We start from the raw sequence: 47,963 nt of genomic DNA on the forward strand, positions 1-47,963 counted from the left end.
GGTGAACTTGCTCTTGCGCATCGCTGGTCTCCTTGGTGGCTAGTGTGCCCGGAGACCTCTAACTATGGATGGACCAATTTTACGGGGAGTCGACAGTGCCGCGGGCGGCGTGCTACTGGATCATGTGTCGATCGGCGCCACCTTTGTCGGTGCCAGCATGTTGCTGCTGGCCGCGTCACTGGTTGCAGGGCGTGGCGATCGTTTACAGCCGTGAGGGATGGTGATCGCACGTTGCGGCGCGCATTGCGCGGATGTCGGCCCGTGCCACGCAACGACGCCAGAGGCAGTGCTTGGCTCCCTCTCGCGGCGCACACCCAAGGTGTCTGCGTAGGTATTGCCGCATGGCCGGTGCTGCTGCCATCGAGCAGCGCCGGTCTGATGCCGAGAGACAACGGAAGACGTTGGCGAGCGCACCGTTGTTAGCAAGCGCAAGCGTGTGTGGTTGTTGTGCCGTCGTGGCGGACTTCTGGCGTTATCTCCAACAGTCCGATGTGAGATGACGAGCACCTCACACCATCGCGGAACTTGTCAGGCTCAATCTGCCGACAGCGATCCAAGGGTGAAGCCGGACACGGCATTGACCTTGCCGCGCCAGAGCACGCCACGGTTGCTGGGCAGGGGTTGGCCGCCGGGCGAGAAGCAACGCGAGTCGATCAGGTGAATGAACTGCGGCGGGCGGCTGCTTTGCGCATCTTCCTCGGTGTCGTAGATGCTGGCGTGGCTGGCAAACGCACGACGGATATCCTCTTTTTCCTCGGCATCGCCGGGGTAGGCGGCAGAGAATTCCTGCGCAAACGCCTCGAAGTACTGCTTGCCGCTGACCAGCTGGCCGGACACGATGATGCCCTCGACAAACAGCGTGATGCCGAACTGCACGTTCGAGCTGTTGACGGTTGCGACCAGCTTCTGCAGATACCAATCCAGGCTCTGGCCGTCAAACGCCAGCTTGACGTCTTCCAGGCTCGGTTGGTTGTCTTCTTGCTCTGTCATGTGGCTCTCCTTGGTGGAAGGGTTGATGCGTCTGTCGAAATAAGTGCGGCGAAGTAGCTACACATCGCCATGCATGCCCAAGAAAGCAAGTACGTCCTGTCCAGTGATCAGCGTGGTTGAGTCCGCCATCGTCGCCTTGGAGAGCATGCCCAGAGTCTATGACATGTTTCCCTTGTTGGCCTGCCCTGGTTGGAGTCTTGATCCTCAGCGCTAGCTTGTGCTGTTGCACGAGCTCTTTGATCGCGCGGCTGCTAGATTTGGTTGCTGCTCACATTGCCGCCGCAGTGCAGTTGCGCCACGCGACAGTGCACTAATCGCAAGATAGAAATACATTCTTCAACCTCAACGCCGCGCTGCTGAACTCAAGAGGTGGTAAGGGGGCTATGGCATTAGTCAAAAGATCAAAGTTATTTCAGTCATCACCTCAGTCCTGGGAGGCGTAATGCGATCCTAAAGCGCACTAAGTGAAGGCGAGCGGTTGATTAGACAGTACGGCTGTAGGAGTGGTCTGCAAAGTTGGCTCTGAAAATCCTCTTTGCCAATAAAACGAGCTCAACATTAAATGAGTCGCCGTGTCAGTTAAAGTACGAGGTGTCCTAGCAATCGGAGCCGATAATGGAGCTTGCAAAAATTTCCTCTGATGTTGATCTGAGTAGTGGGCCTTGGGCTGAGGATGTGCTTGAACGAAAAATTCCGGGTAAGACTCTTGTTCAGCTGATAAAAAATCTTGATCAGCCCTATGTCATATCAGTACACGGAGCTTGGGGCTCCGGAAAATCAATTTTTTTGAAAAGAGTTGGTGCGGCACTGGAGATAGAGAGAATACCTGTTGTTCGCGTCGATGCGTGGCGGAATGATCTGCACGATGATCCTGTCTTTGCATTAATAGGAGCGATGAACGAGGCTTTGAATTCTGTCGGTATTGAAGAAAGAGATGAGAAAAAACGTAAGGAATGGTTTGGTTACGCAGCTACACTGATAAAACCATTGGCATCTGTTGCTGCGCCCATTGTCAACGTTGCTGCGGGAGGCGTGCCTCTTGGTTCAATTGCTTCTTCTTTCTTTGATATTGGTTCTAAATATTTAGAGGCCGAGAACGCGAAGCGAGAAGCTCACAAATCTTTTGAAGATAGGCTCGCATGGGTTAGAGATAAACTTTTAGAACGTAGTGGGAGGTCACTTATAGATGGGGGGAAAGTAGTGATCATCATCGATGAATTGGATCGATGCAAGCCAAGCTATGCAATAAGTATGCTTGAGCGAGTCAAGCACCTCTTTGAAATTAAAGGCTTCATATTCGTGATCGCTACTGATGGAAAAAATCTTCCTGAGGCAGTTAGATCGGTCTATGGCGGTACAGCGAGCGGTGAAGAGTATTTACGTAGATTTTTTGACTTTGAATTTAGACTTCCGGTGCCTAATGCTAAGCAATTCAATTCAGTATTACGGAATCAGTTTAAAATTAAAGGCGCTGATCTGGCTTCATGGTCATCTGTTCGACATAGGATTAACAATGGTGACTACGATAGCTTTCAATTGAACTGGCTAGGCGTAAATTTGCTCGAAGCAGCCGTGGCGTTCGAGGATATCGCTCAGGTGGCGAATATGTCCCTTAGAGATCAAGCTCAATCTTTCGCCTCAATGTGTGCCAGTATTCGTACTTCTGGTGCTGGAGCGAACTGCTTCCCGCCGATAGTTGCTTTCCTTTCTGCAATGAAGTATTTCGACAGAAATAGATACGATAGTCTGAATACAATGAGTCGTAATGTTAATCTGGGGGAGCCTACAAGTTCGAGCCTTAACTTCGATGGTGTTGATGGCCTGCCGACCGGAATGTATATATCTGAATTCAAAAATCTATATGCCAGCTCGTCTGATTCGGCTAATTACAGCTCAGCAATTGGAAGATTCTTCGATCGTAATTCCACCGGGCGTTATGACGTAGTGGAAAGGCTGCGAATCAGGCTCGAAAAATTTGATTTATCGTCTTTCAGAAAAAATGTTGATGGAATAATTTACATCACAAGCCTATTCGAAAATGATGTTGATTATTGAAATACGGTAGTGAGATTATAAGTGGGTGAGAAAGGCGCGGCGGTTCACCACCCAGCCACCGCACCGTCGGATCGCGGATCGCTTGCCCCGCTGAGCACGCCGTTCACTTCACGCACCAGCGCGCCTGCGTGTCCCATCACCGAGGTGTAGGCAGGCAATAGCTCCACCGCATGCCCGGCATCGCGCAGTGCCTGCACCAGTGCCGGATCAAAGCGGTCTTCCAGCTTCAGCGACGTGCTGTCTTCGCCCCAGGTGCGGCCGAGCAGCCAGCGTGGTGCGGTGATGGCCTGTTGCAGCGGCATGCCGAAACGCGCGTAGCGGGAGAAGATCGCGGCCTGGGTTTGTGGCTGGCCTTCGCCGCCCATGGTGCCGTAGGCCATGACGCGGCCGTCGTCGAAGGTGGCCAGGGCAGGGTTGAGGGTGTGGAAGGGTTTGCGGCCCGGGGCGAGCGCGTTCCAGCCGTCGGCGGCGAGGCGGAAGCTGCAGCCACGGTTCTGCCAGGTGATGCCGGTGCGCGGCAGCACCAGGCCGGAGCCGAATTCGAAATAGGTGGACTGGATGCAGCTGACCGCGCGGCCGTGCGCGTCGATGGCGCCGAACCAGACGGTGTCGCCGGCCTGCGAGGGCTGCGGCCAGGGCAGTGCGCTGCGCATGTCGATGCGGGCGGCGAGCGCGTCGAGCGCGGCGTTGTCGTCCAGCAGCGCCTGTGCGTCCAGCGTCATCCAGGCGGGGTCGCCGAGGTGCGCGTCGCGGATCAGGAAGGCCTGTTTGGTGGCTTCGACCAGGCCGTGCAGGTGCGCATAGCTGTCGGGGTGTTCGGCCTGCAGGCGATCGGACACGGCCAGGATCAGCAGCGAGGCGAGGCCTTGCGTGGGCGGCGCGTGGTTGTAGAGGCGTGCGCCGTGGATGGCGACCGAGAGCGGGACGCTGGGCTCGGCACGATGACTTGCAAGATCGTGCGCGCGCAGCGGGCTGCCGAGCGCCTGCAGGTCGGCGGCGATGTCCTCGGCCAGTGCGCCGCGATAGAAACTGTCCAGGCCCTGGTCGGCGAGTTGCTGCAGGGTGCGTGCGAGTTGCGGTTGTTGCAGCAGTGCGCCTTCATACAGCGGCGTGCCGTTGGGTTCGAAGATGCCGGCGTAGGCGCCGGGTTGGACGCGCAGTTCGGCGCTCTTGCTGGCGGCGATCTGCGCACCGCCCAGCGTGACCGGCACGCCGGCGCCGGCGTGGTGGATGGCGTCCTGCAACAGGCGCTGCAGCGACAGGCCGCCGCCTGCCTGTTGCAGGGCCAGCGCCCAGCCGGAGACGGTGCCGGCGACGGTATTGGCCGCGCCCGGGCCGCGCCACGGAATGCTGCCGTGGCCGCGATAGAAATCCAGGGTTGCGGCCTGCGCGGCACGGCCGCAGGCGTCGATGGCGTGCACGCGGCCGTCGGGGTCGTGGATCAGCCAGAAGCCGTCGCCACCGATGCCGGTCATGTGCGGGTAGACCACGGCCAGGCAGGCGGCGGTGGCGACGGCCGCTTCGATGGCGTTGCCGCCGTCGCGCAGCACATCGCGCCCGGCCTGCGCGGCAAGGTGATGCGGGGCTACGACCATGCCGCGGCGTGCGCGCAAGGTATGCAGCATCAGCGTGTCTCCGCCGGCGGGCTGAAGGCGAGCAGGCCGTCGCGTTCGAGGTGCGCGGCCAGCGCGAACAGGCGGTCTTCGCGGCCGGGTGCGGCAATCAGTTGCACGCCCAGCGGCAGGCGGCCGGGGCGCGGCAACGGTGCGGCCAGCACCGGGCAGGCGGCCAGGCCGAGCGGCTGGGTGAAGATGCCCAGGTTGGCGCGGGCGGATACCGGCAGGCCGTCGATCTGGATGCTGTCCTGGTCGATGCGCGGTGCCACGCAGGGTGTGGCCGGCGCAATCAACACATCCACCGCGTCCCAGAGCCGTTGCATGGCGGCGCCAAACCACTGCGCGAAGCGGTGCGCATCGGCCACCGCGCTGGCGGGCAGTTGCAGGCCGGCGAGCAGGCGGTCGCGGGTGGCCGGGTCGAACTGCTCGGCCTGTGTGCCCAGGCCGGCGCGATGGCGGTGGCCGCCCTCGGCGGCGGTGAGCACGAAGGCGGCGGCGCGGGCGCGCTCTGCGTCGGGGAGTTCGATGAGGGCGGTGCTATTGCAGGCGGTGAGCAATGCGCCCAGGCCGGCGTCCAGCGCCGGATCCAGGTTGCGCTGGAACCAGCCGCCCAGGCGGGCGATGCGCAAGTTGCCGGCAGTGCAGTGGGGCAGTGGCCGGCCCAGCATCACTTCGTAGACGCGGCGCAGGTCGGCAATGGAGGTGGCGAACGGGCCGACCACATCCAGCGCATCGACGAAGCCGAACACGCCCTCCAGCGGCAGCGCGCCGTGCGTGGGACGCAGGCCGTACACGCCGCACAGCGCGGCCGGCACGCGGATGGAGCCGTTGGTGTCCGAGCCCAGCGCGAACGGCACCAGCCCGGCGGCCACTGCGGCGGCCGAGCCGCCCGAGGAGCCGCCGGCCAGATGGAGGTGATCGTGCGGGTTGGCGGTGGTGCCGTAGTGCGCGTTGACGGTGGCAAAGCCGTAGGCGAACTCGTCCATGTTGGCGGTGCCGACCAGCACCGCGCCGGCATCGCTCAGCCGTTGCACCACGGCCGCATCGCGGCCGGCGGGCGCGCACTGCGCGCGCATGAGCGCGCCGGCGGTGGTGACCTGGCCGGCGACGTCGAACAGGTCCTTGACCACGAACGGCACGCCGGCCAGCGCACCGCCGTCGCTGCCACCGGCCAGCGCGGCCTGCACGCGCGCAGCATCGGCGGCGGCGCGCGCGGGCAGCAGGCGGGTGATCGCGCGCAGGCGGTCGTTGGCCTGGTGGATGCGCGTCAGCGTCTGGGTGGCATGGCGCGCGGCCAGCGTGGGCTGGCTGCGGGTGGTGCTGACGATGGAGGCGATCAGACCGCGCGGCGTGGTGGTGTCCGGCGCGGCGGGGCGCGGGGCGTTGAAGCTGGCGAGCAACTGCGCGTGGCCACGCAGCACCTCGGTATTGCGATCGATGCCGGCCTGCCACTGCGCTGGGAGTTGCATGGGGTCACCTTGTTGGGAGCGGGGAGTGGTGCGGAGGCGGGGCATCGCCTTGCCCTGCCTTGCGGGTGAGCTTGCAACTGCGGGTGTGTCGCTGTGCAGGTATACGACTCTGCACGTGCACGCCTGTGTAGATGCTTGATCCAAGCTCGCAGCAGGGCGGTGCAGGCGTTTCGTCTCAGGTGGCGTGGTTTCAAGCCCCTCTCCCTCGGGAGAGGGGTTGGGGTGAGGGTGCCCCGCCAGGTGGGGGTTATCGGGCGCTTGTTTAGTTTGCTTGCCACCTACTCAACTGGCGCAGCGTTTTTCTCGGTTGCCGTACCCTCATCCGCCCTGCGGGCACCTTCTCCCGATGGGAGAAGGGGGAGCGGCAATCCGACTGCCGGTGGTTGCGGCGCAGTGAGGTGGTCGACCAGCAATTGCTCGAACGCCGGTACATCCACCGCGTGCACCACGGTCTGCGCCTGCTCGCCCAGGCCCGGCTGATAACCCGGCGCCCACGACAGGATATCGCCGTAGCCCGCGTCGAAGGCGGTGTTGGTATCGACATAGAGCGTCTCGGTCCGCGTCGCCAGCTGCGGGCGCAGCCACACCGCGGTGGCCAGCTCGTCCCACATCGGGAAGCCCGGTTCGCGGCGGCGCAATGCGTGGCCGATGCTGGTATCGGCCGCGCTCATGCGCGCAAGCAGGTCGGGGCTGAGTTCGGTCGCGGTCGATGGATCCACCGGCACCATGGTGATCTTGCGCCAGGGTGCGCGCATGACGATGCTGGCCGCTTCCGGATCCCAGCGGATATTGAATTCGCGGCGTGGCGAGTTGACGAATTCGCGCGCGAACTGCGCTGCGCTGACGCTGTTGCGTTGCTGCCGCGGGTTGAGGCTGCCGCCCATGTAGACCAGCTCGCGCGCCAGCGTGGCGAAGGCCGGATCCAGCGATTGTGCGAGTGCCAGGTTGGTCAACGGGCCGGTGGCAATGATGCTCACCTCGCCCGGATACTGGCGCACCATCCGCAGCATGAACAACGCGGCGGGCTCGTCGCTCGGGCGCACCGCGCCGGGATTGCCCAGCGGCAGGTCGGGCACCACGTCGTGGGCGTGATAGCGCGGCGCGCTCTGCACGGTGTCGCCATCCACCCAGTGCCTGGTCCAGGCACCTTTCCAGACCAGCTTGCCGTAGAGCGCTTCCCAGCGCTCGGTGGCCAGTTCGCTGTTGAGCAGCGGATGCACCGGGCCGGGCAGCACGGGGATGTGGGGATGGCCGGCCAGTTCCAGCAGGCGGCAGGTATGCGCCAGCACCTCGTCGCGCCAGATGTTGCCGCTGACCGCGCTGATGCCCAGCACCTCGACCTCGGGCGACTGCAACAGCAGCAGCTGCGCAGGCGTGAAGCCATCGATATCGTCTTCGAGAATGACGCGGCGTTTGGATGAAACGGAGTGCGGGTGAGTCATTGCGCTGTGGTCAGGGAGGGAAGGGAATGCATTGCAGCGGAAGCTGCGTTTGTAGGAGCGCGCTGGCGCGCGACGCGGCCTTACCGGGAAAGCCCGTTCGCGCTCGGGCGCGCTCCTACATGCAGCAGCGCGCGCTCGTACTGAGCCAGGTCGGTTTCCAGCTGCCATTGCAGCCGTGCCTTCTCGCTGCCCTGGCGGAATGCTCGACAGGCAGCATCATCGGTGTCGCGCTGCAACGCGGTGGCGCAGGCCTGCGCAGCGTTACCGTCGGCATCCCACAGGCTGGTGCCCGGCAGGAAGCTGTAGGTCAGGCCATTGCGGGCCAGCTGCTTGAGCGTGGGGTAATCGATGCCCTGTTCCTGCATCGCGCGTTGATACTCGTGGGTCATGTCCGCGCGGGAGACGCCGGCATCGTCGGTGGACAGCACCACCGGCACGCCGGCGCGCAGATACATCGCCAGCGGATGTGCGGCGCCTTTGACGCCAAGGATCACATCGTTGCTGGTGAGGTTGATCTCCACCGCGACCTGTTGGTCGCGCATGCGCTGCAGCAGTCCATCGACGTCGTCTTCGTAGGGCAGGTCCACGCCGTGCCCGATGCGGCGTGCACCGACATCCACCGCCTGGCGGATGTGCGAGCGCAGTTGCGCCGGTGGTACCAGGCCCAGCGCCAGCTCGCCGGCATGCAGGGACAGCGGCACGTCGGGATAGCGCGCGGCGAAGAAGCGGAACATCGCCATGTGGCGGGTGTAATCGGCCAGCGCCACCGGGTTGTCTTCGGGCGCGACGATGTTCAACGCCACCGCGCGGCTGCCGCCGGCGGCGATCAGCGCGTGCGCCAGCGCCATCTGCCCGAACACCATCGGCTGCGGCAACACGCGCAGCACATAAGGCACGTAGCGATACGTCACCTGGCAGCCGGGACGTGCAGTGGGCTGGTCGCAGTGCAGCACGCGTCGCACCTGGGCATCGGTGTCGGCAAGCGCGCGTTGTGCCGCCTGCACCAGCGGCGGCAAGGCATCCTGCAGGGCGCGCAGGTTGGCCGCGTCGTCGTCTCCGTTCCAGGGCAGGGACTGCATCTGTGTTGCCGCCTGGTCCATCTGGGGCGGGTTGGCGATGATTTCCACATACGGCACGCGGTCGCGCGCGGCCTGATCCAGCACCGCGGCCACGGTGTCGGCAACGTGCGCCTGCACCACCGCGTCGAACTTGCCGAAGGTGCTGAAGAACTGGTCGTGTCCGGTGGGCTGCGAGGAGCTGGGCAGGAACTTGCGCATCGACAGGGCATCCACCACCCGGCCATACAACGCGGCATTGCGCGTGGCCAGCTCGCGTGCGGGCTCCTGGCCCTTGGCGCACGGCGGCGCGCGCAGGCTCAGGTCGTCCAGCTGCACGCAGGCGCCATCGTCGCTGGCCCATTGCAGGTAGTCCTCGGCATACACCGAGCCGGACAGATGGTTGTGCAGGTCGCCGCCCTTGGGCATCGCCTGCAGCCAGGCACGCAGCTGCGCGGGGTGATCGGTGGCGGCGCGCAACAGCTGCGCCACCTGCTGCTCGCGTTGCTGTGCAGGCGTGGCCTGGCTGCGTGCCGGCGCGGTGGTGGGCAACAGGACGCATAACGCCACAAGCAGGCTGCGATGAACGAAGGACATGCGATGGAGAACTCGGAAAGAAAAAACAATGGCGCAATCATGCCGCCGGTGGACGCGAAGCATGCCTTGCAGCGGGGTGGACGGCCAGCGTCCGCGCCGTTTGTTCGCCGACGCGCAGGGGCGTGTCGGTCGGCGGGCGGCTGGTTGAGGTTGCAAGCCAGCGCCAGGCGGCATGAGGCAACCGCTCATATCACCGCCGCCGGCTTGACCGTGCGCTGTAGCGCGCTGCCTGGGGAGCGGCCGCCTGCCGGTCCAGAGGTGCCGGCCGATCGCCATGGGTGGCAGCGGGCTTTCCGTGTCGCGCCGTGCGCGCCTTTCCACGCGACGCTGCGCATCGGCATGCCCGGCCTGACGCCGGACCCAGCGCAGCGCCAACAGGCGCACTGCAGCGCCCGAGCCGTCTGCCGCACCCGGCGCGCGATGTGCTGAAGAGGTGCTGCGGCGTGCAGGTCGTGTCGATCGATGGCACAACGCGTCGACATGTGCGGCGCTTACCGACCGCCCCGGCAGGACCGTCGGCAGACCCGACGATCCGCAGCCGCGGCAGCGCTGCACCGGCATCCGCCACACACGGACGGTCTCAAAGAGCCAGCACCAGCCGCGGCGTGCGGCTACGCGAACAGCACAGCGTGATCTGCCGGTTCTGCGCGTGCTCGCTGTCGCTGAGCACACTGTCGCGGTGGTCGGGCGTGCCGGCAATCACGCCGGTCAGGCAGGCGCCGCACATGCCTTGCTCGCAGGACAGCGGTACTTCGATGCCGGCATCCAGCAGGGCGCTGGCGATGCTGCAGTCGGCCGGCACCTGCACCACGCGGCCGCTGGCGGCCAGCTCGACTTCGAAGGCGCTGTCGGCAGCGTGCGCCAGGCTGGTTTCGGCAGCGGCGAAGTGTTCGCGGTGCAGTTGCTCCGCGGTCCAGCCGTGTGCCTTGGCGAGCGCCGTGAAGTGGTCCATGAAGGCAGCCGGCCCGCACAGGTACAGCTGGTCGCGCGCACGCGCCTGTGCCAGTTCCCCGGGCACATGCACGCGCGGGCTTTCACCGCCATCGCTCAGATGCACCTGCACCTGGCCATGCGTGAAGCCCTGCTGCAGCCGCTGCCCGAACGCCACATCGGCGTGCCGGCGCGCGTAGTAATGCAGCACGAAGGGCTCGCCGCGCGCTTCCAGCGCTTCGGCCATCGACAGCAGCGGGGTGATGCCGATGCCGGCGGCCAGCAGGACGTGGCGCTCGCCCGGATGCAGGGGAAACAGGTTGCGCGGCGTGGAGATGCGCAGGCGATCGCCGGTGCTCAGCTGCTCGCACAGATGCCGCGAGCCGCCACGCGAGGCGTCGGCCAGCTTCACGCACAGCAGATAGTGGTCGCGCACGTGCGGCGCGCTGGCGATCGAATACTGGCGGATCATGCCGTCGGGCAGATGCAGGTCCACGTGCGCGCCGGCCTCGAAGGCCGGCAATTGCGCGCCGACCGGCTCCAGCCGGATCGCGCGTTGGCGGTGGCCCTGGTCGACCACCTCGGCAACGCGCACCTCGTGCAATTGCATGGCGTGCTCCTCGGCGGTCAGCGCAGGAAGAAGTCGCTATAGCCCTGGCTGCGCAAGCCACGGCGGTAGGCGATGGAGCTGCGGTCGGCCGGGATATGTACCTCCAGCAGCGGGTCCAGCGGCAGGTATTCGGGACGCTGCGCCTCGACCATGGCGCGGTCTTCCTCGAACACGCGCAGGTTGAAGGCGTGCACGTCCTCCACCGGCAGGTGGGTGTCGAAGTTGCGCGCAATCGGCACCAGCAGGCGCGTCTTGTGCTTGGACACCGGGCTGGCCGCGTTCATGATCACCAGCCGCTTGCCCGGCACCGGGAAGTGGATGGTGAGGGTGGCGGTGAACGGCAGGTGCACTTCGAAATGGCGCAGCCACTGGAAGTTGGGGTCCACGTCCGGCAGCGGCATGTCCACCGAATAATTGGCCACCGAGCTCAGATAGTCGGCATTGAAGCCGGTCGGCGTTTCGGTGGTGGTGTAGGCCGGCACCTCGCGCTTGTCCGGCTGGGCAAAGGTGGCGGTGTGCACGAAGGCGAAATGCGCCACGTCGATGAAGCCTTCCAGCTGGCGCGCGGCACTGCCGCCGATGTCGAACGCCGGGCAGACGATCTGCTGGAAACCCTCCTCGTCCCAGCCCGGCATCGGCGGGATCTGCACCTCGGCTTCGCCGACGCCGGCCGGTTTGGCCAGGCACACCCAGATCAGGCCGTAGCGCTCGGCCACCGCATAGGTGTGCAGGCGCATCTTGGCCGGGATGTTCTGGTTGGGACTGGCCGGGATGTGGTTGCAGCGCCCGCCCGCGCCGAAGCGCAGCCCGTGGTAGGCGCAGACCACGCCGCCGCCATCGGCGGTGCCCATGCTCAGCGGCACGCCGCGGTGCGGGCAGACATCGCGCGCGGCCACCAGCTCCCCGCCCAGCCGGTACAGCACCAGCGGCTCGTCCAGCAGGGTGGCCTTGAAGGGCGCCTCGCCCACTTCGCTGCTCAGCGCCACCGCGTGCCAGTGCTGGGCCAGGCGCTGCCAGTCGGCAGCGTCGAAGGTGCAGTGCAGCGGCAGGGCGGGAACGGCGACATCCATGGATCCAGTCTCTGGCGGAGGGCGGGAGCGGTGCCGGATTGACTCTAGGAAGCCGGGGGTGTGTTATCAAACATCGATTTTCAGCCAAGCCATTGCAAAAAATGCAACGCCAACCGGGCCCTGCCGCATGCTGACCTTTTCCCGCTTCACCCGTTACTTCATCGAAGTGGCCCGCTGCGGCAGCATCCGCAAGGCCTCGGAGGTGCTGCACGTGTCGGCCTCGGCGATCGACCGGCAGATCCTCAAGGCCGAGGAAGAGCTGGGCGCGCAGCTGTTCGAGCGTCTGCCCGGCCGGCTGCGCCTGACCGCCGCCGGCGAGCTGTTGCTGGTGGACGTGCGCGGCTGGGAGAAGGCGTACGCCCGCACGCTGGAGCGCTTCGACGAGCTCAAGGGGCTGCGCCGCGGGCATGTGGAGATCGCCATGATCGATGCGCTCAGCGAGGGCGTGGTGCCGGCGGCAGTGGCGGCACTGGTGCAGGAGTACCCCGGCATCACCTTCAACCTGTCCACCGCACCCAACCAGCGGGTGATGGAAATGGTGACCTCGGCCGATGTGGACATCGGCCTGCTGCTGGATCCGGTGAGCAGTGTGGACCTGGAGGTGCGCGCCTTTGCCGACATCCCGCTGGGCATTGCGATGCCGGTCGGCCACCCGCTCAGCACCCGCACCGAGCTGCAGCTGAGCGAGACGCTGGAGCATCGCCTGCTGCTGCCGGCCGCGCCGTTGATCGTCGGCGAGCATGCCAAGGTGCTGTACCAGCGCCAGCACATCGACGTGAAGCGGCTGACCCACTGCAACGACGTGCGCACGCTGCGCGGGCTGGTGCGCGCCGGTGCCGGCGTGGGCCTGATGTCGTGGCTGGATGCGGCGCCGGATGTGGCCGACGGCCGCCTGGCGTTCGTGCCGTTCCGCCGCCATCTCACCAAGCCGATGACGCTGGCATTGTGCGTGGCCCCGCAGCGTCAGCTCTCGCGCTCGGCGCTGCTGACGATCCAGGCGTTGGCGGCGAAGATCGATGCGATGGCGGTGCCGGTGGTGGGGTGAGTGTGCTGCGCACGCGGCCCTCACCCCTGCCCCTCTCCCGCAGGCGGGAGAGGGGAAAGGCAGTGCGTTCGTACAGGCCGATGGCATGCAGGTATCACCGATACCACGCAGGCACCGCCGACAATACGCAGCTGGCGCAGCGTGTCTCCCTTCTCCCGCCTGCGGGAGAAGGTGCCCGCAGGGCGGATGAGGGCCTGCAGGGACTGTNACGCAGCTGGCGCAGCGTGTCTCCCTTCTCCCGCCTGCGGGAGAAGGTGCCCGCAGGGCGGATGAGGGCCTGCAGGGACTGTCATGCGCACGCAGGCACCGCCGACACCACGCAGCTGGCGCAGCGTGTCTCCCTTCTCCCGCCTGCGGGAGAAGGTGCCCGCAGGGCGGATGAGGGCAACATGCACCCAGTACAATCACATCTGCTCTTTCAGGCGACAGTGCAGCATGCAGTTGATCGATATCGGCGCCAACCTCACCCACGACTCCTTCGACCGCGACCGCGATGCAGTGTTGCAGCGCGCCCGCGAGGCAGGCGTTGCACAACTGGTGATCACCGGCGCCAGCCGCGAGCATTCGCCACAGGCCTTGCAGCTGGCCCGGCAGCACCCCGGATTCCTCTACGCCACCGCTGGCGTGCACCCGCACCACGCCGTGGAATTCACCGCCGAATGCGAGGCCGAAATGCGCACGCTGCAGGCGCATCCGCAGGTGGTGGCGGTGGGCGAGTGCGGGCTGGATTATTTTCGCGATTTCGCCCCGCGTCCGGCCCAGCACAAGGCCTTCGAGCGCCAGCTGCAATTGGCCGCCGACAACGGCAAACCGCTGTTCCTGCACCAGCGCGAGGCGCACGACGATTTCCTGTCGATCATGCGCAGCTTCGATGGCCGGCTCGGCCCGGCCGTGGTGCATTGCTTCACCGGCACCCGCGATGAACTGTTCGCGTACCTGGACCGCGACTACTACATCGGCATCACCGGCTGGCTGTGCGACGAGCGCCGCGGTGCGCATCTGCGCGAGCTGGTGCGCAATATTCCGGCCAACCGGCTGATGATCGAAACCGATGCGCCCTACCTGCTGCCGCGCACGCTCAAGCCGATGCCCAAGGACCGCCGCAACGAGCCGAGGTTCCTGTCGCATATCGTGGAAGAACTCGCGCGCGATCGTGGCGAGGACGTGGCACTGACGGCGGCCAACAGCACCGCTGCCGCGCGGGCATTTTTCCGTCTGCCTGCGCCTGCAGCCGCGGCATGAGGTGCGCGGCGTGGGCAATCACGCCGCCAGCAATTCCCAGCCCTGCGCATCGCGCAGGCGCAGCCCCGGTTGTGGCGCATCCACGCTGACCCGCACGCCGCTGGCCCACGGCAACTGTCGTTGCTGCGGAAACCAGCGGCGTGCCTGGTCGACGACGATCAACAGGCCGTCATCGTTGCCCAGCGCGGCAAAGCCCTCGACCGCCGGCGCAAATGGCCGCACGCCGAAGTGATGGGCGACGCTGCTGGTCACCACCGCGACGTCGTTGCTGGGCAACCCGATCTCGCTCAGGCACAGCAGTTCTTCGCCGTGAAACGCACCGTCGCCGGTGACCACGTCCTGCACCGCCTGGCGCGCGATCAACTCCAGTACCGCGCCATCGGGGCCGGCGAAGTACACCGAACGTGATTGCCAGACGCCATCGAGTTGAAACTGCCGGCGGCCGTGCGGATCGGCAAGCAGGTTGCTGCGCGCGCCGATCCACTGCGCAGCGGCGTCGAAGCGCGAGGGCGCCACGTTGAACGCCAGGTGCACGCTGCCCACCGGCTGCTGCGCCTGCACGCATTCCAGCGTGCTCCAGCCAACGCGAACGCTGTGGCCGTGTTGCGGCAGCTGCAGCACGTCGCGATAGAAGCGCACGCTGAGATCGGGGTCCAGGCAGGGCAGCAATAGATGGCGAAGATGCATGGCGGGCGCAGGTGATGGAAGGTGCAGGCATTGAACGCCCTCAATCGCGGTTGAGGTCAAGCGATGTGTTCGAATTCTGTAGAGCATCTGCCAGCGATAGCGAGACGCGTGATGTCTGTGGCAGAGGCTTCAGTCGCGATGATGTCTGCAGGCCAGCCGCATCGTGCGCATGCGCACTTCTACAAGATCAGCGGTCGCTTGTGTAGCTGACAGGGTGTGTTAGTCAGATGTCGGCTCAAAAAAGCCAGCGCTAGAGCCGGTGGTGAGGAACGCGACCCAGCAACGTAAGCCTGCCTGCGGGTAGGAGCGCACTCGTGCGCGAGGGCGTTACCGGGACAGCCACATCGCGCCCAGGTGCGCTCCTACAGCAGCCGCGGTGCGTTCGCTGTTATTGGCGCAACGCAACCTCGCTTAAAGCACTTCCGCCAGTGCCCACAGATGCCGCACCAGCGGCGCGGTATCCAACGCACCTGGTGACACCGCCAGGGCGAGCCGGGCCAGTGGCATCTGGCCTTCGATATCCAACATCTTTCAGCCTGTTGGCAGGTAGGAGCGCACTTGTGCGCGAGGGCGTTACCGGTAGAGCCACATCGCGCACAAGTGCGCTCCTACAACAACCGTGGTGCTGTTGGCTCAAGATCAGCCGGGCTCACAGCACTTCCGCCAGCGCCCACAGATGCTGGACCAGCGGCGCGGTGTCCAGGGCGCCGGGCGCGACTGCCAGGGCCAGCCTGGCCAGCGGCATCTGGCCTTCGATGTCCAGATAGCGCACGCCGGGCAGCTGCAACTGCACGGTGGAGGCCGGCACCACCGACACGCCCAGTTCGGCGGCGACCAGGTTGACGATGGACGACATCTGCGGCGCCTCCTGGGTGATGCGCAGGGTCACGCCGGATTGCCGGCAGGCGGCGAGGATTTCGTCGTACAGGCTGGAACCGAAGCTGCGCGGGAACAGGATGAACGGCTCGCCGGCCAGCGCCGCCAATGGTGCGCTGTCGCGGGCGGCCAGGCGATGCGCGGCGGGCACGGCGATCTTCATCGGTTCGTCGGCAAAGCGCAGCAGCTGCAGGTCGGGCGGCGTGCTCAGGCCGTAGCGCACGAAGGCCGCGTCCAGGCGGCCATCGGCCAGGGCCATCAGCAGACCGGCGGTGTTGGTTTCCTCCAGCAGCAGTTCGACCTGCGGCCACTGCCGGCGAAAGTCGCGGATCAGGTGCGGCACCACCGGGTTGAACGCGGCCGAGGCGGTGAAGCCCAGGCGCAGCCGGCCGGATTCGCCACGCGCCACCCGCCGTGCGGTTTCCGCGGCGCGCTCCACGTCGGCGAGCACGCGGCGCACCTCGACCAGGAACGCCTCGCCGGCCGGCGTCAGCTCGGCGCCGCTGTGGGTGCGCCGGAACAGCGGCGTGCCCAGGTCGCGCTCCAGCGCCTGGATCTGCTGGCTCAACGGCGGCTGGCCAATCCCCACGCGCGCTGCGGCCCGGGTGAAGTTGCCTTCTTCGGCGACGGCCAGGAAGTAGCGCAGGTGGCGGAGTTCCATGCTATCTGTCCTGCATATGGCAACTGCCAGTATCATATATTGGACAGGGGGTCAGGCCGGGCGAATACTCGCCGTCCCCTGTTTCGGTACCGCTCCCGTGTCTTCTCCTGATCGTCGTGCCGGCAGCTTGCCGGGCGCCGCCGACCACCCTGCAAACACCGCCGCCGCCGCCGACGCGCCCGCCAGCGGCCGCATCCGCCTGGCGTTGTTCCTGGCCGGCTTTGCCACCTTCTCGCTGCTGTACAGCGTGCAGCCGGTGCTGCCCGAGTTTGCGCGCGCCTTCGGCGTGGACGCGGCCACCGCCTCGCTGCCGCTGTCGCTGGCCACCGGAGCGCTGGCCCTGGCGATCTTCTGCGCCGGCGCGGTGTCGGAGAACCTGGGCCGGCGCGGGCTGATGTTCGTGTCGATCGCGCTGGCCGCGCTGCTCAACCTGCTCGCTGCGTTCCTGCCGCACTGGGGCGCGCTGGTGCTGGTGCGCACCTTGTCCGGTATCGCGCTGGGCGGGGTGCCGGCGGTGGCGATGGTGTACCTGGGCGAGGAGCTGCCGGCCAACAAGATGGGCGCGGCCACCGGCCTGTATGTGGCCGGTAATGCCTTTGGCGGGATGAGCGGGCGCATCGTGATGAGCGTGCTGACCGATCACTACGACTGGCGCACCGCCCTGGCGATGCTGAGCGTGTTCGACCTGCTGTGCGCGCTGGCATTCTTCTGGTTGCTGCCGCCGTCGCGCAACTTCGTGCGCCGGCACGGCATCAACCTGCGCTTCCATCTGCGCGCCTGGGCCGGGCACCTGCGCGATCGCAACCTGCCGCTGCTGTTCGCGCTGCCCTTCCTGCTGATGGGCGTGTTCGTGTGCCTCTACAACTACGCCGGCTTCCGGCTGGGCGGGCCGGAATTCGGCCTGAGCCAGAGCCAGATCGGCATGATCTTCAGCGCCTATGTGTTCGGTATCGTCAGTTCGTCGGTGGCCGGCGCGGCGTCGGATCGCTTCGGGCGCGGCCCGGTGGTCAGCACCGGCATCGTGCTGTGCGTGCTCGGCGTGGCGCTGACCCTGGCGCATGTGCTGGCGCTGGTGGTGGCCGGCATCGTGCTGCTGACGATCGGCTTTTTCATCGCGCATTCGGCCGCCAGCGCGTGGGTGAGCCGGCTCGGCGGTGCGCATCGCAGCCATGCCGCATCGCTGTACCTGCTGGCGTATTACGCCGGCTCCAGCGTGATCGGCGCGCTCGGCGGCTGGTTCTGGCAGCACGGTGGCTGGGGCGCGCTGGTCGGCATGTGCCTGACCTTGCTGGCGCTCGCCTTCGCGGCGGCCTACGTGCTGCGCCAGCGCGCCGACGACGCGCGGCCGTACGGGCGCTTTGCGCCGCATCCCGCACGCGGCGAGTGATGCGGAGCGACCGGCGCGCGCATCCGCGAACGACCGAGGTCGATGTGGACGCCAGCTGCGCGTTGCTCGCGCCTACCCGGCGTGCGGGTGGTTGGCCGGGCGGAATCGGGAATCGGGAATCGTAAAAGCCGGTGCGCGCGGTTGCGGCGGCAGTATTTGTGGTGCGGGCCGCAACCGGGCGTGAGCTGTGATTCGCTGGGCGTGGAGGGCCGTGCCTGCGAAAGCCGCCGCGTGCGCGTCGATGTGCGCTAGGGAGCGGGCTTGCGGCCTTTGCGCTGCGTTGCAGGAGTGGCTGCATGCGTGGTCTGCGCTGCCCCTTGCGCCAGGGTTTCCAGCAGGCGCGCACGTCGCCGCTCCAGCTCGGCCAGCTGGCGCTCGATCCGCTGCAGGCGTGCCCGATGCACCTGCGCGGTTTCCGGGCACATCTGCGCGCCTTCCACCAGGCGCATGCAATCGGGGAAGCCAAGGATGTCGTCCAGGCTGAAGCCGGTGGCGATCAGCCGCTGGATCTGCCGCACCTGCGCAACGCAGGACGTGGGAAACACCCGGTAGCCATTGGCGCTGCGCGAGGACGTCAGCAGGCCATGCGCGTCGTAGTGGCGCAGCGAGCGCACGCTGGCGCCGGTCTGCAGCGCCAGTGCGCCGATGCTCAGCGAGGGTTCGGACGAGGTAGCCATGCGCCCAGCATACGTCGCACGCAAGGCTTGACCCTCACATTGGTGTGAGGCTCGAGGATGCCGGTTCCCCTTGTCTGGAGTTCACGCCGATGCCTGTTCGCTTGCTTTCCGTCATTGGCATGCTGCCGATGCGCTCCCTGCTGGCTTGCCTGCTGCTGTCCGCTTCCACGCTGGCGGCAGCGGGCCCGGCGACCACCGCCGCGTCCCGCAGCTACACCGTCAGCGCCCCCGACGGCGTGGCCGTGGCGGTGCAGGAGCATGGCGCCGTCGATGGCCCGGCAATCGTGTTCGTGCACGGCCTGCTCGGTAGCCGTATCGACTGGAACGGGCAGCTGGCCGATCCGCGCCTGCAGGGCTATCGATTGATCACCTACGACCTGCGCGGGCACGGCCTGTCCGGCAAACCGGCCACGGCATCCGCGTACCAGGATGGCGCGCTCTGGGCCGACGACCTTGCCGCCGTGTTGAAGGCCGCCAACGCGCGCGATGCGGTGCTGGTGGGCTGGTCGCTGGGCGGTGCGGTGATCACCAACTACCTCACCCGCCACGGCGATGCGGGGCTTGGCGGCGTGGTGTATGTCGCTGGCGTGATCGAACTGCGCGCCGAACAGCTGGGCGCGCATCCGGCGATCTATCGCGACCTGGTCTCCGACGACCTGCGCACGCATCTGCAGGCGGTACAGGACTTCCTGCGGCTGTGCTTCGCCACCCAGCCGCCTGCGCCGGTGTTCGAGGCCTTGCTGGCCAACGCGTCGCTGGCGTCGTGGGACATGCAGCGTGCCGTGCAGGGCATGTCGATCGACGTCGCCGGTCTGCAACGCACGCAGCTGCCGGTGCTGCTGATGTACGGCGCACGCGACGCATTGGTGAGCACCGCGCCGACGCTGGCGCGTGCGCGCCAGCTGCAGCCACGTGCGCAGACCGTGCTGTACCCCGACGCCGGGCACGCCCCGTTCCTGGAGGACAGCACACGCTTCAATCAGGATCTGCTGCACTTTGTCGAACAGGCCGGCAACGCTCATTGACGCTGCGTGGCGTGGCGTCGCCCGGCTGCAGCGCGCCCTCGCGCCTGGCCCGCATCGCCGGATCGCGCAGCAGTGCCGCACCCTTGCCGTGGTGCGAGCGACCACCGTGCGGCCGTCGCCGCGGGATGCATGGTTCAGTGTGCGTCGATCGGCCGGGCATCGGCCGGTCCGTCGGTGGCGGTGCAAGCGCGGGTGACCACCGGCCGCAACGCCTGCGTTAACCTCATTGCCTTGCCGGCACCAGGGTAAAGGTGTCGAGCACGCCTGGCGCCGGCGACCAGCGCGGCCGGCGCGGAGGTGAAGACCAGGCGCGTGCTTGGAATCACGCAGAAGGCCCCCAGACTATGTGCCAGCCATCAGCGTGTACATTCGTAACCGTGAGCACCTCCTTCCCCCTGCCAGCACCGCGCAAGGCCCCGCAGCAAGCGCGCTCGCGCGCCACCGTGGAGGTCATCCGCCAGGCCAGCATCCAGGTGTTGGTGGCCGACGGCCTGCAGGGCTGCACCACCACGCGGGTGGCCGAGCGCGCCGGTGTGTCGGTCGGCAGCGTGTACCAGTACTACCCCAATCGCCAGGCGATGCTGATCGCGCTGCTGCAGTGGCATCTGCAGACCGTGATCGATGCGGTGGAGCTGGCCTGCGCGCAACAGCACGGGCGCACGCTTGCGCAGCAGTGCCAGGCGCTGGTGCGCGCCTTCGTGCAGGCCAAGCTGCAGCATGTGGAGGTGTCGCGCGCGCTGTACGCCATTGCCGAGCTGCATGGCGGCGCCGCGCTGGGCTCGCAGGCGCGCAGGCGCTCGCAGCAGGCATTCGCCGCCGCGCTCGCCACTGCCTCGGACGTCCGCTTCGACGATTGCGGGGCGGTCGCCGAGATCGGCATGGCGGCCATCACCGGGCCGTTGAAGAGCCTGCTCGAGGATGGCGCACCCACAGCGCGGATTGCGCCGCTGCAGGCGCAGCTGGTGGTGTTGCTGCACAGTTACCTCATCGCCACCGGAGTTGCCCGATGACGGCTGCACGCGTTCAACACGGCCATGCGCTGCAGGACTTCATCGAAGGCCATCGGCGCCTGTTCGTGCTCACCGGCGCCGGTTGCAGCACCGATTCGGGCATCCCCGATTACCGCGATCTGCAAGGCGGCTGGAAGCGCCCGCAACCGGTGACGTTTCAGGCCTTCATGGGCGAGCTGTCCACGCGGCAGCGTTACTGGGCGCGCAGCCTGGTCGGCTGGCCGCGCTTCGGCCTGGCGCAACCCAACGCCACCCATCACGCACTGGCCGCACTGGAAGCGCGCGGCCAGCTGGAAGTGCTGCTGACGCAAAACGTCGACCGCCTGCACCAGGCGGCCGGCAGCCAGGCGGTGATCGACCTGCATGGCCGGCTGGATGTGGTGCGCTGCATGGGCTGCGAGCGACGCATGCCACGTACCGACTTCCAGCTGCTGCTGGAACAGGCCAACCCCGGCTGGGCCGACCTGGACGCGGCGCAGGCGCCCGATGGCGATGCCGACCTGGACGATGTGGCCTTCGACCGTTTTGCGGTGCCGCCGTGCCCGGGGTGCGGCGGCGTGCTGAAGCCGGATGTGGTGTTCTTCGGCGAGAACGTGCCGCGCGCGCGCGTGGAGCGTGCATTTGCGCATCTGCAGGCCGCCGATGCAGTGCTGGTGGTGGGTTCGTCGCTGATGGTGTATTCGGGCTTTCGTTTCGTGCAGGCCGCTGCACGCAACGGCCTGCCGATCGCCGCGCTCAACTTCGGGCGCACCCGCGCGGACGAACTGCTCAGCCTGAAGGTCGAACAGTCGTGCGCGCAGGCGTTGGCATTCCTGCACGCGCCGTTCGATCCGCTGCCTGCACGCAGCGTCAATGACGCCAGTGCGCGCTCGGCATGACGCAGTGATCCATCGCAGCGGTTGTGCCCACGCGCGCGGCGCAGTGCAATGGGCATCCCCGTGTCATCTGTGGATGTCCTCTTGAGCCAGCTGTTCTCCCCCATCCGCTTCGGTCCGCTTGCGCTCGCCAACCGGATCGTCATCGCCCCGATGTGCCAATACTCCGCACAGGACGGCCGCGCTACTGACTGGCACCGCATCCATCTGGGCACCTTGTCGCAATCTGGTGCCGGCCTGTTGATCCTGGAAGCGGCCGCAGTGCAGCCGCAGGGACGTATTACCTACGCCGACCTTGGCCTGTACGACGATGCCACCGAGCAGGCCCTGGGCGAGGTGCTGGCCTCGGTGCGGCGCTGGTCGCCGATGCCGATCGGCATCCAACTGGCACACGCCGGGCGCAAGGCTTCCACCGATCTGCCGTGGAACGGCGGCGCAGCGATTGCGCCGGATCAGGCGCACGGTTGGCAGACGGTGTCTGCATCGCCGCTGGCGTTCGGCGACGGCCAGCCGTTGCCGCAGGCATTGGACGATGCCGGTATCGATGCGGTGGTGCAGGCATTCGTCGATGCGGCGCAGCGCGCCGAACGCCTGGGCCTGTCGCTGATCGAGTTGCATGCCGCGCATGGGTACCTGATGCATCAGTTCCTGTCGCCGCTGAGCAACCAGCGCAGCGATGCCTATGGCGGTTCGCTGGAAAACCGCATGCGGCTGACGCTGCGCATCTTCGACGCGGTGCGCGCGGCGGTGTCGGACACGATCGCCATCGGCGTGCGTATCTCGGCCACCGACTGGGTGGAGGGCGGCTGGGATCTTGCGCAGAGCATCGCCTTGTCCCAGGCGCTGGATGCGCGCGGTGCGCATTACATCCATGTCTCCAGCGGCGGGCTGGATCCGCGCCAGCAGATTCCGGTGCAGGCGGGCTACCAGATTCCGTTTGCGCAACAGATCAAGGCGCAGGTCAATACGCCGGTGATCGGCGTGGGCCTGATCACCGAGCCGGCGCAGGCCGAGGCGATCCTGCAGGACGGCCAGGCCGATGCAATCGCGCTGGCGCGCGGCATCCTGTACGACCCGCGCTGGCCGTGGCATGCCGCCGCTGCACTTGGTGCCTCGGTCACGCCCGCGCCGCAGTACCTGCGCTGCGAGCCGCGCGAGGCGCGCGGCGTGTTCGCCAGCTGATTTACGCTGTGGGTGGTAAACACGCAGAGCGGGCCGGTGTCTGGATTGCCGCTCTTGACGCAAGATCGCATAAGGAAAACAGATGCCAATAGGATTTCTGGGCTTGGGCACGATGGGCCTGCCGATGGCGCACAACCTGCTGCGCGGTGGGTTCGAGCTGAGTGTGTGGAATCGCTCGCCCGGGCGCGCGCAGTCGCTGCGCGAGGCCGGCGCCACGGTGGTGGATGCACCACGCGATGCCGCGCACGGCCCGCTGCTGTTTTCGATGCTGGCCGACGACAACGGGGTGCGCGCGACCCTGCTGGAGCAGGGGGTGCTGGACGCGTTGCCGGCCGGCAGCGTACACGTCAACATGGCCACCATCTCGGTCGCACTGGCGCACGAGTTGACCGCCCTGCATGCCGAGCGCGGCGTGGCCTACGTGGCCGCACCGGTGCTTGGCCGCGTCGATGTGGCCGAAGCCGGCAAGCTCAACATCCTGGCCGCCGGCGACGAGGCGGCGCTGGCGCGCGTGCAGCCGATGTTCGACGTGCTCGGTCAACGCACCTGGGAAATCGGCCGCACCCCCGAGCAGGCCAATGCGGTCAAGCTGGCGGCCAACTTCTGCCTGGCCAGCGCGATCGGTGCCATGGCCGAAGCCAGCGCGCTGGCACGCGGCCACGGCGTGGACGCCACCCAGTTCCTGGGCATGCTCACCAACACCTTGTTCGCCGCGCCCGCGTACCAGGGCTACGGCCGCCTGATCATGCAGCGCGCCTATCTGCCGGCCGGCTTCACCGCCACGCTGGGCCGCAAGGACGTGGACCTGGCGATCCAGGCCGGCGCCGACAAGCAGGTGCCGATGCCGCTGGGCGAGCTGCTGCGCGCCGGCCTGGACGAGGCGATCGCCCATGGCGACGGCAACGCCGACTGGGCCGTGCTGGCAGAGGTGTCGGCGCGGCGGGCAGGGCAGGCCTGATCGCAGTCTCCGCAAGGCAGGGCTGGCCCCGCTCCCGGCAGGGCGAGAAGGCATGGCTGGCGCGTTTGCCCTGGAGCGCGTGCTTCGGCGCGGAGCAGGGTGAGGAGCGACGGGTGAGGGGACGAGGCGAAGCCCACGTGCAGCAGATTGCGCACACCGTCAGCACTATCTACTGCCCACTTTCAGGCCGCTTCGCTTCTAGGCAGCAGAGCCGGCGTCTTGCTCACCCCAACATGCAGCAGACCTTCTAAAATGCCGGCTCGTGACAGCCGCCGCTCCAGGGAGGATGCGATGCGACACCTGCATATCACGCTCGGTTCGACCGGGCGCACACCGCGCGCACTGCGCTGCGCCGGTGGTGGACGATGACCGCCGCACCGGTCGTCGACCAGGGCCCGGTGGGCCCGGACCATCCCGAGCATCCGGACCACTACCTGTTTGCGCAGATCCGCGAAGCAGTGGCCGTGCTCGATGCCGAGTTGGACAAACCCACCGACGAGGCCAGCGTGCGCATGGCCGCGCGCCTGTTGCCGCTGGCCAAGCAGCATGGCTTCGACCAGGTGGATTACGTGGTGCTCAGCCGGCATGTCGGCGAAGTGGGCGAGAACGTCTTCCTGGTACGTGGCGAACTGGCCGATCCCGCGCATCTGCGCGCGCACATCACCACCCAGGAAGCGCTGGAGACCTCGGTGGAGGCATCGATGGCGCAGCTGGACGAGATCAACCGGCGGCTGATGCTGCGCCTGCCGCCGCGCTGAGCCGCAGACGAAAGTGACGGGCGCACGCACTGCGCCCGCAGCCGGGCGCGTTGGCGATCACTGCGCCGATGCGCTCCGGCTACATCCTCACCCTGCCCTGCCCCGATCGCACCGGCATCGCCTATCGCGTGACCGGGCTGCTGTTCGACCTGGCCTGCAACATCCTCGACGCACAGCAGTTCGGCGACGACGCAAGAGACCTGGACGAGGCCCCGATCATCAAACAGGACGTGGCGCGCGTGGATCACGCGATGACGCCGCGCGACCTGGTGCGGCTGGGCAGCCACACCGAATCGCTGGTGCTTGCGCGTGCGGTGCGTCGCCATGTCGAACACCGCAGCGTGCTCAATGGCCATCGCACGATGATCCAAGGAAGACCCCGCAAGCCCGGACCTGCCGTTGTGGAATTGCAGGCAACGCACCGAAGCGGCTCTCAGCTAGGTCGGGATCTCATCATGGCACTGGCAAGTCGCGACAACCGCGGCCACGTTGGGTCTGGTCGAGGTCAACGGGTACCAGGCCAGCATCGTGGAGCGCAGCGGCAGCCGGGTACCTTCTCACATCCTGCCGGCGACCAGACCGCGCTGTGGCCAGCATTCCCTGCATTCGTCGTGGGCTGCCGCCCGCATTTGAAATGCGAACGTATTCTCCCCAGGCAGGATACGAAGTGAAAGGCCTGCAGAGACCCGCATCAACACAATAACGAGAACCAGTCAGTGAAAACCGACGAATTTTCGAAAGCCTTCGTTATCGGTGGCGAATGTTCGCCAGATAAAGGTTGGGTCAGTCGAAACTTCTACATGCTTGCATGAATTTAGCGCCTTCATGCGAAGATATATTTGAAATAATCTTTTGGTGCTGCCTGCCGCCGTCTGCGGTGAATTATCTAAAAAATCCTTCCGTTGCGCATTTTAGTGGCGTTACTCGGCACATGGCATCCGTGCGCATTGGAAATTACCTTTATATGCGATCATGTAGGTGCACAATGAAATATTTGAGAAAGACTCGATCCCACCTCAAAGTGGCAGTGATTGGCTTGCTGGTGACGTCCTGTCTTGTCAGTGGGCCGAGCATGTCCGCAGACAGGACTGCCTTGAATCGTGCCGACGGCGGGGCGGCAGATTCCACATCGGCTCTCAGGACGGCCCCGTTTGTCGATCAGGTCGCGAAACATGGATCGACGTATGCTGATATGGTCAGCGTAAATAGTGCTGCAGGCTCCAATGGCCGGCAGAGGGTGCCTGTAAGCATAAGAGATAAAGTAAAGGCAATGACGCTCGAGGAGAAAATCGGGCAAAAAATAATGCTTGACTTTCGCTATTGGGGTCCTGCTGGAAATGAAAAGCGGGATATGACGGTTCCTGATGAATTGATTGGCCGAATAATCAAGAACAATCACATCGGCGGCGTCATTCTTTTTTCAAACAACATCAAGGATCGCTCCCAGATCGAAAGACTCACCGGCTGGTACGCTGGGATGGTGAACAGTGGGGGAGTGCATTTGCTGATTGCAACGGATAATGAGGGAGGTAATGTATTTCGACTTCCCCGTAACGAGTATGCGTCCTTCCCTGGCAATATGGCGCTTGCAGCAGCCATCGAAGGAGGCTCAAGCGAGCAGCTTGCCTTTGAGCAAGGAAAGTTGTTGGCGAAAGATCTACTTGCCTTGAAGATAAATACAAATTTCGCACCGGTGGCCGACGTCAATGCCAACCCCTTCAACCCGGTAATCAACGTTCGCGCATTCAGCGACAACGCAAATATCGTATCTCGCCTGGCCGGGAAAATTGCAGCCGGAATGGAGCAGCAAGGGCTGGTCACTACCTATAAGCATTTTCCGGGCCACGGCAGCACTTCAACCGACTCGCACACCGGCCTTCCCCGCGTGGATCTTTCACGGGATCAGGCCTTCGCCATCGATATTGCGCCTTATCAACAGGCCATCTCCGCAAACGCTGCTCCAGACATGGTGATGACGGCGCATATCCAGTACCCGGCGCTGGATCAAAGTCTGGTCACCAACCGTAGCGGGCAAAAGATTATTGTTCCCGCCACCATGTCGCGTGAGATACAAACGCATATCTTGCGCGACGAACTGGGCTATGCCGGTGTGACCATTTCCGACGCGCTGGACATGGGGGCGATCACCGACAACTTCGACCAAGAAGATTCTGTCGAGAAAGTATTTTCTGCAGGAGTCGACATTGCGCTGATGCCGATAAGCATCTCATCACCCTCCCAGGCCAACCTGCTGCCTCAACTTGTCGGCTTGATTGTCGAAGCGGTCCGGGAAGGGCGAATCAGCGAGGATGACATAGATGCCTCGGTCGAACGGATTTTGGAACTCAAGGCGCGACATAACCTGCTGACGAGGAGTGGCCGAAATTTTATCGAAGCGTCCTCCCTGGCTGCAGGAGACGTCCAGAAGGCGATTGCGGATCAGTCAATAACCGTGGTGATCAATCGCCAGTCTCTGTTGCCGTTGAAAGAAAAATCGTTACGCTATTTCATCCTGACACCTCAATCTCAGCAGGCCACAGGCATCGCAGTCGCGATGGGTCAGCAAGGCTATCGCAGCGTGGTTGCCGCAGATGAGGCAACGCTCACTGACGCGCAGATAAGAGAAAACATCGCCAGATGTGATGTTTTCCTGCTTGGAACCTTGCCGGCAAGCTTTACGGCGGTTGAGCAGGATGTTGTTCCTGCCGCGCGAGCGGCAGAGGTGCAGAACGACAACAGGTATTTCGATTGGCTCAGTTATGCTGCGGGCTTGGGTAAAAAGCGCGTCTACCTCTCGTTGCGCGCGCCATACGACATCGTCAATTATTCCGATTACACGGACGCAGCTGTCGCCACGTATTCCTACTTCGGATATGACAATGGCGTGTGGCTCGGCCCCTCCATGTTGTCGCTAGCGGAAGTGCTCACCGGAAGACTGAAACCGCGCGGCAAATTGCCGGTAAATCTTTGGAAAAGATATGACGTCAAGACAAATACAGGCACGGTGGCCTATCCGCGAGGATTTGGACTGAGTTGGTAATTGCGATAAAGCAGGAGGCGCAAGATCGATCTGGCCCAGGACCCCAAGAAGGGTGTTTTTCGGAGAGTCCGACGCCCGGAGCGCGCCTGCGGTACTGTCGCTACAACCCTTCCGGCACACAGATCCCCGTTGCGTCCCACGCCTGAGAAAAACCGGCTGACCGCGCATCTGCGTGCGCACATCACCACCCAGGAAGCGATGGAGGCCTCGGTGGAGGCCTCGATGGCGCAGCTGGACGAGTTCAACCGGCGGCTGATGCTGCGCCAGCCGCCGCGCTGAGCCGCAGAGGAAAGTTACGGGCGCAAGCACTGCGCCCGCAGCCGGGCACATTGGCTATCATTGCGCCGATGCGCTCCGACTACATCCTCACCCTGTCCTGCCCCGATCGCACCGGTATCGTCTATCGCGTGACCGGGCTGCTGTTCGACCTGGCCTGCAACATCCTCGACGCACAGCAGTTCGGCGACGACGAAAGTGGCCGTTTCTTCCTGCGCGTGCACTTCGACAAGCCGCCGGGCACCGAGATTGCCGGGCTGGAACGCCGCTTTGCGCAGCTGGCCGAGGAATTCCAGATGGACTGGCAGCTGCACGATGCGCGCCGTCGCGCGCGGCTGCTGGTGCTGGTGAGCAAGCAGGGGCATTGCCTCAACGATCTGCTGTTCCGCATGCACAGCCGGCAACTGCCGGTGGATATCGCCGCCGTGGTGTCCAATCACGCCGACTTCGCGCCGCTGGCCGCCTCCTATGGCATCGCCTTCCACCACCTGCCGGTGAGCGCCGATACGCGCGCCGCGCAGGAAGCGCAGTTGCTTGCGCTGGTCGAGGCGCTGCAGATCGATCTGGTGGTGCTGGCGCGCTACATGCAGATTCTTTCGCCCGCGTTGTGCCGCGCATTGGCGGGGCGGGCGATCAATATCCATCACAGCTTCCTGCCCAGCTTCAAGGGCGCGCAGCCGTATCACCAGGCGCACGCACGCGGGGTCAAGATCATCGGTGCCACCGCGCATTACGTCACCGAAGATCTGGACGAAGGCCCGATCATCGAACAGGACGTGGCGCGCGTGGATCACGCGATGACGCCACGCGACCTGGTGCGGCTGGGCAGCGATACCGAATCGCTGGTGCTCGCGCGTGCGGTGCGTCGCCATGTCGAACACCGCATCGTGCTCAATGGCCATCGCACGGTGGTGTTTCGCTAGCAGCGTCGCATATCCCCACGGACGGTTGCAGCACGCGCAAGGGAGCGGTGGTCGGGCCATGTCCGGCCAGCGAGCGCGCCGGCCTGGGGCCACCGTCGCATTCTCCTCGCCGCTTCCTTCTGGAGTTTTTTGCATGTCGCTTGTCCCCGGCTCCAGCGCTCGCGCGCAACAGCACGCTACCCGCGCGGCGTTCTTCATCCCCGGCTTTGCGGCCGCGATCTGGGCGGTGCTGGTGCCGTTTGCCAAAGCCAGGACCGGCGTGGACGATGGCGCGCTCGGCCTGATCCTGTTGTGCCTGGGGGCAGGCTCGTTCCTGGCGATGCCGCTGGCCGGTGCCTTGTCGGCGCGCTTCGGCTTCCGTGCGGTGATGGCGGTGACGGCGGCGCTGATCTGCCTCAGCCTGCCGTTGCTGGCGATCGTCGCCAATCCGTGGGTGCTGGGCGCGGTGCTGTTCGTGTTCGGTGCCGGCGTGGGCGCGATGGATTGCGCGATGAACATGCAGGCGGTGGTGGTCGAGCGCGATGCCGGGCGCGCGATGATGTCCGGATTCCATGCGTTCTTCAGCATCGGCGGTTTCGTCGGTGCCGGCGCGATGACCGTGCTGCTGTCGGCGCGGGTCGCTCCGCCGAGCGCGGCGCTCGCCGGGGTGATCGCCATGCTGCTTGTCGCCGCGCTGGCGGTGCGCCACTGGCGGACCGAGCGTGTGGCGCAGCAGGGGCTGTTGCTCGCCTTGCCCAGGGGCATCGTGCTGTTTATCGGCATCCTGGCGTTTGTGGTGTTCCTTGCCGAAGGCACCATCCTGGACTGGAGCTCGGTGTTCCTGGCCGATGTGCATCAGGTTGCCCCGAGCACCGCCGGCGTCGGCTATGTGGCGTTTGCTTTGACCATGACGGTGACGCGCCTGCTGGGCGATGCGGTGGTGGAGCGCCTGGGGCGCATCCGCTCGATCGTGGTGGGCGCGCTGCTGGCCGGCGCGGGCTTCTGCGTGCTCACGCTGGTGAGCCCATGGCAGGCCTCGTTGGCCGGTTACGTCTTGGTTGGACTGGGCTGCGCCAATATCGTGCCGGCCCTGTTCTCGTTGGCCGGCAACCAGACGCGCATGCCGGAAAGCATCGCCATCACTGCGGTCACCACCCTGGGCTATGCGGGCATCCTGGCCGGGCCGGCGCTGATCGGTTTCGCCGCGCATGGCATCGGCCTGGTCGGCGCCTTGCTCGGTGTTGCGGTGCTGATGGTGGGCGTTGCGGTGTCGACGCGGTGGTTGCGGGGAGGCTAGTCAGTCACCCGCCTGGAGCTGGTGGGTTGTCGGTAACGCGTCGCGCGCAGGCACGCTCCTACGAAGGGCGGACGCAGGCTCGTCGATGTCGTGGTCGGGAACGTCCCGCCGAGCAGGCGGTGGATGGTTGGCCGCATCCGGACCCGCCACGCATGCGTGGCGGGCGCACAAGGACCCTGCGAGTCCCGCATCACTTCGCGGCGTTTGCGTTCATCACCGCATTGCGGCTCGCGTCCAGATACTGCGCCGGGTCGCGCATGCCGGTGGTGTGGCATTGCCCGGTGGTGTGGCCACGGTTCACGCCGCCCGGCAGCTGCGCGTTGACCTGCTCCACGGTGCCGTCTTCCGGGTCGTTCAACACCAGGTCCGAGGCGGCGTTGCAGTAGTCGTTGGTATACCAGTTGGTCTTGGCGAACGAGGTGGTGTAGTAGTTCACCTTGGCGCGTGCATCGGCCGGAATGCCGGCCAGCCAGGCCTTGGCGCCGTCGTAGGTCATGTCGGTATTGCTGCCGCAGCCCACCCCGAACCACGAACCGACCGCCGCCAGGATGCCGGACAGATTGGTGCCCTGGTAGGGCGTGCCGACCGACTGCATCACCCGCCCACCGGTGGCGTTATCCAGCCCGCTCCAGTAGTAGGTGTACAGATGCAGCGCGGCCATGCCGCCCTGGCTGTGCGCCACCGTGGCGAACGAGGACCACTGACTGGCGAACTGCGCCAAGCGCTGTGCGAACTGGTCGTTGCTGCGGTTCTGTTTGGCATCGATGAACGAGGACGCATTGGTGAACTGCGCCTGCGGCCACACGCCGTTGGAGCAATAGCCGTGCACCAGCACCAGCCGCGAGCCGGTGGCCTGCGGTTGCGCCATCGCCCTGGCACTGGCACTGGCCAGCGTTGTCGGGCGCGGCCCCATGCGCATGCTTTCGTCGATCGCACCGGCAGACCGCGCAATGCTGGCACGGCGCAACGCGGGCAGCTGCAACGGCAGCGGGTCGGCCTGCACCAGCGGGATGTAATGGTCCGGGTCTTCGATGCGCAGCCCGCGCAGCGTGAACGGCGCACGCGCACCGGCACGCGCGATCCAGCGTTCGTCCAGGCTCAGTGGCAGCTGGCCTTGCTGCGGCGTCAGCATGCCGCCGATCCACGCCACCGGCACCTGCCTGCCCTTGGCATCGGTGCCCCAGACCTGGCCGAACACGCGGTAATGCGACGGGGCCTTGCCGCGTGCGGCGATGGGCAAGGCAATGTTGAGCCGGGTGCCGTCTGCCGCTCGTGCGCTCAGGGCATTGCCGAGCAGGCGCAGCGAGGTGTCCAGCACCGGCAACACATGCTCGCTGGTCCGCACGAATGGCTGCCCGGCCTGGTCGTGACCGCGCACGATCACCTGCGCAATCCAGGTGCCTTCGGCCGTCGGTTGGAACGTGCCGCCATACACGCCATCGCCGGCAGCACCATCGTCGTGTTGCCCGTCGTCTGCCATCGGCACCGTGCGGATGCCCCCTTGCGGATCGATCACGCGCAGGCTCGCTGTGTCGATCTGCCCGGCCTGTGCGGCAAGCAGGGTGGCACCGCGTGCATCGTTGCCGCTGAGCAGTGCGTTGAGCGTCAGCGTCTGGCCGACCTGCTGCCGGCGATGGCGCGGGTACGAGGCCAGCTGCGTGCGTGCATCGCCTTCCATCAGCACATAGCCGCGTTGCGCCACCGGCGTTGCCGATTGCAGGGTCAGCGACCACGCTCCGTTCTGCGCCGATTCCACCGCGTAGCGCATGCCGCTGGTGCCGCTCTCTGCGCTGCCCAGCAGCGTGCGCTGCGCCTGCAGTTGCGGTGTAACGGCGGCCGCACGCGCGCCGGCGATGCGTGGTGCAGTCACCGCCGCCTCCCACGGCTGGTCACCGGCCAGCACCATGAAACGCAGATGGCCGTTTTCCACCGGCAGCGTGCCTTGCCAGCGTGCGGAGGTGCCGGCCGGCGTCAGTTCCACCGGCAGCAAGGCGCTCTTGGACAGGATTGCCGACTCGGCCGGGTCGGGTGCGCGCATCTGCGCAAACTCCTCCGGTGGGCCAGCCAGTTGCTTGGGCTGCAGCTCGGCCGCGGCAAGCGGCAGGGAGACCAGCGACAGGGAGCACAGCAAGGACAACAGCGACGGCTTCGGCATGGCGACATCTCTCCTTGAACGTTGCAGAAGCGATGCCGCCGCGCAGTGCAACGACACCNGACAACAGCGACGGCTTCGGCATGGCGACATCTCTCCTTGAACGTTGCAGAAGCGATGCCGCCGCGCAGTGCAACGACACCGGATGCAGCGCCCCCTCGCCGCGATTCGCCGATGGTTATACCGCGCACGTGTGACAGGGCCGCTGTGCACTGCAGCACCTGGCGCGCCGCACGCACAGCGACAGAAATGAAAGAGTCCAGACTGTGACCCAGGTCGTGGACAGCTCGCCCACCCGCAGGTGCGCGCTCGACCATTCGCGCGCTGCAGCCGATGCCGCGCGCGTACCCCGGCAGGTGTCAGTCGGCGTGGTGCGGCGCAGTGCGGGCGCGATATTGCTCCACCCACGCGACCGTCTGCGCGATGCCGCCGAAGGGATAGAAGTGCAGGCTGACCTCTCCATGCGCTGCGGTGAGGCCGGTCGCGAGGCGATCGACAAACCGATCCGGCCCGGCGGTGCCCAGCAGCTTGCCGAGCGAGATGCCGTACTTGGACAGCATCGCCGTGCAGGCGCCGACACCGCAGCGTGCGGCATAGCGTGCAAGCACCGCCACGCCGGCAGGACCAGGCACGCCCACGCGCACGGGATGGTCGATGCCACGCGCGCGCAGCGCGTGCAACCAGGTCAGCACGAGGTCGGCATCGAAGGCGAACTGGGTGACGATCAGCGGCGCCATGCCGCGTTCGGCGATGCTGCGACACTTGCGTTCCAGCACATCCCAGCGCTCGCCTGCAGGCATGCCCGGATGTCCTTCCGGATGCCCCGCCACGGCGATGGTCCGGATGCCGCAGCGCTCGAACACCCCGGTATCGATCAACGACAGGCTGTCCGGAAACGGCCCGATCGGCGACGGTGGATCGCCCGCGATCACCAGGCACCCCTCGACGCCAGCCTCATCGACGGCGCGGCTGACGAAGCCGTGCAGGGCGTCGAGCGAGCCGATGCGGCGCGCAGACAGGTGCGGCATCGGCGCAAAGCCGAGCGTGCGCACCCTGCGTGCCGCGGCCAGCCGCGCGGCGTCGTCCTGGCCGGGCAGGTAGGGAATGCACATGGTGGTGCCACGCATGATCGCGGGCGCCGCTGCGCTCAGGCCGGCAATGTCGGTTGCGCTGACCTCCAGGGAATAGGCATCGGTGATGGTGCTGGCCAGGCGGGGCGTGTGCGGATGAGTCAAACGATCGTGCCGTGCGTTGGTGGTCATTGGGTGGCGCCGCTACGTGGGTCCTGGGCGAGCGGGAAGGGCGCCATGACACAGACTGAGAAATCCCGGACAGCGTTGCTGCCGGGGCGAGGCAATCAGTCCTGCGGCTCACCGTCGCCGTAGAATTTCACGCCCAGTTGTATGCGATTGCGCCCGCTTTCGGCGCGGTGCCGATTGGTGTCGCGCAGCGAGTAGACGCAGCCGCAGTATTCCTGCTGATAGAAGTTCTCGCGCTTGCTGATCTCGACCATGCGCGAGGAACCACCGCCCTTGCGCCAGTTGTACTCCCAGTACATCAGGCCGGGATACCTGGCCGCAGCGCGAACGCCGCAGTCGTTGATCTGCTGCATGTTCTTCCAGCGCGAGATGCCCAGGGAGCTGGTGATCACCGGGAAGCCATGTTCGTGGGCATACAACGCGGTGCGTTCGAACCGCATGTCGAAGCACATCGTGCACCGGATGCCGCGTTCGGGTTCGTTCTCCATCCCGCGGGCCCGCTCGAACCAGTTGTCCCGATCGTAGTCGGCATCGACGAAGGGCACGCCGCACTGCTGCGCAAAGCGGATGTTCTCGTCCTTGCGCAGCTCGTATTCCTTGCGCGGATGAATGTTGGGGTTGTAGAAGAAGATGGTGTAGTCGACGCCGGACGCCAGCATGGCCTCCATCACCTCACCCGAGCATGGCGCGCAGCAGGAATGCAGCAAGACCTTGTCGTGGCCGGCAGGCAGTGGAAGTGGCGTGCGCTTGGCGGTGGTGTCCATCAGTGGGCTCCGGTCGGAGTGGTCGTTGTGTCGGCGGTGGTGTTGGCGGTGCCATTGGCGGGCTGGCGCGCCAGTTCGATGAAGGCACGCAGGTAGTCGACGGCGATATCCGCCTCGCGTGCGCCCAGGAAGATCTGCTTGGGGATGCCGCGCGCGCCCAGCCGCACCGGCACCACGTCCATCCTGGACGCATATTCCTCCACCAGCCAGCGCGGCATCGCGGCCACGCCGCGACCGCTGGCCACCATCTGCATCATGATGTCGGTGGTCTCGATGGCCTTGTGGCGCCGGGGCGTGACCCCGGCCGGCAGCAGGAACTGGCTGTAGATGTCCAGGCGCTCCAGATCCACCGGATAGCTGATCAGCACCTCCCGGGTCAGCTGCTGGGGCTTGACGTAGGCCGCCGACGCCAGCGCATGGCCCTTGGCCACGACCAGCACCTGCTCGTAGTCGAACACCGGCTCGAACCGCAGCCCGGGCTTGTACAGCGGGTCGGGCGTGACCAGCAGGTCGATCTCGTAGCCGAACAGCGCGCCGATGCCGCCGAACTGGAACTTCTGCTTGACGTCCACATCCACGTCCGGCCAGGTGGCCAGGTAGGGCGCCACCAGCTTGAGCAGCCACTGGTAGCAGGGATGGCACTCCATGCCGATGCGCAGCGCGCCGCGTTCGCCCTGCGCGAACTGTCCCAGGCGCTCTTCGGCCAGGTCCAGTTGCGGCAGCACCCGGTTGGCCACTGCCAGCAGGTACTGGCCCGCCTGGGTCAGGCGCAGGTTGCGACCCTCGCGCAGCCACACGTCGGTGCCCAGCTGCTGCTCCAGCTTCTTCATGCTGTGGCTCAGCGCCGACTGGGTCAGGTTCAGCACGCCGGCGGCGGCGGTCAGCGAGCCTTGCTGCTCGACCTGCTGGACGATGGTGAGATGGATGCGCTCAAGCATTCAGATGATCCGAATTCATGGATTGTTGAAATAACACCATTTTACTTCATTGAATGCGAGCCCTAGCATCGGGGTTCGTCGTTTCAGGTCAACCCCACATGACTGTCAACGTGCCACATCCCCTCCGCGTCGTCGCCGTCTCCGGCGGGCTGCAGCGCCCTTCCAAGGCGGTCGCGCTGGCCGAGCACCTGCTGGGCCTGATCGCCGACGCAGTGCCGTGCGAGCAACAGCTGGTCGAACTCGGGGCACTGGCACCACAGTTCGCTGGCGCAGTGTGGCGCTCGCAGCTCCCCGTGACGGTGGAGCAGGCACTGTCGGCCGTGGAGCAGGCCGACGTGGTGGTGGTGACCACGCCGGTCTATCGCGGCTCCTTCACCGGGTTGTTCAAGCACTTCTTCGACTTCATCCACCAGGATGCCTTGATCGACACGCCGGTGCTGCTGGCGGCAACCGGCGGCAGCGAGCGCCACGCATTGGTGATCGACCACCAGTTGCGGCCACTTTTCAGCTTCTTCCAGGCACGCACCCTGCCGCTGGGCGTCTACGCCACCGACCGCGACTTCCTGGACTACCGCGTGCACAACGAAGCCCTGGCCGAGCGGGCAAGGCTGGCAGTGCAGCGGGCACTGCCGCTGATCGCGCTGGCGCGGCAGGCAGGCGGCACCGCTGCAGCAACCGTAGCCGCGGCCTGAGCGGCACCCGGCCACGCTTGCTCGGTGGGACACCGCACCCACCGCCGGCCACAGGATCACAGGGCGATTGCCCGCCGATCCGAAGTGCCGGCACTCAACCAGCAGGCATCCACACCTGCGCTGAGCCGTTGGCTCGTACTCAATCCTCGAAACAAGGCGTCAGCTTGCAATGACTCAGGAATTCACCTTCAGCATCAACAGCGTCCGGTTCGACGAGGACTACCGTCCGGCGGCCAATACGCGCAATACGACCAACTTCGCCAACCTGGCCAGGGGGCAGCGTCGGCAGGAAAACCTGCGCAACACGCTTGCGATGATCGACAACCGCTGCAACGACCTGGCGCATTGGGACAACCCCGGGCGCGACCGCTACGCCGTCGAGCTGGACATCATCTCGGTCCAGATGCACATCGATGCGCGCGAACGCAGCGATGCCTTTCCGCTGATCGAGATCCTGAAGCCCAGCATCCTCGACAAGACCACCGGCGCGCGCATCGAGGGGATCGCAGGGAACAATTTCTCCTCCTACGTGCGCGACTACGATTTCAGCGTGCTGCTGCCAGCGCACAATCAGGATGCGTCCGGCTTCAGCATCCCGGACGATTTCGGCAGCCTGCACGGAACGCTGTTCAAGCACTTCGTGGACTCGGACGCCTACACGGCGCGTTTTGCCAAGCCGCCGGTCATCTGCATCAGCGTCTCCACCAGCAGGCTCTATCACCGAACCGGAAACCGGCACCCCATCCTGGGCATCGAATACCGGCAGGACGAGTTCTCGTTGACCGACCGGTACTTCGCCAAGATGGGCCTGCAGGTGCGTTATTTCATGCCGCCGAACAGCGTTGCCCCGCTGGCTTTCTATTTCATCGGCGACCTGCTCAACGACTACACCAACCTGGAGCTGATTGGCACCATCAGCACCATGGAAACGTTCCAGAAGATCTACCGGCCGGAGATCTACAACGCCAATTCCGCGGCAGGGGCCATCTACCAGCCGAGCCTGAAGCACCAGGATTATTCCGCCACCCAGATCGTCTACGACCGTGAAGAGCGCAGCCAGCTAGCGGTCACGCAGGGGAAGTTCACCGAGGAGCACTTCATCAGGCCCCACGGCAAGATGCTCGCGCAGTGGGCCTCCAGCCACGCCCTCTAATCAACAGGAACGCAAGACACCACTCATCATGACAAAGCTGCTCCCCACCTCAACCGCCGGTAGCCTGCCCAAGCCGTCCTGGCTCGCGCAGCCGGAAAAACTCTGGTCGCCCTGGAAGCTGCAGGACGCCGAACTGATCGAAGGCAAGCAGGATGCATTGCGCCTGTCGCTGCAGGAACAGCAGCACGCCGGCATCGATATCGTCAGTGACGGCGAGCAGACCCGCCAGCATTTCGTCACCACCTTCATCGAGCACCTCAGCGGCGTCGATTTCGAAAAGCGCGAGACGGTCAGGATCCGCAATCGCTACGACGCCAGCGTGCCGACCGTGGTTGGCGCGGTCAGCCGCCCCAGGCCCGTCTTCGTGGACGATGCCAGGTTCCTGCGCCAGCAGACCCGGCAGCCGATCAAATGGGCGCTGCCCGGTCCCATGACGATGATCGACACCCTGTTTGATGCGCACTACAAGAGCCGCGAAAAGCTGGCATGGGAGTTTGCCAAGATCCTCAATGAGGAGGCCAGGGAGCTTGAAGCGGCCGGCGTGGACATCATCCAGTTCGACGAGCCGGCCTTCAACGTCTTCTTCGACGAGGTCAACGACTGGGGGGTGGCCACCCTCGAACGCGCGGTCGAAGGACTCAAATGCGAGNCCGTCCATATCTGCTACGGCTACGGCATCAAGGCCAATACCGACTGGAAGCAGTCCCTGGGGTCGGAGTGGCGCCAGTACGAAGAGTCGTTTCCCAAGCTGCAGACATCGTCGATCGACATCATTTCGCTGGAGTGCCACAACTCGCACGTGCCGATCGATCTGATCGAACTGGTGCGCGGCAAGAAGGTGATGGTCGGGGCCATCGACGTGGCGAGCACTACGATCGAAACGCCGGAGGAAGTGGCCGCTACGCTGCGCAAGGCGCTGCGCTTTGTCGATGCGGACAAGCTCTACCCGTCCACCAATTGCGGCATGGCGCCGCTGGCCCGGGACGTCGCAAGGGGCAAGCTCAAGGCGCTCAGTGCGGGCGCAGAGATCATTCGTGGAGAGCTGGCAGCCCGCTAGCACGCCGGTGCCGGCACTGGATCGGCGGTCAAGGCACCAGGGTCGAGGCGAGTACCATCCTGCCAGCGTAACGGCCAGCCACGACCGGTGAAGCAACAACAAACAAGCCCCCGCATGCGGGGGCTTGTCAGTTTCCATCGGCGGGCAGGGGTCAGTAATTGACCTGTAGCTGCAGCCGCAGCAGGTCGCCTTCCACCACCGGGTACGGTGCGGTGGTGACGTCGGTGCGCTTCATCTTCGAATAGGCAAACACCAGTTCCAGCGCATCCATCGGCTGCCATTCGATACCGGCTTCCACTTCGTCCAGGCGCATGCGCGGCGCATTGGTGTCGAACTTGGAGCCGCCGCGGTAGGTCTGCCACTTCAGGTACGGCAGCAAGGTGCCGTGGCTGCCATCGTGCTTGTACATCGCCTGCACGTAACCGCCGCTCAGCGAGCGCGTACGGATGCGCCGCTGTTCCACATCCAGCTCCGGGCCGCGGCCCACCGTCCACTCGGCCTGCAGGCCGAACGGTTGCGGGTAGTAGATGATGTGCGCGGCCACGCGCTGGTCGGTATAGCCGTTCGGGTCGGTGATGGCCGGGGTGAAACTGCGGCCACCGATGTTGACCGCCGCCGCCGTCGGCACGAAGCGGCCGCTGTAGGCGTCGGCACCCACTTCCAGATACTGGCCGTTGGCGAACTTGAACGGGTAGGTGGCGTGCACCACCGCATGCATGCCGTCGTTGCGCTCGGCGCGATTGGCGCCCTGGCCGTTGTACACGCCGGCACCGATCACGCCGTAGTCGCCCGAGCCCTTCAAGCCGGATTTGACCAGGTCCTGGAAGCGGCCCTTGGCCACGGTGGGGCTGTAATAGAACACCGCACCGATATCGCGTTCGTCGCGCAGGCCGGAGTTGAGCGCGTCGGCGCGGTCCAGGGTGAGGCGGTTCTGGCTGGACTGCAGGTTCTCCCAGCCGTACGGCATCTTCGACTGGCCCACGCGCACGCGGTATTCGCGCTTCTTGTCGAAGAAGATATCGGCGTAGGCATCGCGCAGCTGCGCGAAGTTGGAGGTGGTCGACCCGGTTGGCGTGCTCGCAAAGTCCGGCTGGAAGTACAGCGACACGTGCTCGTTGAGATCGCCGCTCAGCACCAGGCGCGCGCGGCGGATACCCAGGCTCTGGTCGTTGCCGATAAAGCGGTCGCCCGGCGCGCGCAGATCCTGCGCATCGCCGCCGATGCCCTGGTTGTAGCGGATCTGCGTGTAGCCGCGCAGGCTCAGCTTGTCGTACCACTTCTTGCCGGCTTCGCCGGCCTTGGCCGGCGCTGGTGCGGGCACGGGCGCAGGTGCGGCCTGGGCGATGGCGGTATCGGCTGGCACCGGGGCCGCGGGGGCGGGCGGCAATGCCGGGGCGGCCGGCATCGCCGACGCCGGCAGCTTGCCGTTCTCGTCCACCTGCACGAACTTGCCCAGCTTGTCGCGGCCCGGGGCCGGCTCGGCGAAGATCTGCTTGGTCTTGCGGTCCACGTACAGCTCCAGCTCGGCAGCCAGCGTGCTGCCGCTGGCGGTCGCGCTGAGGGCGCACAGGACAGTGGCGAGATTGCGTTTTTTCATGAGTCCGGCTCGTACAAGGAAAACGGGTCGGCGGCAGTATCAGGCCGGCGCTGCCCGGCGGGGCGGCAAACACGGCACCGGCACGCCACCAGGGCGACCGGTCGTCCTGACGGTGCGGCAATGGGTGCAGTTATATTTAGATTTGATGTCAGTTTGGTGACATCGACCAATCTGCGCCCCACAACGCCTGTGGCAGCTGCGTGTCGGGCACGTGTCAGTGATGCGACGCGCGGAAGGCGGGCCCATCGGCGCGCAGGTCGGGCGCGGGGCGCCTGCGTGGCGCCATGGTGGCTGCCCTCACCACGGGCCTGCGAGGCCACCGGAGACAGCGACGGTGGACCTGGGGTCGATGCCGGGCCGATGCCGCCTGCCGTGGGCGGCCAGGGGGCGCCGCCCCCGCCGAGCGGGGAGGGCCGATGACTCGGGGCATGGCCAAGGCGGGTCATCGCCCGCCTCGGCCGGACATGCACCGCGTGGCGCGGCGCCACGGCGGCGTGCTGCCGCACGGTGTCGCCCAGCACGCTGCCAGGGCCGGACTCAGCCGGCCGGCGCCGCCTGCAGTGCCGCCGCCACTGCCTCGCGCAGCGAGGTGGTCGGGCGGCCGATCAGCTGGCTCAGCGTGTGGCTGTCGTCGAACAGGCTGCCGCCGCGCGAGGATGCCGAGCACTGCGCCAGCACCTGTGCGAAGGCGGCCGGCAGGCCGATCTGCACCAACGCCGCCGCGTAGTCGGCTTCGGGCAGGTCGTGGTAGGCCACCGGCTTGCCGGATTGCTGCGCCACCTCGGCGGCATACTCGGCCATCGTGAAGGCGGTATCGCCGGCCAGCTCGTAGACCTTGCCGGCCTGCGCCGTGTCGGCGGCCAGCACCGCGGCGGCGGCTTCGGCATAGTCGGCGCGCGTGGCCGCACTGATCCTGCCATCGCCCGAGCTGCCGATCGCCGCGCCATGCGCCACTTCGGCCGCGATCGAGCCGGTGTAGTTCTCGGTGTACCAGCCATTGCGCAGCAACACATGCGGCACGCCGCTGTCGCGTAGCAGCGCTTCGGTGGCCACATGCTCGGGTGCCAGCGACAGCGTGCTGGTATCGGCATGCAGCACGCTGGTGTAGGCCAGCAGGTCCACGCCGGCACGCTTGGCCGCCTCGATCACGTTGCGGTGCTGCGGCACGCGTTCGCCCACCGCATTGGACGACACCAGCAGCACCCGGTCTACGCCCGCGAGGGCCTGGTCCAGGCTCTGCGGGTCCGCATAGTCGGCGCGACGCACAGTGATGTCGCGTTTTGCGAACTGCGCGAGTGACGCAGTATCGCGGGCCGTTGCTACGATCCGTGCAGCCGGTACACGCGTCAGCAATGCTTCGACCACCAATGCGCCCAGCTGCCCGCTGGCGCCGGTGACGAGGATCAGGGGGGAAGTGTGTGGCATGGTGAACTCCAGTAGGTATTGATAAGAGGTATGGTCTACTATCTAGACTCTTGGCCCGCGCACCTATTGTCAGTGCCGTTCGAACCTCCGCAAGGAGGCAGTTTTCCACCCCCTGGTTACCGTGAGATATCCCAGTGAACGCGATTGCTCTGTTTCCACCGCCGCCGTCCCTGCAAGGCATGCCGTTCGATGCGACCAAGTGCCCGGTGCGCGACGTGCTCGACCAGATCGGCGACAAATGGACCATGCTGATCCTGCTGACGCTGATTCCCGGCCCCTCCCGCTTCAGCGCCATCCAGCGCGCCGTGCCGGACATCTCCAAGCGGATGCTGACCCAGACCCTGCGCAACCTCGAGCGCAACGGCATGATCACCCGCAAGGTCTACGCGACCAAGCCGCCCAGCGTGGAGTACGCGCTGTCCAAGCTTGGCGTGGCGCTGCTCGAGCCGATCTCGCAACTGCTCAACTGGGCAGGCGAAAACCATGCCGCCATCCGCTCTGCACGCGACCGCTTCGATCGCGCCCAGCAGGCGGCGGTTGCGCTGGATGCCGACGAAGCGATGGCGTAGGCGCCCGCGTGCCGGAGTGATGCCGGAGCCGATGGTGCTGGCTGCCACCCGCCGCGGGGCAGCCGTGCACACTGCCGCAGCTGTCCTTGCGACAGGCAGCGCGTGCGGTGCATCAACCAAACCGTGTGAACGCGTGCTCACAAAATCCCGCGCCGGATGAACGTGCGGTAGCGCTACCGCGACGGCCTCAACCCGTCATCCCTTGCTGCGCAACGGTCCCGCCGCGCGCTGTCGCCACCATCGCAAATTTCAATCGCCAGCCGGCTCAAGCGCACGCGTCCGCATCCGATAAGGGCTCACCTTATCTCGCGAGCCCGTTGCGCCATGCCTGTCTTCGGTACCTTGTCCGCCCCGACGCGACGCACCCTGGGCGCTGCCCTGCTCGCGCTGTGGTGCGGCTGGATCGCCGTGGCCTGGACCACGCCACCAGCGCAGGCCAACGACATGGCCGCTGCCTGGACGCAGGTGCAGGCCAGCCTGCCGGCCGCGCAGCAGATGCCGATGCTGATCGGTGTGGCAGGCGCCTGTGCGTGCAGCGACCTGGCCGCCGATCGCGCCTGGGCGTTGCTCAGCAGCGCGGTGCGTGCGCGTGGCGGCCAGGTACGCATGCTCGACGCCCCTGCGTTGCGTGGCAGCGGCTATGCCGTGTGGTTGCTCGGCGCCGACGGCCAACCGCGCTACGCAGGCCCTGCCGACGGTGGCGCCGTGTGCGGCACGGCCGGCGCGGCGGAGTGGTCGCGCTGGTTGCCCGATGTCCTGGCGCGCACCCCCGCTGCCGCGCTGGTGTCCCCTTGTCCTTGTGCCGTGGAGTCGCTGTCATGATGGAACTGTCCGCATCGGCACCGCCGACCTCCACCTACGCCACCCGCCTGGCGATCAAGGCCGACCGCTTGTTTCTGTGGCTGGCCGTGCTGCAGGGCGTCGGCTCGCTGGGCCTGGCCTGGTACCAGGGCCAATGGACCACGTTCGTGGCCGTCACGTTGCCCAGCCTGTTGCTGATGGCCTGGCAGGTGCAGGCCAACCCCGGCACGCGCCTGACCCGCATCACCAATGCGCTGGTGCTGATGGCCCTGGTCGCCGCCACCATCCAGCAGGCGCATGGCCTGGTGGAAATGCACTTTGGCGTCTTCGTGATCCTGGCGCTGCTGCTGTACTACCGCGACTGGCTGCCGGTCGTGGTCGCCGCTGGCGCCATCGCCGTGCACCACCTGGCGTTCTACTGGCTGCAGTCGCGTGGCACGCCGGTGCAGGCGTTCACCGTCGGCAGCGGCTTCGGCATCGTGGTGCTGCATGCCGGCTATGTGATCGTCGAAACCGTTTTCGTTTGCGTGATGGCGGTTCAACTGCGCCGCCAGGTCGATGCCCTCGACCACGAGGCCGAGGCACTGGCCGAACTGGCCGACACCCTGGCCACCGGCGCCACCCTGCCGCCGGCCATCCTGCAGCAGCCCTTCCGCAGCGGCTCGCTGGCGCAGGCGTTGGTGCGCATGAGCGTGCAGGTGGAACAGCGCATCGCGCAACAGCAGCAACTGCTGCTGGAAAACCGCCGCATCCGGCTGGCGCTGGATGCATCGGCAATGGCGGTGGCCATCGTCGACGGGCAGGGCGCTGCCATCTATCGCAATCAGTCGTTCCAGCAACTGAGCACGCAGGTCGACCCACAGGTGCTGCACAGCGCACTGGCCGATGCGGTACAGGCCGGGCATGCCGCCGGCACCAGCAGGACGCGCGCGCTGGCGGCGCTGCAGCTGCAGGAAAACATCACCCCGGTCCGCGATCACGACGGCGCCTCGCTGGGCGTGGTGGTGGAGTGGCAGGACCGCACGCAGGACCTTGCGCTGGAAGAACAGCTGGCCACCGTCATCGCACAGGCGACGCGTGGCGAGCTCGGCGCCCGTCTGCAGGGGCATGCCGGGGTGGGCACGCTCGGCCAGCTGGCCGATGGCGTCAACCAGTTCCTCGCCATCACCGACGACAGCCTGCAGGACATGCGTCGCATGCTGGCGGCGATGTCGCGTGGTGATCTATCGCAGCGCATCGATCGTCACTGCGAAGGCGTGTTCGAGCAGATGAAGCGCGATGCCAATGCCACCGCCGACGAGCTGGCGCGCATCATTGCGCAGATCCGCAGCTCAAGCACCGCGATCAATCACGCCGCCGGCCACATCCTCACCCGCAACGACGCATTGGAGCAGCAGGTGCAAAGGCAGTCGGCCACGCTGGGCCACACCGCCACCCAGATGCAGGCCGTGCTCGGCACCATGCAGCAGCACACCGCGCAGGCCGCCGACGCCGACAAGCTCACCGCCGCCGCATCCGAGGCCGCGCGCAACGGCGGCGACACCATGCACCAGGCGATGGGCACCATGCAGCAGATGGAGCAGGCCTCGCGCCGCATCCAGGACATCGTCTCGGTCATCGACGGCATCGCCTTCCAGACCAATATCCTCGCTCTCAATGCCGCGGTCGAAGCCGCACGCGCCGGCGAAGAAGGCCGCGGCTTTGCCGTGGTCGCCGGCGAGGTTCGCGCGCTGGCATTGCGCTCGTCCACTGCCGCCAGCCAGATCAAGACCCTGATCGGCGAATCGGTCACGCATATGCAGGCCGGCGTGCAACAGGTGCGCCACGCAGGCGAAGGCATGCAGCACATCGTCGCCACCATCGGCCAGGTCAGCAGCACGCTCAGCAGGATCGCCACCGCCTCACAACAAGAGGCGGGCAGCATCGCGCAGGTGCATCACACCCTCGCCGGTGTGGATACGGACATGCGCGACGGCGTCACCCGCATGCAGGACGCCAGCGCCGCCGCACGCGCCATGGGCGACCATGCCGCGCAGCTGGAAGATGCGGTGAGTGCGTTTGTGGCCGATGCTCACGCAGATACTGACATCGTGCGGGAACGACAGGTCGCCTGACCCAGCGTCGGCGCAACGCTGGGCTTGTGCAAACCGCAGGCTTTCACCGGCTTGCTACCCGCGCAATGCCATGCGTGGTGTGCTGCTGCAGTGGCAGGTTGCCACCGGCGCAGTCGCGCCGCCACACCGTCAGCTATCGTGTGGTCAACCGGTCAGCGCCAAGCGCACGACCGAATGCGTGGCCAAGCTCGCTTACAGCCAGCGTCGCACGCGTGCGCAGAAGTCCGCATAGACGCCAGGGAACCGGAGGGCCAATTGCCGTTCCTCCGGCTTGATCTGAAAGCGCGTCACGTAGAGCACAAACAGCGGGACCGCCAGTAGCGCCACCGCGTGGTGCAGATACAGCGTCCAGCCCAGCAGCATTGCCGCGTGACCGACATACATCGGGTTGCGGCTGTAGCGATACACACCGCCAGTGATCAGTTGCGTGGCCAGCGACGGCCTCAGTGGGTTAACAGTCGTACCGGCACGCTTGAACGCAAGCTTGGGAAGGCCGTTGAGCGCGACGCCGGCACACGCCAGTACAAGCGCTACGGGCGCGTGCCGTGGCAGCGAAAACGCAAATCCCGGCATCAGGCGCGTGACAGCAAACGCAGCGAGGCCCAACAATACCATCACTACCGGCGGCGGGATCTTCGTTTCGAGCCGATGCATCGTGTGGTTGATTGACATGTTCCCTCAGGACATCTGCTCCGAGCTGACGGATGAATCCGCGATGTTGCTGAGTCAATTCTACGCTCGCGATGTCGACACTTCACTTGAGGTGTGGACTGCGCCAGAAAATCCAGGCCCGACCTGCCACGGTGCCGAGAAGGCCGCCGGCCCATCCACCGGTGATCCAGCGTTCGTCGAAGAACTGCGCCAACACTGCACCTGCAACGAAGCCGGCAAGCGCTAATCCTGCGACCTTGCGCTGCTCGATCAGCCATTGGGCCTGCTTGGCCTGTTTGGCACGCTTGAGCCGCAAGGCCTCCTGCTCCGCAGGATCCCGCGCCAGTATCGCTTGAGCAATTGCATCAGCCTGAGAGGGCTTCATGTCTGCCATGGATTGGCAATGAGCGGATCAAACCGCAGTGCGGGAAGGGGTGAGTATGCTGGATATGGTGTTATCGCCCGAAGGCTTCCTGCGCAGCTCGCGCAGCTTGCCGGTGAACCAGGACTGGCTCGATACAGGCGCAGCATTGCCGCAACGCACCTGATACGGCTTGCCCGACATGCTGCTCTTGGTGGCGGCAAGTTCGATAAAGGACTCGGTGGACGTCACCAGTCCTTTTTTCTGCAGATACTCGTACTTGCGCTGCAAATGTTCGCTGGCTTTCGGCGCCGCGTACCACGACCCATTGCGCGAAAACTCGCAGTTGGATTGTTCAAGGACCCTGAAAAGCTGACCGACCTCGCGCGTGGTGGCGGGCGAAATCCCTTGGGCTGAAACCGATGCACAGACACCGAGCAGGAACACTGCAAGACACGATCTAATATTCATCGACGAATGGTAGCGCATGAAAGTGCCTTGCCGACCGGCATCGAGGGGGCGGTACCGAAACAGCTGCGGATCCGCTGCCAAGGCTGCATTTCACAGCGGTTACCAGACGGTATCAAAGTCGGCCCCAGCGGCACAGCGCAGTCGGCCTAGCGACATGCGCCTATCACCTGATGCCGGCGTCAGATGGCACCACGCCGACGCGCCAAGGCAATGCCGAAAACGGAGCCAAGCGAGAGACCCAGACCGATGCCTTGAGCTAGGTTGCCCATTGCTCCCCCGAGGGCCGCCCCAAGGCCTGCGCCGATGGCAATGCTGGCGCCGACCAACTTGGAATAGAGCTTGGTATCTGCTGGTTTCAACATGAGCATTCCTTCGTTGATGGTTGAACCGATCCGCCTGGCGATGGCCCTGCACTGCGCAGGCGATCACTGACACACACCACGGCCTTGATTTTAATGCCTTGGGCTCGCGTTGCAACACAGGAGCCAGCGCGCTGTGTCAGCGGCAGCGTGACGTCACGACATCCAAAAGGCCGATGTTTTACAGCAAGCGACGCGTCATTAGACGCCCGCTCAAGCGGGTTCAGAACCGTTAGGGAAGCGTTATCTAGCGAGCAAGGCCAGACCAGCGGCAACGCAACAATGGAGCCATCAGGAAGGATGCTAGACATCCGCCGGCGCGTATCGCAGCAGCGTCGAACACTCGAAGTAATTCCCGTAATACTCGCCCGCCCGCAAACCCGGGTTCGCCTCAAAATCGATGTAAGCCTTGGAACAATGCGGGCAGCGGAACGGATTGAGGTAGGCGTAGCGGGATCCATCCGGCGCCAACGGCAGTGCGTCTTCCAGCGCAGCAAGCGCTTCGGCATCCGGGTCGGACAGCGCTGCAGGGCTGACGGGCAGATGGCTATCGACCGTGATGGTGTAGTTGCCAGACTCCGAGTAGAAGTATCCCGCGTTGCTAAAGCCGGCGTGGTAGGAGCGGATCAGGAACGAACGCTTGCAATGGTCGCATTCGCAGGAAAGCACCACGTTGCTGTATGTGAGCAAGCCGTTGAAGTGCAGACCCCTGGCAAACAGGCCCTTGCCTGCAAGGGCGGAACTGCTGACGCTGGCGCCCGGCAGGAAGAACGGCTGAAACCTGATCCCGGATGCCTGGCCATTCGCAAACGCGTCTGGATCCAGCTGCTCGGTCTGCGAAATGACGCAGTCCGCCTGGCAGCCGAGGTTGGGATGTACGCGAACCGAGAAGTGGAACCACCCGGTCGCAGCGCCAAGCTCATGTCGATGCACCTCTCCCGCCGAGTCGGCAAACTCCAGGACGCTATCGGCCTTCAACCACGCAGAAGGCTTGATCTCGCAAGGAACATCGTTGTGGTCAACGCGACACAACTCCTGTCCATTGGCTCGAACGATCAGTAATGGAGCAGCTTTCTTCTTGAAGATGGAGAACATGCTTTCCTTGGCGGCAAGGCGTGACTAGGAGATCGGATCGCTGGGCGATTGGGCAGATTTTAAGGCTTTAGCTTCGCCTGCGGCGGATCAACGGCCATGCCCATGAGAAGAGCAAGCAGATGCCAAAGAGTGCAAGCAAGAAAATGCCAAGTCCTGCCCAGGACATGCCGAACAGCCAAAGGCCAGAATGACACGCGACCGGGTCTCTTGCGGTGGAGGCAAAAGTGGCGCAGGGCGAAAGAGTTTTGGTGTGATGCCACCAGGTGAGCGTAACGGAAGCACCGAAGACCACCAGTAGCGCAGCCAATAGCCGAAGCGTGCGATATACAACTGACGTCTTTGTTGATTTCGGATGTGTGCACATGTGCAGAGCGGCCTACCGCCTAAATGAGGTGTTGGGGCCTACCACCCCTGAGCCTGCGCAAATGATTCAAGTTGTTGCTGAACCTTGGCAGCTAGTTCCGGTGACGTGTAGAACGCAAGGTCAGGGGCGTCCACGTCATCCTTGAACGCAACCACCACCAAGCGCTCGCGTTTGCCATTCAAGGTGGCCGAGAACTCCCAATTGCCTGTTGTCTCACCGGCAACGCATCGATTGCCTGTGTGAGTGCGTCGGCGTCCAGATTGGTACTGACAGAGCCAGACAGTGCATGCAGGAAGGGTCCAACCCCATCCTGATCGAAGTGTCAGCTCCCCGTAAAATTGGTCCATCCATAGTTAGAGGTCTCCGGGCACACTAGCCATCAAGGAGACCAACGATGCGCAAGAGCAAG

General features: G+C 65.6%; 40 protein-coding genes and 3 pseudogenes. 21 read left to right on the top strand and 22 right to left on the bottom strand.

The genetic code is table 11. The annotated features are described in order from the left end of the window. Positions 1–534: 534 nt before the first annotated feature. Positions 535–990 carry a gas vesicle accessory protein GvpU gene (gene gvpU / locus C0541_RS00065; protein WP_039528928.1) on the bottom strand — a complete coding sequence of 152 codons (456 nt, stop codon included), beginning with the start codon at positions 988–990 and terminating at the stop codon, positions 535–537. A 615-nt stretch (positions 991–1,605) separates the two neighbouring features. On the opposite strand from gvpU, the gene C0541_RS00070 reads away from it, so the two are divergent. Beyond that, positions 1,606–3,045, top strand: coding sequence for a KAP family P-loop NTPase fold protein (locus tag C0541_RS00070; RefSeq protein ID WP_115045170.1), 1,440 nt, complete (start codon positions 1,606–1,608; stop codon positions 3,043–3,045). Between the two features lie 44 nt (positions 3,046–3,089). Here the strand turns inward: C0541_RS00070 and C0541_RS00075 are convergent, their stop codons facing one another. The 6 genes from C0541_RS00075 to C0541_RS00100 all read right to left on the bottom strand — a co-directional run bounded on the left by C0541_RS00075 (position 3,090) and on the right by C0541_RS00100 (position 11,834). Further along, complete coding sequence (locus C0541_RS00075; RefSeq protein ID WP_115045171.1) at positions 3,090–4,670, bottom strand: gamma-glutamyltransferase family protein; 1,581 nt, start codon at positions 4,668–4,670, stop codon at positions 3,090–3,092. Further along, on the bottom strand, positions 4,670–6,130 hold the full coding sequence (locus C0541_RS00080) for an AtzE family amidohydrolase (RefSeq protein WP_115045172.1): 1,461 nt from the start codon (positions 6,128–6,130) through the stop codon (positions 4,670–4,672). Before C0541_RS00080 ends, C0541_RS00075 begins: the two co-directional genes overlap by 1 nt. Before the next feature lie 278 nt (positions 6,131–6,408). Beyond that, on the bottom strand, positions 6,409–7,572 hold the full coding sequence (locus tag C0541_RS00085) for a nucleoside hydrolase (protein ID WP_115045173.1): 1,164 nt from the start codon (positions 7,570–7,572) through the stop codon (positions 6,409–6,411). 80 nt (positions 7,573–7,652) lie between these two features. After that, complete coding sequence (locus C0541_RS00090) at positions 7,653–9,224, bottom strand: adenosine deaminase family protein (RefSeq protein ID WP_115045174.1); 1,572 nt, start codon at positions 9,222–9,224, stop codon at positions 7,653–7,655. Between the two features lie 580 nt (positions 9,225–9,804). Then, positions 9,805–10,764, bottom strand: coding sequence for a PDR/VanB family oxidoreductase (locus C0541_RS00095; protein WP_161959802.1), 960 nt, complete (start codon positions 10,762–10,764; stop codon positions 9,805–9,807). Positions 10,765–10,781: 17 nt separating this feature from the next. Continuing rightward, positions 10,782–11,834: an aromatic ring-hydroxylating oxygenase subunit alpha gene (locus tag C0541_RS00100; RefSeq protein WP_115045176.1), complete on the bottom strand. Its 1,053-nt coding sequence runs from the start codon at positions 11,832–11,834 to the stop codon at positions 10,782–10,784. Positions 11,835–11,961: 127 nt separating this feature from the next. Here C0541_RS00100 and C0541_RS00105 point away from each other — a divergent pair, with 127 nt between their 5' ends. Continuing rightward, complete coding sequence (locus tag C0541_RS00105) at positions 11,962–12,879, top strand: LysR family transcriptional regulator (protein ID WP_115045177.1); 918 nt, start codon at positions 11,962–11,964, stop codon at positions 12,877–12,879. 435 nt (positions 12,880–13,314) lie between these two features. Next, positions 13,315–14,121, top strand: coding sequence for a TatD family hydrolase (locus C0541_RS00110; protein ID WP_115045178.1), 807 nt, complete (start codon positions 13,315–13,317; stop codon positions 14,119–14,121). Between the two features lie 18 nt (positions 14,122–14,139). On the opposite strand, the gene C0541_RS00115 is transcribed toward C0541_RS00110, so the two are convergent. The 3 genes and pseudogenes from C0541_RS00115 to C0541_RS00125 all read right to left on the bottom strand — a co-directional run bounded on the left by C0541_RS00115 (position 14,140) and on the right by C0541_RS00125 (position 16,345). Then, on the bottom strand, positions 14,140–14,808 hold the full coding sequence (locus tag C0541_RS00115; RefSeq protein ID WP_115045179.1) for a hypothetical protein: 669 nt from the start codon (positions 14,806–14,808) through the stop codon (positions 14,140–14,142). Positions 14,809–15,219: 411 nt separating this feature from the next. Beyond that, positions 15,220–15,339: pseudogene (locus C0541_RS21605) on the bottom strand (LysR family transcriptional regulator); the annotation flags it as partial. A gap of 118 nt (positions 15,340–15,457) precedes the next feature. After that, positions 15,458–16,345 (bottom strand): LysR family transcriptional regulator, encoded by an 888-nt coding sequence (locus tag C0541_RS00125; protein WP_115045180.1) that lies wholly within the window; start codon positions 16,343–16,345, stop codon positions 15,458–15,460. A 97-nt stretch (positions 16,346–16,442) separates the two neighbouring features. Here C0541_RS00125 and C0541_RS00130 point away from each other — a divergent pair, with 97 nt between their 5' ends. Continuing rightward, entirely contained in the window at positions 16,443–17,732 is a 1,290-nt protein-coding gene (locus C0541_RS00130; protein WP_429001319.1) for an MFS transporter, read from the top strand. 248 nt (positions 17,733–17,980) lie between these two features. Here the strand turns inward: C0541_RS00130 and C0541_RS00135 are convergent, their stop codons facing one another. Further along, on the bottom strand, positions 17,981–18,409 hold the full coding sequence (locus C0541_RS00135; RefSeq protein ID WP_115045182.1) for a MerR family transcriptional regulator: 429 nt from the start codon (positions 18,407–18,409) through the stop codon (positions 17,981–17,983). A gap of 89 nt (positions 18,410–18,498) precedes the next feature. On the opposite strand from C0541_RS00135, the gene C0541_RS00140 reads away from it, so the two are divergent. The 11 genes and pseudogenes from C0541_RS00140 (at position 18,499) to C0541_RS00185 (ending at position 29,732) form a co-directional block, all read left to right on the top strand. Continuing rightward, positions 18,499–19,434 (top strand): alpha/beta hydrolase, encoded by a 936-nt coding sequence (locus C0541_RS00140; protein WP_115045183.1) that lies wholly within the window; start codon positions 18,499–18,501, stop codon positions 19,432–19,434. Positions 19,435–19,778: 344 nt separating this feature from the next. Further along, the gene (locus tag C0541_RS00145; RefSeq protein ID WP_115045184.1) at positions 19,779–20,444 is read left to right on the top strand and encodes a TetR/AcrR family transcriptional regulator; all 666 of its coding nucleotides are present in this window, start codon (positions 19,779–19,781) and stop codon (positions 20,442–20,444) included. After that, positions 20,441–21,322: an NAD-dependent protein deacetylase gene (locus C0541_RS00150; RefSeq protein WP_115045185.1), complete on the top strand. Its 882-nt coding sequence runs from the start codon at positions 20,441–20,443 to the stop codon at positions 21,320–21,322. The genes C0541_RS00145 and C0541_RS00150 overlap by 4 nt, the downstream gene beginning before the upstream one ends. Positions 21,323–21,382: 60 nt before the next feature. Continuing rightward, positions 21,383–22,501, top strand: a complete 1,119-nt coding sequence (locus C0541_RS00155; protein ID WP_161959803.1) for an NADH:flavin oxidoreductase/NADH oxidase — start codon at positions 21,383–21,385, stop codon at positions 22,499–22,501. Positions 22,502–22,583: 82 nt separating this feature from the next. Beyond that, the gene (locus C0541_RS00160) at positions 22,584–23,459 is read left to right on the top strand and encodes an NAD(P)-dependent oxidoreductase (protein ID WP_115045187.1); all 876 of its coding nucleotides are present in this window, start codon (positions 22,584–22,586) and stop codon (positions 23,457–23,459) included. A 365-nt stretch (positions 23,460–23,824) separates the two neighbouring features. Next, positions 23,825–24,217, top strand: coding sequence for an XVIPCD domain-containing protein (locus C0541_RS00165; RefSeq protein WP_115045188.1), 393 nt, complete (start codon positions 23,825–23,827; stop codon positions 24,215–24,217). A gap of 197 nt (positions 24,218–24,414) precedes the next feature. Next, positions 24,415–24,585, top strand: a pseudogene (locus tag C0541_RS21610) (formyltetrahydrofolate deformylase); the annotation flags it as partial. A 725-nt stretch (positions 24,586–25,310) separates the two neighbouring features. Then, entirely contained in the window at positions 25,311–27,257 is a 1,947-nt protein-coding gene (locus C0541_RS00175) for a glycoside hydrolase family 3 N-terminal domain-containing protein (protein WP_238601224.1), read from the top strand. A 162-nt stretch (positions 27,258–27,419) separates the two neighbouring features. Then, positions 27,420–27,536: pseudogene (locus C0541_RS20960) on the top strand (XVIPCD domain-containing protein); the annotation flags it as partial. 68 nt (positions 27,537–27,604) lie between these two features. Beyond that, the gene (purU, locus tag C0541_RS00180; protein WP_161959804.1) at positions 27,605–28,456 is read left to right on the top strand and encodes a formyltetrahydrofolate deformylase; all 852 of its coding nucleotides are present in this window, start codon (positions 27,605–27,607) and stop codon (positions 28,454–28,456) included. A gap of 133 nt (positions 28,457–28,589) precedes the next feature. Beyond that, positions 28,590–29,732 carry an MFS transporter gene (locus C0541_RS00185; RefSeq protein WP_115045190.1) on the top strand — a complete coding sequence of 381 codons (1,143 nt, stop codon included), beginning with the start codon at positions 28,590–28,592 and terminating at the stop codon, positions 29,730–29,732. Between the two features lie 190 nt (positions 29,733–29,922). Here the strand turns inward: C0541_RS00185 and C0541_RS00190 are convergent, their stop codons facing one another. The 4 genes from C0541_RS00190 to C0541_RS00205 form a co-directional block, all read right to left on the bottom strand. Then, the gene (locus tag C0541_RS00190) at positions 29,923–31,887 is read right to left on the bottom strand and encodes a choice-of-anchor X domain-containing protein (RefSeq protein WP_161959805.1); all 1,965 of its coding nucleotides are present in this window, start codon (positions 31,885–31,887) and stop codon (positions 29,923–29,925) included. A gap of 356 nt (positions 31,888–32,243) precedes the next feature. After that, positions 32,244–33,146, bottom strand: coding sequence for a methylenetetrahydrofolate reductase (locus C0541_RS00195; protein ID WP_115045191.1), 903 nt, complete (start codon positions 33,144–33,146; stop codon positions 32,244–32,246). Between the two features lie 95 nt (positions 33,147–33,241). After that, a complete protein-coding gene (locus tag C0541_RS00200) occupies positions 33,242–33,907 on the bottom strand; it encodes an epoxyqueuosine reductase QueH (protein ID WP_115045192.1) in 666 nt (221 codons plus the stop codon). Continuing rightward, complete coding sequence (locus C0541_RS00205; protein ID WP_115045193.1) at positions 33,907–34,845, bottom strand: LysR family transcriptional regulator; 939 nt, start codon at positions 34,843–34,845, stop codon at positions 33,907–33,909. The genes C0541_RS00200 and C0541_RS00205 overlap by 1 nt, the downstream gene beginning before the upstream one ends. 98 nt (positions 34,846–34,943) lie before the next feature. Between C0541_RS00205 and msuE the strand changes: the two genes are divergently transcribed. The 3 genes from msuE (at position 34,944) to C0541_RS00220 (ending at position 37,747) form a co-directional block, all read left to right on the top strand. Then, positions 34,944–35,537, top strand: coding sequence for an FMN reductase (msuE, locus tag C0541_RS00210; protein WP_161959806.1), 594 nt, complete (start codon positions 34,944–34,946; stop codon positions 35,535–35,537). 169 nt (positions 35,538–35,706) lie between these two features. After that, positions 35,707–36,690: a DUF1852 domain-containing protein gene (locus C0541_RS00215; protein WP_115045194.1), complete on the top strand. Its 984-nt coding sequence runs from the start codon at positions 35,707–35,709 to the stop codon at positions 36,688–36,690. 28 nt (positions 36,691–36,718) lie between these two features. Continuing rightward, positions 36,719–37,747, top strand: a complete 1,029-nt coding sequence (locus C0541_RS00220; protein WP_115045195.1) for a methionine synthase — start codon at positions 36,719–36,721, stop codon at positions 37,745–37,747. A gap of 151 nt (positions 37,748–37,898) precedes the next feature. On the opposite strand, the gene C0541_RS00225 is transcribed toward C0541_RS00220, so the two are convergent. Continuing rightward, a complete protein-coding gene (locus C0541_RS00225) occupies positions 37,899–39,344 on the bottom strand; it encodes an OprO/OprP family phosphate-selective porin (protein WP_115045196.1) in 1,446 nt (481 codons plus the stop codon). A 537-nt stretch (positions 39,345–39,881) separates the two neighbouring features. Beyond that, on the bottom strand, positions 39,882–40,769 hold the full coding sequence (locus C0541_RS00230) for an SDR family oxidoreductase (RefSeq protein WP_115045197.1): 888 nt from the start codon (positions 40,767–40,769) through the stop codon (positions 39,882–39,884). Between the two features lie 134 nt (positions 40,770–40,903). Between C0541_RS00230 and C0541_RS00235 the strand changes: the two genes are divergently transcribed. The 3 genes from C0541_RS00235 to C0541_RS00245 all read left to right on the top strand — a co-directional run bounded on the left by C0541_RS00235 (position 40,904) and on the right by C0541_RS00245 (position 44,253). Beyond that, positions 40,904–41,338 carry a winged helix-turn-helix transcriptional regulator gene (locus tag C0541_RS00235; protein ID WP_115045198.1) on the top strand — a complete coding sequence of 145 codons (435 nt, stop codon included), beginning with the start codon at positions 40,904–40,906 and terminating at the stop codon, positions 41,336–41,338. Between the two features lie 324 nt (positions 41,339–41,662). Further along, positions 41,663–42,160: a hypothetical protein gene (locus tag C0541_RS00240; RefSeq protein ID WP_115045199.1), complete on the top strand. Its 498-nt coding sequence runs from the start codon at positions 41,663–41,665 to the stop codon at positions 42,158–42,160. Beyond that, a complete protein-coding gene (locus tag C0541_RS00245) occupies positions 42,157–44,253 on the top strand; it encodes a methyl-accepting chemotaxis protein (RefSeq protein ID WP_238601225.1) in 2,097 nt (698 codons plus the stop codon). Before C0541_RS00240 ends, C0541_RS00245 begins: the two co-directional genes overlap by 4 nt. Before the next feature lie 192 nt (positions 44,254–44,445). Here C0541_RS00245 and C0541_RS00250 read toward each other — a convergent pair whose 3' ends face one another. The 5 genes from C0541_RS00250 to C0541_RS00270 all read right to left on the bottom strand — a co-directional run bounded on the left by C0541_RS00250 (position 44,446) and on the right by C0541_RS00270 (position 47,190). Then, a complete protein-coding gene (locus C0541_RS00250) occupies positions 44,446–44,907 on the bottom strand; it encodes a methyltransferase family protein (protein WP_115045624.1) in 462 nt (153 codons plus the stop codon). Positions 44,908–45,007: 100 nt separating this feature from the next. Next, positions 45,008–45,298 carry a hypothetical protein gene (locus C0541_RS00255; protein WP_238601226.1) on the bottom strand — a complete coding sequence of 97 codons (291 nt, stop codon included), beginning with the start codon at positions 45,296–45,298 and terminating at the stop codon, positions 45,008–45,010. Between the two features lie 18 nt (positions 45,299–45,316). Beyond that, positions 45,317–45,712 carry a DUF5329 domain-containing protein gene (locus tag C0541_RS00260; protein ID WP_238601227.1) on the bottom strand — a complete coding sequence of 132 codons (396 nt, stop codon included), beginning with the start codon at positions 45,710–45,712 and terminating at the stop codon, positions 45,317–45,319. 203 nt (positions 45,713–45,915) lie between these two features. Next, on the bottom strand, positions 45,916–46,098 hold the full coding sequence (locus C0541_RS00265) for a hypothetical protein (protein WP_180496860.1): 183 nt from the start codon (positions 46,096–46,098) through the stop codon (positions 45,916–45,918). Positions 46,099–46,398: 300 nt separating this feature from the next. Next, positions 46,399–47,190: a hypothetical protein gene (locus C0541_RS00270; RefSeq protein ID WP_115045200.1), complete on the bottom strand. Its 792-nt coding sequence runs from the start codon at positions 47,188–47,190 to the stop codon at positions 46,399–46,401. Positions 47,191–47,963: the final 773 nt, after the last annotated feature.

Source organism: Xanthomonas arboricola, from assembly GCF_003353015.1.
In the GTDB taxonomy this organism is placed as follows: Bacteria; Pseudomonadota; Gammaproteobacteria; order Xanthomonadales; family Xanthomonadaceae; genus Xanthomonas; species Xanthomonas arboricola_E.

Coding starts and splice junctions, on each gene's coding strand:
- gvpU (WP_039528928.1), bottom strand. CDS start 990: ATGACAGAGCAAGAAGACAACCAACCGAGCCTGGAAGACGTCAAGCTG.
- C0541_RS00070 (WP_115045170.1), top strand. CDS start 1,606: ATGGAGCTTGCAAAAATTTCCTCTGATGTTGATCTGAGTAGTGGGCCT.
- C0541_RS00075 (WP_115045171.1), bottom strand. CDS start 4,670: ATGCTGCATACCTTGCGCGCACGCCGCGGCATGGTCGTAGCCCCGCAT.
- C0541_RS00080 (WP_115045172.1), bottom strand. CDS start 6,130: ATGCAACTCCCAGCGCAGTGGCAGGCCGGCATCGATCGCAATACCGAG.
- C0541_RS00085 (WP_115045173.1), bottom strand. CDS start 7,572: ATGACTCACCCGCACTCCGTTTCATCCAAACGCCGCGTCATTCTCGAA.
- C0541_RS00090 (WP_115045174.1), bottom strand. CDS start 9,224: ATGTCCTTCGTTCATCGCAGCCTGCTTGTGGCGTTATGCGTCCTGTTG.
- C0541_RS00095 (WP_161959802.1), bottom strand. CDS start 10,764: ATGCAATTGCACGAGGTGCGCGTTGCCGAGGTGGTCGACCAGGGCCAC.
- C0541_RS00100 (WP_115045176.1), bottom strand. CDS start 11,834: ATGGATGTCGCCGTTCCCGCCCTGCCGCTGCACTGCACCTTCGACGCT.
- C0541_RS00105 (WP_115045177.1), top strand. CDS start 11,962: ATGCTGACCTTTTCCCGCTTCACCCGTTACTTCATCGAAGTGGCCCGC.
- C0541_RS00110 (WP_115045178.1), top strand. CDS start 13,315: ATGCAGTTGATCGATATCGGCGCCAACCTCACCCACGACTCCTTCGAC.
- C0541_RS00115 (WP_115045179.1), bottom strand. CDS start 14,808: ATGCATCTTCGCCATCTATTGCTGCCCTGCCTGGACCCCGATCTCAGC.
- C0541_RS00125 (WP_115045180.1), bottom strand. CDS start 16,345: ATGGAACTCCGCCACCTGCGCTACTTCCTGGCCGTCGCCGAAGAAGGC.
- C0541_RS00135 (WP_115045182.1), bottom strand. CDS start 18,409: ATGGCTACCTCGTCCGAACCCTCGCTGAGCATCGGCGCACTGGCGCTG.
- C0541_RS00140 (WP_115045183.1), top strand. CDS start 18,499: ATGCCTGTTCGCTTGCTTTCCGTCATTGGCATGCTGCCGATGCGCTCC.
- C0541_RS00145 (WP_115045184.1), top strand. CDS start 19,779: ATGTGCCAGCCATCAGCGTGTACATTCGTAACCGTGAGCACCTCCTTC.
- C0541_RS00150 (WP_115045185.1), top strand. CDS start 20,441: ATGACGGCTGCACGCGTTCAACACGGCCATGCGCTGCAGGACTTCATC.
- C0541_RS00160 (WP_115045187.1), top strand. CDS start 22,584: ATGCCAATAGGATTTCTGGGCTTGGGCACGATGGGCCTGCCGATGGCG.
- C0541_RS00165 (WP_115045188.1), top strand. CDS start 23,825: ATGACCGCCGCACCGGTCGTCGACCAGGGCCCGGTGGGCCCGGACCAT.
- purU (WP_161959804.1), top strand. CDS start 27,605: ATGCGCTCCGACTACATCCTCACCCTGTCCTGCCCCGATCGCACCGGT.
- C0541_RS00185 (WP_115045190.1), top strand. CDS start 28,590: ATGTCGCTTGTCCCCGGCTCCAGCGCTCGCGCGCAACAGCACGCTACC.
- C0541_RS00190 (WP_161959805.1), bottom strand. CDS start 31,887: ATGCCGAAGCCGTCGCTGTTGTCCTTGCTGTGCTCCCTGTCGCTGGTC.
- C0541_RS00195 (WP_115045191.1), bottom strand. CDS start 33,146: ATGACCACCAACGCACGGCACGATCGTTTGACTCATCCGCACACGCCC.
- C0541_RS00200 (WP_115045192.1), bottom strand. CDS start 33,907: ATGGACACCACCGCCAAGCGCACGCCACTTCCACTGCCTGCCGGCCAC.
- C0541_RS00205 (WP_115045193.1), bottom strand. CDS start 34,845: ATGCTTGAGCGCATCCATCTCACCATCGTCCAGCAGGTCGAGCAGCAA.
- msuE (WP_161959806.1), top strand. CDS start 34,944: ATGACTGTCAACGTGCCACATCCCCTCCGCGTCGTCGCCGTCTCCGGC.
- C0541_RS00215 (WP_115045194.1), top strand. CDS start 35,707: ATGACTCAGGAATTCACCTTCAGCATCAACAGCGTCCGGTTCGACGAG.
- C0541_RS00225 (WP_115045196.1), bottom strand. CDS start 39,344: ATGAAAAAACGCAATCTCGCCACTGTCCTGTGCGCCCTCAGCGCGACC.
- C0541_RS00230 (WP_115045197.1), bottom strand. CDS start 40,769: ATGCCACACACTTCCCCCCTGATCCTCGTCACCGGCGCCAGCGGGCAG.
- C0541_RS00240 (WP_115045199.1), top strand. CDS start 41,663: ATGCCTGTCTTCGGTACCTTGTCCGCCCCGACGCGACGCACCCTGGGC.
- C0541_RS00245 (WP_238601225.1), top strand. CDS start 42,157: ATGATGGAACTGTCCGCATCGGCACCGCCGACCTCCACCTACGCCACC.
- C0541_RS00250 (WP_115045624.1), bottom strand. CDS start 44,907: ATGCATCGGCTCGAAACGAAGATCCCGCCGCCGGTAGTGATGGTATTG.
- C0541_RS00255 (WP_238601226.1), bottom strand. CDS start 45,298: ATGGCAGACATGAAGCCCTCTCAGGCTGATGCAATTGCTCAAGCGATA.
- C0541_RS00265 (WP_180496860.1), bottom strand. CDS start 46,098: ATGTTGAAACCAGCAGATACCAAGCTCTATTCCAAGTTGGTCGGCGCC.
- C0541_RS00270 (WP_115045200.1), bottom strand. CDS start 47,190: ATGTTCTCCATCTTCAAGAAGAAAGCTGCTCCATTACTGATCGTTCGA.